54 protein-coding genes, 4 tRNA genes and 2 riboswitches (2 of these 60 only partly in view) are annotated in these 56198 nt (G+C 71.6%); of the genes, 25 read left to right on the top strand and 33 right to left on the bottom strand.

Translation table 11 applies throughout. The annotated features are described in order from the left end of the window. Positions 1 to 480: the 3' portion of a hypothetical protein gene (locus tag ASG53_RS01815; RefSeq protein WP_056127661.1), read on the top strand. Its footprint begins 780 nt before the window's first position; 480 of the gene's 1260 nt are visible here — the last part of the coding sequence; its start codon lies beyond the left edge, outside the window; its stop codon occupies positions 478 to 480. A 149-nt stretch (positions 481 to 629) separates the two neighbouring features. Here the strand turns inward: ASG53_RS01815 and msrB are convergent, their stop codons facing one another. From msrB to ASG53_RS01800, 3 genes are all read right to left on the bottom strand, one after another. Next, positions 630 to 1037 carry a peptide-methionine (R)-S-oxide reductase MsrB gene (msrB, locus tag ASG53_RS01810; protein WP_056127658.1) on the bottom strand — a complete coding sequence of 136 codons (408 nt, stop codon included), beginning with the start codon at positions 1035 to 1037 and terminating at the stop codon, positions 630 to 632. A gap of 120 nt (positions 1038 to 1157) precedes the next feature. Further along, positions 1158 to 2426 (bottom strand): hypothetical protein, encoded by a 1269-nt coding sequence (locus ASG53_RS01805; protein WP_156382631.1) that lies wholly within the window; start codon positions 2424 to 2426, stop codon positions 1158 to 1160. A gap of 409 nt (positions 2427 to 2835) precedes the next feature. Next, positions 2836 to 4329 carry a DEAD/DEAH box helicase gene (locus ASG53_RS01800; RefSeq protein ID WP_056130480.1) on the bottom strand — a complete coding sequence of 498 codons (1494 nt, stop codon included), beginning with the start codon at positions 4327 to 4329 and terminating at the stop codon, positions 2836 to 2838. 334 nt (positions 4330 to 4663) lie between these two features. On the opposite strand from ASG53_RS01800, the gene ASG53_RS01795 reads away from it, so the two are divergent. Continuing rightward, a complete protein-coding gene (locus tag ASG53_RS01795; protein ID WP_056127650.1) occupies positions 4664 to 5395 on the top strand; it encodes a M50 family metallopeptidase in 732 nt (243 codons plus the stop codon). Between the two features lie 191 nt (positions 5396 to 5586). Here ASG53_RS01795 and ASG53_RS01790 read toward each other — a convergent pair whose 3' ends face one another. Beyond that, positions 5587 to 5871: a hypothetical protein gene (locus tag ASG53_RS01790; protein WP_056127647.1), complete on the bottom strand. Its 285-nt coding sequence runs from the start codon at positions 5869 to 5871 to the stop codon at positions 5587 to 5589. Between the two features lie 371 nt (positions 5872 to 6242). Here ASG53_RS01790 and ASG53_RS01785 point away from each other — a divergent pair. Next, positions 6243 to 6315: transfer RNA gene (locus tag ASG53_RS01785), tRNA-Lys, on the top strand. 92 nt (positions 6316 to 6407) lie between these two features. Here the strand turns inward: ASG53_RS01785 and ASG53_RS20235 are convergent. Continuing rightward, a complete protein-coding gene (locus ASG53_RS20235; RefSeq protein ID WP_082543710.1) occupies positions 6408 to 7295 on the bottom strand; it encodes an Ltp family lipoprotein in 888 nt (295 codons plus the stop codon). A gap of 159 nt (positions 7296 to 7454) precedes the next feature. Here ASG53_RS20235 and ASG53_RS01775 point away from each other — a divergent pair, with 159 nt between their 5' ends. The 5 genes from ASG53_RS01775 to ASG53_RS01760 all read left to right on the top strand — a co-directional run bounded on the left by ASG53_RS01775 (position 7455) and on the right by ASG53_RS01760 (position 9657). After that, a complete protein-coding gene (locus ASG53_RS01775) occupies positions 7455 to 7832 on the top strand; it encodes a PadR family transcriptional regulator (protein ID WP_056127645.1) in 378 nt (125 codons plus the stop codon). After that, a complete protein-coding gene (locus tag ASG53_RS01770) occupies positions 7829 to 8545 on the top strand; it encodes an HAAS signaling domain-containing protein (protein WP_156382630.1) in 717 nt (238 codons plus the stop codon). Before ASG53_RS01775 ends, ASG53_RS01770 begins: the two co-directional genes overlap by 4 nt. A gap of 173 nt (positions 8546 to 8718) precedes the next feature. Next, positions 8719 to 8868: a type II toxin-antitoxin system HicA family toxin gene (locus ASG53_RS20665; RefSeq protein ID WP_082543709.1), complete on the top strand. Its 150-nt coding sequence runs from the start codon at positions 8719 to 8721 to the stop codon at positions 8866 to 8868. Positions 8869 to 8882: 14 nt separating this feature from the next. After that, positions 8883 to 9254, top strand: coding sequence for a hypothetical protein (locus ASG53_RS01765; RefSeq protein ID WP_056127641.1), 372 nt, complete (start codon positions 8883 to 8885; stop codon positions 9252 to 9254). 130 nt (positions 9255 to 9384) lie between these two features. Beyond that, positions 9385 to 9657 carry a DUF7882 family protein gene (locus ASG53_RS01760; protein ID WP_056127638.1) on the top strand — a complete coding sequence of 91 codons (273 nt, stop codon included), beginning with the start codon at positions 9385 to 9387 and terminating at the stop codon, positions 9655 to 9657. A gap of 96 nt (positions 9658 to 9753) precedes the next feature. Here ASG53_RS01760 and ASG53_RS01755 read toward each other — a convergent pair whose 3' ends face one another. After that, entirely contained in the window at positions 9754 to 11118 is a 1365-nt protein-coding gene (locus ASG53_RS01755; RefSeq protein ID WP_056127633.1) for an MFS transporter, read from the bottom strand. Positions 11119 to 11234: 116 nt separating this feature from the next. On the opposite strand from ASG53_RS01755, the gene ASG53_RS01750 reads away from it, so the two are divergent. Continuing rightward, complete coding sequence (locus ASG53_RS01750; protein ID WP_056127630.1) at positions 11235 to 12038, top strand: hypothetical protein; 804 nt, start codon at positions 11235 to 11237, stop codon at positions 12036 to 12038. Further along, positions 12035 to 12721: a DUF4166 domain-containing protein gene (locus ASG53_RS01745; RefSeq protein ID WP_056127627.1), complete on the top strand. Its 687-nt coding sequence runs from the start codon at positions 12035 to 12037 to the stop codon at positions 12719 to 12721. The genes ASG53_RS01750 and ASG53_RS01745 overlap by 4 nt, the downstream gene beginning before the upstream one ends. A 31-nt stretch (positions 12722 to 12752) precedes the next feature. Here the strand turns inward: ASG53_RS01745 and ASG53_RS01740 are convergent, their stop codons facing one another. The 6 genes from ASG53_RS01740 to ASG53_RS19970 form a co-directional block, all read right to left on the bottom strand. Further along, the gene (locus ASG53_RS01740; protein WP_056127625.1) at positions 12753 to 13940 is read right to left on the bottom strand and encodes a VanZ family protein; all 1188 of its coding nucleotides are present in this window, start codon (positions 13938 to 13940) and stop codon (positions 12753 to 12755) included. A 152-nt stretch (positions 13941 to 14092) separates the two neighbouring features. Beyond that, positions 14093 to 16432 (bottom strand): mechanosensitive ion channel domain-containing protein, encoded by a 2340-nt coding sequence (locus tag ASG53_RS20045; RefSeq protein ID WP_056127622.1) that lies wholly within the window; start codon positions 16430 to 16432, stop codon positions 14093 to 14095. 177 nt (positions 16433 to 16609) lie between these two features. Next, complete coding sequence (locus tag ASG53_RS01730; RefSeq protein WP_235533800.1) at positions 16610 to 17599, bottom strand: HAD family hydrolase; 990 nt, start codon at positions 17597 to 17599, stop codon at positions 16610 to 16612. Continuing rightward, positions 17596 to 18768 (bottom strand): cysteine protease StiP family protein, encoded by a 1173-nt coding sequence (locus ASG53_RS19725; protein WP_156382629.1) that lies wholly within the window; start codon positions 18766 to 18768, stop codon positions 17596 to 17598. Before ASG53_RS19725 ends, ASG53_RS01730 begins: the two co-directional genes overlap by 4 nt. Continuing rightward, the gene (locus ASG53_RS19975) at positions 18765 to 20333 is read right to left on the bottom strand and encodes a phosphoribosyltransferase family protein (protein WP_162246123.1); all 1569 of its coding nucleotides are present in this window, start codon (positions 20331 to 20333) and stop codon (positions 18765 to 18767) included. Before ASG53_RS19975 ends, ASG53_RS19725 begins: the two co-directional genes overlap by 4 nt. After that, on the bottom strand, positions 20330 to 21487 hold the full coding sequence (locus ASG53_RS19970) for an HpcH/HpaI aldolase/citrate lyase family protein (protein WP_056127618.1): 1158 nt from the start codon (positions 21485 to 21487) through the stop codon (positions 20330 to 20332). Before ASG53_RS19970 ends, ASG53_RS19975 begins: the two co-directional genes overlap by 4 nt. 183 nt (positions 21488 to 21670) lie before the next feature. Here ASG53_RS19970 and ASG53_RS20490 point away from each other — a divergent pair, with 183 nt between their 5' ends. Next, positions 21671 to 23452 (top strand): TerD family protein, encoded by a 1782-nt coding sequence (locus tag ASG53_RS20490; RefSeq protein WP_056127615.1) that lies wholly within the window; start codon positions 21671 to 21673, stop codon positions 23450 to 23452. Positions 23453 to 23587: 135 nt separating this feature from the next. Here ASG53_RS20490 and ASG53_RS01710 read toward each other — a convergent pair whose 3' ends face one another. The 3 genes from ASG53_RS01710 to ASG53_RS01700 form a co-directional block, all read right to left on the bottom strand. After that, positions 23588 to 24163 carry a TerD family protein gene (locus ASG53_RS01710; protein WP_056127612.1) on the bottom strand — a complete coding sequence of 192 codons (576 nt, stop codon included), beginning with the start codon at positions 24161 to 24163 and terminating at the stop codon, positions 23588 to 23590. A gap of 51 nt (positions 24164 to 24214) precedes the next feature. After that, on the bottom strand, positions 24215 to 25366 hold the full coding sequence (locus ASG53_RS01705; protein WP_056127609.1) for a DUF475 domain-containing protein: 1152 nt from the start codon (positions 25364 to 25366) through the stop codon (positions 24215 to 24217). A 77-nt stretch (positions 25367 to 25443) separates the two neighbouring features. Next, positions 25444 to 26019: a TerD family protein gene (locus tag ASG53_RS01700; RefSeq protein WP_056127606.1), complete on the bottom strand. Its 576-nt coding sequence runs from the start codon at positions 26017 to 26019 to the stop codon at positions 25444 to 25446. Between the two features lie 186 nt (positions 26020 to 26205). Between ASG53_RS01700 and ASG53_RS01695 the strand changes: the two genes are divergently transcribed. Further along, a complete protein-coding gene (locus tag ASG53_RS01695) occupies positions 26206 to 26385 on the top strand; it encodes a hypothetical protein (RefSeq protein WP_056127603.1) in 180 nt (59 codons plus the stop codon). 55 nt (positions 26386 to 26440) lie between these two features. Here ASG53_RS01695 and ASG53_RS01690 read toward each other — a convergent pair whose 3' ends face one another. Genes ASG53_RS01690 through ASG53_RS01680 form a run of 3 tightly spaced genes read right to left on the bottom strand, consistent with a single transcriptional unit; the run spans position 26441 to position 29274 of the window. Beyond that, positions 26441 to 27853 carry a hypothetical protein gene (locus ASG53_RS01690; RefSeq protein WP_056127601.1) on the bottom strand — a complete coding sequence of 471 codons (1413 nt, stop codon included), beginning with the start codon at positions 27851 to 27853 and terminating at the stop codon, positions 26441 to 26443. 16 nt (positions 27854 to 27869) lie between these two features. Next, a complete protein-coding gene (gene galE / locus ASG53_RS01685) occupies positions 27870 to 28853 on the bottom strand; it encodes a UDP-glucose 4-epimerase GalE (protein WP_056127598.1) in 984 nt (327 codons plus the stop codon). 58 nt (positions 28854 to 28911) lie between these two features. Then, positions 28912 to 29274, bottom strand: a complete 363-nt coding sequence (locus ASG53_RS01680) for a metallopeptidase family protein (protein ID WP_082543708.1) — start codon at positions 29272 to 29274, stop codon at positions 28912 to 28914. Positions 29275 to 29425: 151 nt separating this feature from the next. Between ASG53_RS01680 and ASG53_RS01675 the strand changes: the two genes are divergently transcribed. The 5 genes from ASG53_RS01675 (at position 29426) to ASG53_RS01655 (ending at position 30767) form a co-directional block, all read left to right on the top strand. Further along, a tRNA-Glu gene (locus tag ASG53_RS01675) sits at positions 29426 to 29498 on the top strand. A 122-nt stretch (positions 29499 to 29620) separates the two neighbouring features. Then, a tRNA-Asp gene (locus ASG53_RS01670) sits at positions 29621 to 29694 on the top strand. A gap of 51 nt (positions 29695 to 29745) precedes the next feature. Beyond that, positions 29746 to 29821, top strand: a tRNA-Phe gene (locus ASG53_RS01665). Positions 29822 to 30033: 212 nt separating this feature from the next. Continuing rightward, on the top strand, positions 30034 to 30456 hold the full coding sequence (locus ASG53_RS01660; protein ID WP_056127594.1) for a phage holin family protein: 423 nt from the start codon (positions 30034 to 30036) through the stop codon (positions 30454 to 30456). Beyond that, complete coding sequence (locus ASG53_RS01655; protein WP_056127590.1) at positions 30453 to 30767, top strand: DUF3618 domain-containing protein; 315 nt, start codon at positions 30453 to 30455, stop codon at positions 30765 to 30767. The genes ASG53_RS01660 and ASG53_RS01655 overlap by 4 nt, the downstream gene beginning before the upstream one ends. Before the next feature lie 84 nt (positions 30768 to 30851). On the opposite strand, the gene ASG53_RS01650 is transcribed toward ASG53_RS01655, so the two are convergent. Continuing rightward, positions 30852 to 31061, bottom strand: coding sequence for a BldC family transcriptional regulator (locus tag ASG53_RS01650; RefSeq protein ID WP_056127588.1), 210 nt, complete (start codon positions 31059 to 31061; stop codon positions 30852 to 30854). 334 nt (positions 31062 to 31395) lie between these two features. On the opposite strand from ASG53_RS01650, the gene ASG53_RS01645 reads away from it, so the two are divergent. Beyond that, the gene (locus ASG53_RS01645) at positions 31396 to 31602 is read left to right on the top strand and encodes a DUF3073 domain-containing protein (protein ID WP_056127585.1); all 207 of its coding nucleotides are present in this window, start codon (positions 31396 to 31398) and stop codon (positions 31600 to 31602) included. A gap of 324 nt (positions 31603 to 31926) precedes the next feature. Here the strand turns inward: ASG53_RS01645 and purM are convergent, their stop codons facing one another. From purM to gdhA, 7 genes are all read right to left on the bottom strand, one after another. Continuing rightward, complete coding sequence (gene purM, locus ASG53_RS01640) at positions 31927 to 33030, bottom strand: phosphoribosylformylglycinamidine cyclo-ligase (RefSeq protein ID WP_056127583.1); 1104 nt, start codon at positions 33028 to 33030, stop codon at positions 31927 to 31929. Between the two features lie 120 nt (positions 33031 to 33150). Next, on the bottom strand, positions 33151 to 34698 hold the full coding sequence (purF, locus tag ASG53_RS01635) for an amidophosphoribosyltransferase (RefSeq protein ID WP_056127580.1): 1548 nt from the start codon (positions 34696 to 34698) through the stop codon (positions 33151 to 33153). A gap of 89 nt (positions 34699 to 34787) precedes the next feature. Then, the gene (locus ASG53_RS01630; protein WP_056127578.1) at positions 34788 to 35210 is read right to left on the bottom strand and encodes a hypothetical protein; all 423 of its coding nucleotides are present in this window, start codon (positions 35208 to 35210) and stop codon (positions 34788 to 34790) included. Between the two features lie 27 nt (positions 35211 to 35237). After that, a complete protein-coding gene (locus tag ASG53_RS01625; RefSeq protein ID WP_056127575.1) occupies positions 35238 to 36662 on the bottom strand; it encodes a VWA domain-containing protein in 1425 nt (474 codons plus the stop codon). Positions 36663 to 36834: 172 nt separating this feature from the next. Beyond that, positions 36835 to 37209: a sterol carrier family protein gene (locus ASG53_RS01620; protein ID WP_056127572.1), complete on the bottom strand. Its 375-nt coding sequence runs from the start codon at positions 37207 to 37209 to the stop codon at positions 36835 to 36837. 3 nt (positions 37210 to 37212) lie between these two features. After that, positions 37213 to 38682 carry an RNB domain-containing ribonuclease gene (locus ASG53_RS01615; protein ID WP_056127569.1) on the bottom strand — a complete coding sequence of 490 codons (1470 nt, stop codon included), beginning with the start codon at positions 38680 to 38682 and terminating at the stop codon, positions 37213 to 37215. Between the two features lie 226 nt (positions 38683 to 38908). Beyond that, positions 38909 to 40246, bottom strand: coding sequence for an NADP-specific glutamate dehydrogenase (gene gdhA / locus ASG53_RS01610; RefSeq protein WP_056127567.1), 1338 nt, complete (start codon positions 40244 to 40246; stop codon positions 38909 to 38911). Between the two features lie 232 nt (positions 40247 to 40478). Here gdhA and ASG53_RS01605 point away from each other — a divergent pair, with 232 nt between their 5' ends. Further along, positions 40479 to 41018, top strand: coding sequence for a GNAT family N-acetyltransferase (locus ASG53_RS01605; RefSeq protein ID WP_056127565.1), 540 nt, complete (start codon positions 40479 to 40481; stop codon positions 41016 to 41018). Between the two features lie 153 nt (positions 41019 to 41171). Here ASG53_RS01605 and ASG53_RS01600 read toward each other — a convergent pair whose 3' ends face one another. Together ASG53_RS01600 and ASG53_RS01595 are read right to left on the bottom strand one after the other, a co-directional pair. Then, positions 41172 to 41786 (bottom strand): GNAT family N-acetyltransferase, encoded by a 615-nt coding sequence (locus tag ASG53_RS01600; RefSeq protein ID WP_056130472.1) that lies wholly within the window; start codon positions 41784 to 41786, stop codon positions 41172 to 41174. Next, entirely contained in the window at positions 41783 to 42634 is an 852-nt protein-coding gene (locus ASG53_RS01595; RefSeq protein ID WP_162246122.1) for a DUF1684 domain-containing protein, read from the bottom strand. The genes ASG53_RS01600 and ASG53_RS01595 overlap by 4 nt, the downstream gene beginning before the upstream one ends. 162 nt (positions 42635 to 42796) lie before the next feature. Between ASG53_RS01595 and ASG53_RS01590 the strand changes: the two genes are divergently transcribed. The 3 genes from ASG53_RS01590 (at position 42797) to ASG53_RS01580 (ending at position 45752) form a co-directional block, all read left to right on the top strand. Next, positions 42797 to 44125 (top strand): hypothetical protein, encoded by a 1329-nt coding sequence (locus tag ASG53_RS01590; RefSeq protein ID WP_056127562.1) that lies wholly within the window; start codon positions 42797 to 42799, stop codon positions 44123 to 44125. Positions 44126 to 44192: 67 nt separating this feature from the next. Next, positions 44193 to 44304: riboswitch (SAM riboswitch) on the top strand. A gap of 20 nt (positions 44305 to 44324) precedes the next feature. After that, positions 44325 to 44849 (top strand): flavin reductase family protein, encoded by a 525-nt coding sequence (locus ASG53_RS01585; protein WP_056127559.1) that lies wholly within the window; start codon positions 44325 to 44327, stop codon positions 44847 to 44849. 306 nt (positions 44850 to 45155) lie between these two features. Then, positions 45156 to 45752: a TIGR03086 family metal-binding protein gene (locus ASG53_RS01580; RefSeq protein ID WP_056127556.1), complete on the top strand. Its 597-nt coding sequence runs from the start codon at positions 45156 to 45158 to the stop codon at positions 45750 to 45752. 193 nt (positions 45753 to 45945) lie between these two features. Here the strand turns inward: ASG53_RS01580 and ASG53_RS01575 are convergent, their stop codons facing one another. The 5 genes from ASG53_RS01575 to ASG53_RS01555 all read right to left on the bottom strand — a co-directional run bounded on the left by ASG53_RS01575 (position 45946) and on the right by ASG53_RS01555 (position 51840). Further along, a complete protein-coding gene (locus ASG53_RS01575) occupies positions 45946 to 46401 on the bottom strand; it encodes a rhodanese-like domain-containing protein (protein WP_056127553.1) in 456 nt (151 codons plus the stop codon). A 153-nt stretch (positions 46402 to 46554) separates the two neighbouring features. Further along, positions 46555 to 48462 (bottom strand): dipeptide ABC transporter ATP-binding protein, encoded by a 1908-nt coding sequence (locus ASG53_RS01570; protein ID WP_056130469.1) that lies wholly within the window; start codon positions 48460 to 48462, stop codon positions 46555 to 46557. Further along, complete coding sequence (locus ASG53_RS01565; RefSeq protein ID WP_082543705.1) at positions 48459 to 49445, bottom strand: ABC transporter permease; 987 nt, start codon at positions 49443 to 49445, stop codon at positions 48459 to 48461. Before ASG53_RS01565 ends, ASG53_RS01570 begins: the two co-directional genes overlap by 4 nt. An 11-nt stretch (positions 49446 to 49456) precedes the next feature. Then, positions 49457 to 50407: an ABC transporter permease gene (locus ASG53_RS01560; RefSeq protein ID WP_082543704.1), complete on the bottom strand. Its 951-nt coding sequence runs from the start codon at positions 50405 to 50407 to the stop codon at positions 49457 to 49459. A gap of 147 nt (positions 50408 to 50554) precedes the next feature. Continuing rightward, positions 50555 to 50667, bottom strand: a riboswitch (SAM riboswitch). A 246-nt stretch (positions 50668 to 50913) separates the two neighbouring features. Beyond that, positions 50914 to 51840, bottom strand: coding sequence for a LysR family transcriptional regulator (locus ASG53_RS01555; protein WP_056127550.1), 927 nt, complete (start codon positions 51838 to 51840; stop codon positions 50914 to 50916). Positions 51841 to 52507: 667 nt separating this feature from the next. On the opposite strand from ASG53_RS01555, the gene ASG53_RS01550 reads away from it, so the two are divergent. The 3 genes in view from ASG53_RS01550 to ASG53_RS01540 are tightly spaced (each overlapping or abutting the next) and all read left to right on the top strand, a layout consistent with a single transcriptional unit that may run on beyond the window. Then, entirely contained in the window at positions 52508 to 54136 is a 1629-nt protein-coding gene (locus tag ASG53_RS01550) for an ABC transporter substrate-binding protein (protein ID WP_056127547.1), read from the top strand. Continuing rightward, positions 54133 to 55545 (top strand): M20/M25/M40 family metallo-hydrolase, encoded by a 1413-nt coding sequence (locus ASG53_RS01545; RefSeq protein WP_235533798.1) that lies wholly within the window; start codon positions 54133 to 54135, stop codon positions 55543 to 55545. Before ASG53_RS01550 ends, ASG53_RS01545 begins: the two co-directional genes overlap by 4 nt. After that, positions 55542 to 56198 carry the 5' portion of a polysaccharide deacetylase family protein gene (locus ASG53_RS01540; protein ID WP_056127541.1) on the top strand. 246 nt of this gene lie beyond the right edge of the window, so the window shows 657 of its 903 coding nt (coding positions 1-657); its start codon is at positions 55542 to 55544; its stop codon lies beyond the right edge, outside the window. Before ASG53_RS01545 ends, ASG53_RS01540 begins: the two co-directional genes overlap by 4 nt.

Here is a 56198-nt window from a genome sequence, read left to right as displayed (position 1 = left end):
CACGGGAACGAGGTGTGGGACCCGCCCACCAACGTGCTCACGGCCCGGATCGAGGGCGTGCGGGGGCTCGCGACCGAGATCGTGGCCGGGGAGGGCACCAGCTGGGTGCTGGTCGAGGGCAGTCAGCGATCGGAGACGATCGACGGCCGCGCCGCCACCTGCTTCGCGTACGAAGACACTGATGCCCCGGCACCTGACACCCGCGAACCCGTCGTCTTCCTCGGCGACGCCCAGGAGCTCTGCGTGGACGACGAGTCCAAGCTCCCGCTGCGCACCAGCCACCTGACCTACGAGCACCCCTACGCGGGCATCTCGCCCCAGCTCGCGGACGTCGAAGGAGGCACCAGCTACTCGACCACCTTCGAGTGGTTCCCGGTCACCTCTGACGACTCATGGCTGTTCGAGGTCGACACGGAAGGTCTGACCGAGGTGACGATCAACGACTTCTCGACCACGTCGCAGTACTTCGCGACGTACTGACACAGATGGTGCAGACCTGCTGAGCCAGACCTGCGGGCACGACGGAGCCCACCGGGCCGCGAGGGAGATCCCCCTCGGGCCCGGTGGGCTCGGTCTCGCGTGCGGCGCACGCTGTGCTCATGCCGCCGTCGCGCTCGGGCGCGCTGCACTCAGGCGCTCTTGCCGTCCTCGAAGGTCAGCGAGATCGAGTTCATGCAGAACCGCTCCCCCGTCGGGGTCTGCGGCGCGTCGTCGAAGACGTGCCCCAGGTGCGAGCCGCAGCGGGCGCAGCGCACCTCGGTGCGGACCATCCCGAGGGTGCGGTCTTCGATGAGCTCCACGGCGTCGGACTCCTTCGGCTCGAAGAAGCTCGGCCATCCGCAGTGCGCGTCGAACTTGCTGTCCGAGCGGAACAGCTCAGCGCTGCAGGCGCGACAGCGGAACACACCTTCGCGGTTCTCGTGCAGCAGCTCGCCTGTACCCGGGCGCTCGGTACCGGCCTGGCGCAGCACCTGGTACTCCTCGGGGCTGAGCTCGTCACGCCACTGCTGGTCGGTCTTGGTCACTTCATAGGACATGGGTCCACCTCCGCAGGGATCAACTGATCCTCACCCTCCGTCATTCCCCGGGCCCACGCGACCTGAGGGTTCGACTGCTGACCAGCAGTCGAACCCTCAGCTGACCCCGTGGGGTCTGCGCTACAGGACGGCGCGAGCGCCGTCGCGGGCGGACCTGGCGCGGGCCCAGGTGCGCAGCACCAGACCGCTGCTGAGCAGGGTCAGAGCACCGAGCACGAGCGTGGTCCACCCTCCACCCGTGGTCGCGAGCGCGCCGGCACCGGCCTCGGCATCCGCAGGCACGGTCACGACGTCAGGAGTCGGCTCGGCCGAGACCGCGGCTGCAGAGGGCGCGTCGGTCCGACCGGCGCCCGACGGGTCGAGGCCCGGTATGAGCGGGACCTCCACGTCGACGATCGGCACTGTGGAGCCGGTCGGGTCCATGGGGACGGTCGGGTCGAGGCCCGGGGCGAGGAGAGGCCCCACGTCGACGATCGGCAGGATGGGGTCGATCGGGTCCACCGGGACGGTCGGATAGACGCCCGGGGCGAGGAGAGGGCCCACCTCGACGATCGGCCAACTGGGGTCGAACGGGTTGACGGGTCCTGTGGGGTCGACGGGCGGGTCAGTGGGGTCGACCGGTGGGTCCGTCGGCTCGACGACAGGGGCGACTCCCGACCCCGAGAAGCGGACGATGCCCGTCATGCGCGAGTCAGACCCGGGGAGCGTCGTGTGGAACCAGGCGCGCGAGATGAGCTCGTCGTCGGCCCAGGTCGGGGTGTACACGGCGTCGAGGGTCAACGACTCACCAGCGGGCACGAGGACCGGGTCCACCGGACGGTCTGGCAGGTCGACGGGCGCGTCCGGCGCATCGACAACGAGAAGAGCGTCGACTGGCGAGACGTTGCGGATCGTCACGGGTCGGGTCACGCTGTTCCCCACCGCGACAGGGCCGAAGTCGACCTTCTCGCTGAGGAACACATGGGTCATGAAGCTGAGGTCGTGCCGACCGTGGACACTCTCCCCGGTCGCCACGCCAGCCGGGTCGACCGGGGTGGCGCTGAAGAACCAGGCCGTAGACCCGGCCCGCAGCTCGACCGGGTGGATGGTCCACGTCACCGTGCACGTGTCGCCCGGGGCCATGCGGGCGCTGCCGAACAGGTTCCTCGGGCACGTGCCGGAGAGCGCGAAGTCGAAGTCCCCGTAGCCGGGGTGCCAGTTGCCCGGCCGCAGGACGAGGTCCTGCCTCGCGGTGATGGTCATGGTGGTGACGGTCGAGGTGCCGACGGGGACGTCACCTGACCAGCCCTCGCTCGTCACGTCGAAGAGCTCACCGACCACCGGGTCCGGGCTCCACGGGTAGGTCGATGCCCGCACGTCGGCCACGACCTGAGGTGCCGCATCAGTCACGCGAGCTGCGGACGCCCCTGTCGCCGCCCCGAGCACCAGGGCGGCGGCTGCAGCAAGTGCTGCGACTGCTCGACGTGTCCGTGTGGTGGCGCTGACGATCATCGCTGTCCTCCGTGAACCAGCGCGCGAGGGATCTCCTCCTCCGCACTGTGGTGGCAGGCGGGCGCCGGGGTCTGACAGCCGGTCGCTGGTGCGGGGTCGCGTTGGCGCCGACGCTACGCAGGCCCCGACCTCGCTCTCCGGACAATCCGGGCGCAAGGGGCGTGGTACGGGTAGTCGCTGAGTAGTCAGTACTCGGAGGTGCGCGTTCCACCCGCGCTGCTTGGGCGGAGCAACCAGAGACAGAACGAGGCCCGCCGGTATCACCGACGGGCCTCGTGCTGGTACTGCTCAGGCCGAGTAGCTCTCGTCAGCCCTGCGCGCGACGGCGCCCGCGGGACGCGCCCGTGCGGGCGCGACCGCCACCGGCCGAGTCGGCCGAGGAGGACTGGCCGCCCCCGCCTGTCGACGAGCGACGCTGCGACCCGCCACCGGCGGCCGGCGTGCTGGTCGAGTACGTCGTGACGCCGCGGGAACCACCGCTGCGCGCGCCGCCCGAGGCACCACGGCCACCACCGGCAGCGCCGCGCGAGCTGCTGCGGCCCTCGCCGGACGCCGAGGCACCCGAACCTGCTGCGCCGCCACGACCGGAACGGCTGCGGCCGCCCCCGCCGCTCTGGCGCTGCTGCGGCTGCTGGACGACGACGGGCGCGGGGGTCACGTAGTCGGCGACCTCACCGATCAGGTCGGTCACGACAGCGTCGCCGGGGGCGACCTTGCGGGGCTGGGCGTTGATCTTCGCCTGGCGCGTGAGGTCGCGGACGTCGCCGCGCTGCTCGGGGAGCATGATCGTCACGACGTCGCCGCCCGACCCGGCTCGGGCCGTGCGGCCCGAGCGGTGGGTGTACGCCTTGTGCTCCGCGGGCGGGTCCACGTGGACGACGAGGCTGACCTCGTCGACGTGGATGCCACGTGCTGCGATGTCGGTCGCGACGAGCACCTTGACGGTGCCGCTCGAGAACGCCTCGAGGTTGCGCTCGCGCGCCCCCTGGCCGAGGTTGCCGTGCAGGTCGACCGCGGGGATGCCGTCGGCCGTGAGCTGCTTGGCGAGCTTCTTCGCCTGGTGCTTGGTGCGCGTGAAGAGCACGCGCTTGTCGACGCCCGAGGCGAGCTCGCGGATGACGTCACGCTTCGCGGCGGCGTCGGCCACCTCGAAGATGTGGTGGCTCATGGTCGAGACGTGCGAGTCGGCGCTGTCGACCGAGTGGCTCGTGGGGGCATCCATGTAGCGCTTGACCAGCTGGTCCACGCCGTTGTCGAGCGTCGCGGAGAACAGCAGACGCTGCCCCTTGGCGGGCGTGCGGTCCATGATGCGCTTGACGCCGGGGAGGAAGCCGAGGTCGGCCATGTGGTCGGCCTCGTCGAGCACGGTGATCTCGACGTCGTCGAGGGACAGCAGGCCCTGGCCGAGGAGGTCCTCGAGGCGCCCGGGGCAGGCGATGACGATGTCGACGCCGCCCTGGAGGGCCGTCACCTGACGGCTCTGCGCGACGCCACCGAAGATGGTGGTCGTCTTGAGGCCCAGCATCTTGGCGAGCGGCTCCATGGTCGCGTTGATCTGGTTGGCCAGCTCACGCGTCGGGCACAGCACGAGGCCGCGCGGGCGGGCCGGCTTGCGACGCCCGCCGTCAGCGGCGAGGCGCGTGACGGTCGGGAGGGAGAAGGCGAGGGTCTTGCCCGAGCCCGTCCGGCCACGGCCGAGGACGTCGCGTCCCTGGAGGGTGTCGCCCAGGGTGGCCGACTGGATCGGGAAGGGCGCCGCGATGCCGTTGTCGGCGAGGTAGCTGATGAGCTGCGTCGGCAGCGCGAAGTCGTCGAAGGACGTCGCGAGCGGAGCTGCGGGGGCTGCCGGGGCAGCGGGGGTGCTGGGAGCCGCGGTGGTCGGTGCACCGGCCGGTCGTGAAGACTGGCCAGACCGGTTCCGGTTGCGGGAGGATGCGGGCGCGCCGGAGCGCTGGGAGTTCGTCAAGGGTTGCCTTATCTCTTGGCGCCGTCGGGCTGTTCCCTCGACGCTCGGTGCGCGTGATGTCGCGCTGCCTCCTCGTATTCTCTCACGGGGAGACTGTGGACTGTCTGGAGATCGTGTGATGTGACGAGCGACTCGCCGCTCTCACAGTGCGCTGTGGTCCAATGCTCGGGTGTCATACCTCTCCGAGATCTGGTCCCGCGCGACCGAGCAGCTGCCCGCTCCCGACCAGTGGGTCGTGTGGGCCACCGCCGCTGTCGCGCTCGTCGTCGTGTGCTTCCGCCCGACCTGGCGGGTGTCCCGCCACGTCGTGACCATCGCCCACGAGGGTGCTCACGCCGTCGCCGCGCTGATCACCGGACGCCGCCTGAGCGGGATCCGGCTGCACTCCGACACCTCGGGGCTGACCCTCTCCTACGGCAAGCCGCGCGGCTTCGGCATGATCCTCACGGCGCTCGCCGGGTACATCGGCCCCGGGCTCGTCGGTCTCGGTGCTGCCTTCATGCTCCGCCAGGGCTACGGCGTCGGGCTGCTGTGGCTGCTCATCGTGGTGCTCGCCCTCATGCTGCTGCAGATCCGCAACTGGTTCGGGCTGCTGTCGATCCTGGTGAGCGCCGTGGTGCTCGTCGCCGTCTCGTGGTTCGCGAGCACCGAGTGGCAGACCGCCGTCGCCTATCTGGTCACGTGGTTCTTGCTGATCGGCGCGCCCAGGCCTGTCATCGAGCTCCAGGCCTCGCGGCGACGCGGCAAGGCCCGGACCTCCGACGCCGACATGCTCGCCGGGCTCACACCGTTCCCCGGGCTGTTCTGGGTCGGGGTGTTCCTGGTCGTCACGGTCGGGGCACTCGTGCTCGGGTCCTGGTGGATCGGGCTGTGGTCGATCGAGGACCTGCCCCGGTTCTGAGGTCCTGGCGGGATCTTCGACCCCAGCTTGCCGGCAGCCGCACAGCCGTACAGGCGTGAGCTCATGCGCGCCGCCACCGGTGATGCTCCCCCGACGCGACGATGCCCCGGTCGCCGTCCCAGGGGGGTGGGCGACGACCGGGGCACCCGGCGTCGGCTGGTCGAGACCGGCCGACGCGGCTCAGGTCAGGATCACGCCTGCTGCGGGGTGAGGCTGAAGGCCGTCGACGCGCCGTTGGGCTCGGCGTCGAGGCTGAGGTCTGCGAGGACCGTCGAGGTGACCTTCTCCACGAACACGTGGGTGGTCCCGAGGTCGATGACCTCGTCCTCGGTCTTGGCCTCGGTCACGAGGGCCAGGTCGAAGTCGCCGGGCGTCCCGTCCGCAGCGGCGATCCGAAGACCTCCGTCGGCGGGCAGCTCGGCCTGGGTAGCGAGGTCGACGACGGCCTGTCGGGCGTTGTCAGTCAGAGTCAGCATGCTGGTCTCCTAGGATCTTGCCGGGCACTCCGGGGTTGTCGCGGCGCAGGGATGGCGCACCGTTCGACGACCCCTCGAGGAGTCTTTCGGACCACTCCACCGAATCAAGCCTGGCGACCGCACGCAACCTGGGGCGGCCCCGCGTCGGGCCTACCGGGCTCTGTCGAGCAGCGCTCAGCCCCGGCATCCTGGGCCTGGCGCAGAGTTGTGAAACTTCTGCACGCGATCCACCCCTCAGGACCCGGTTCGCCCCCAGAGCACCCGACCGCGTAATCTGTCGCTGGCGCGTCGCTCCGGTCGACGCCGACCTGCACTCCGCCCGCAGCCACCTGCCCAGGCGTGCCGGACGGCACGACAGCCAGGCACGCCGAGGGCCTCTAGCTCAGTTGGCAGAGCATCGGACTTTTAATCCGCGGGTCGTGGGTTCGAGCCCCACGGGGCCCACCGTGCACCACCCGCCCCAACCTCCGACCGGAGCCCCTGACCTCGCCGAGGTCAGGGGCTCCGGTGCTTCTCAGACCGAGCAGCGAGCCGCGTCAGTACCCGACCGCGGTCGCGCCGTGCTCCGCCTCGGCGACGCTGAACCCCTCGAAGACGAGCTGGTCGATGAGCCCCTGCCGCGAGAAGGTGCTGAAGTCGAGGTAGGACTGCGCCTTCTCGGCTGCCTGCGCGTTCCAGTCCGGTGCGATCGAGTCGACGGCGAAGGTCGCGTCCTCGGTCGAGAAGCCTTCGAACTCGAGCTGTCCGATGAGCCCCGTGCGCGAGAACGCGCTGAAGTCCAGATAGCTCTCGGCGGAGCCGATGGCGTTCTGCTGAGAGAGCGAGGCTGCCGGGGGTGCCTCGGGAGCCGGAGGCGCCTCGGCCACCGGCGGCGCGGGGGGCTCTTCCACCGCGGGCTCTTCGGCTGCGGGCGCCTCGGTCTCGGCCGGGGCCCGTGTCTCGACGGGCTCGGCCGCGGCCTCCTCGGCTGCGGTCTCGAGCTCGCTGACCCGGGCCTCGGCCTTCTCGAGGTCTGCCTTGAGCGCGTCGACCTCGTCCGACGCCGTCGCGGTGGCAGACGGCTCGGCGGATGCGTCGGGCGTCGACGACCCGCTGCTCCCGATCCCCACGCCGACGAGCAGCGCGACGACGCCGACGATCGTCGGGACGAGCCACGCACGCCGCTTCTTCGCAGGTCCCGGGGCTGGAGCGCCCGGTCCGCCCCACGGCCCAGGTGCCCCAGGCCCGGCGGATGCCTGTCCGGGCAGACCCGGTCCGGGTGCGCCGGGCCCTGGAGCACCTGACCAGTGCGTTCCGGGGCCGCCCGGACCCACAGGGATCGCCTGGGTTCCCTGCGCCCCTGAGACGACCGGAGCGGCCTGTGGACGAGGCGGGGTCCAGCCACCGGGCGGCGGCGGCGGGACTGGCTGGTCGGGTGTGCTCATGATCGTTCCGTCCCCCTGCGTCCGGTGATGATCTCCGGAGCGTAGACCCGTTGCACGCCGCTGCAGCCGGGACCAGAGGGCGAACTTCGGCGTCCACGAACGATCGCCATCACGAACTTCACCCTGCCTGCACGTGCCTCAACCAGTACAGTGCGTCGCATGGTACCCGGCCAGGCGCAGGCGCTCGCGAACCTCCGGCGAGGGGTCGTCGAGCACTGCATCCTCGCGTCGCTGCGGTCGGGCGAGAGATACGGCTTCGACATCGCACGCGAGCTCGAGGGGACCCTGCTCGCGAGCGCAGGGACGCTCTACCCCCTGCTCTCACGCTTGCGGAAGAACGGGCTGGTCGCGTCGTCGTGGCAAGAGTCGACCGAGGGCCCGCCCCGCCGCTACTACAGCCTGACCGCCGACGGTGAAGAGGCCCTGCAGGCCTTCGAGTCGGCCTGGGGCCCGTTCCGCGACGCCGTGGACGCGGCGCTGTCCGACCACCCGTCGTCCGACCACCCGATGCCCCACCAGCCGGAGGAACCGTCATGAGCATGGGACAGCACGACCCCGGGGCGCAGCACGGCTCCGCAGCCTGGCTCGGGGCGCACGCCGAGCGCTATCTCGCGGAGGTGGATGCCGCGCTGCTCGCGCGCGGCGTCCAGGACCGCACCGAGATCGTCGCAGGGATGCGGGAGCACCTCCGCGAGGCGACGCACGGCGCGATGCCGGGAGACGGCGCGGCCCTGCGCGACGCGCTCCGCCGGATGGGCGACCCGCAGGCGATCGCGGAGGCCGCGGCCGACGACGCCGACCCGTCAGGCGCGCAGGCCGTGGCACCGACGGCGGACGACCACGTCGTCGCGCCGGGCAGCCGGTGGGTCGAGTCGTGGGTCCCGTCCGTCGCGCTCGGCCTGCTGATGGTCGGCGGTCTGCTCGTCGGGCTCGTGCTGCCTGTCGTCCTTATCATCGCCGGCGCGGTCCTGCTCTGGGGCTCGGCGCTCTGGACCGTCCAGGAGAAGGCTCTCGCGAGCGCGTCCTCCCTCGCCCCAGGGCTCGCTCTCTGGTTCGTTCTCGGCTTCTCCGGGGTCGAGGAGTGCTCCACGCAGTCGACGGGCGTCGACGTCCAGACCGTCTGCTCGTCGAGCGGTGGGGGCGGGGCCGTCATGACGGCTGTCGTCTTCGTCGTCGCGATCGCCGGGGTGGTCGGCTCGGGCGTCCTGTGGCAGCGCGGGATGGGTCGGGCAGCGGCGGCGACCGCCTAGCTCCGGTGATCATCTGGCTTCGGTGACGGCGAGCCACTCAGTCCCAGCAGGAAGAGCCGGTCCGGACCCTGTGGACGGAGCGCGCAGTGCACAGGACCTCCGACGCCCCGCGAACCTTGACATCTAGATGGGCTAGACCCATATTCGTGAGCACACCTAGACGCCGGAGAGAGATGGTCCGGGCCCTGCTGGCGGCGGGGTGGACGACGGTGAGGAACCGCGGAGGCCACGAGATCTGGAGGTGTCCGTGCGGCTCTCACTCGACCGCGCTCCCCAACCACCGGGAGATCTCGGCCGGGGTCGTCACATCGATCTTCAGGTAGATGGAGGCGTGCGCATGACCTTGTACACGGCAGACGCAGTCCGCGACGGGCGGTGGTGGCTCCTCACAGTGGACGGCGTGGGCGCGACACAGTCCCGTTCGCTGAAGGATGCTCCGGATGCGGTCCGGGGCCTGGTGTCGGCGATGCAGGACGTCGATCCCTCGACCGTCGAGGTCACGATCCACCCGCAGATCGGCACGGACCTCCTCGAGCACGTCGAGGCAGCCCGAGAGTCTGTCGTCCGCGCGGCGAGGCTCCAGGCCGACGCCGCTGCGCAGTCACGAGCCGCTGCGCGGGAGCTCCTGAGCATCGGGCTCACCGGGAAGGACATCGCGACGATCTTGGACGTCAGCCCCCAACGCGTCAGCCAGCTCCTCGCGTCGTGACCTTGCGCGTCGGGTACGCGCCATGTCGCCCCGTCCGCCGACCTCCTCATTCGCCCGCCCGTCCTGCCGATAGGACGGGTGAGCGCGACGGGGCCCCGCCGTGCCCTGCGGCGACACTGGAGCGCGATCGATGGGAACCCTGAAGTACGGAGACGACTCCTACGCGGTCGCAGACAAAGACCTCGCCGGGCTCCAGCTCGCGACGGTCGAGGCCTTCCAGCACCGGCAGGGATTCTTCGTCGAGCTCCAAGGACTGCAGAACACCGTGACGCTGTCCTTCAGCCCCGGCGTCCCGATCACGTTCCGGATCGACACCTCCGACCCGATCCACAGCGGCGCCGACGTCGTCGCAGGCTGGGTGCGCCAGGCCGGCAAGGGCGGGACCGTCGAGATCCCGATCTGACCTGGCGTCGATCAGGACCGGTCCGCACCCTGTCAGGCTCGGCCAGCCGCGCCCCACGCACGAATCACAGGCCGGCCGAGCCGAGGCGCAGCCGCCTCAGACCTCCGCCCGGTAGACCCGCTGCCACGGCCCCTCCCGCTCAGGCGCCAACCACCGGGTGAGCCCGAGCGCGCCTGCGAGCGCCACGACGCCGAGCACGACACCGGCCCCGGCGAGGGACAGCACGGCGGTCAGCCCGCTGAGGGCGAGCGGCCCGGCGGCGCCGCCGGTCTCCCCGAGGACGTTCCACACGCCGAGGAAGGTCGCCCTGTCGGCGACGGGGGCGGCGTCGGCGCCGAGGGTCTTGACCACCCCTGAGCCGATGCCGCTGCCGATGCCGAGCAGCACCGCCCCTCCGATGATCCCGGCCAGCCCGTCGACGGCGCCGAGCGCACCCATGAGGATCAGCCCGACCCCCATGACACCCGAGCAGGACACGGCGACGACGCGTCGTCCGTACCGGTCCATGGTGACGCCGGCCGGGTAGAAGAGCAGCAGCTCGGCGGCTGCGGCAGCCGCGACGACGAGGGACGTGGTGTGCGGGTCGGCGCCAGCCTCGGAGAGCGCCAGGGGCACGAGCACCGGTCGCAGAGACCGCGCGAGGTTGATGATCACGACACCGATCCCGACGGTCGCCAGGACCGATGCGTGGGCACGGATCACAGAGCGCGCCGAGGCAGGACGGGCAGTGGCAGGGTGCGAACCGGCTCGAGACGAGGCCGGGTGCGCGGAGCTGGCGGGCGACGAGCCGGGCCCGTCGGCGCCGGCTGGGCGCGCCCGCACCGGACCGGCCGGCACGTCGCCCGCACCGCCTGCTGGAGACCCGCCCACCGACCTGCGCGCCACGTGACGCACCTCAGGCTCGCGCACCACGAGCACCGTGACGGCTGCGAGCAGCGCGGACGCGCTCGCGACCACAAAACCTCCGGCGAGCCCGAACCAGACCTGGAGCGCCGCACCGGCCAACGGCCCCACGACGAGCCCGACGCGGCTGGCCCCGCCGAGGAGCGACATGGCGCGTGCCCTGTAAGCGACGGGGACGACGTCCATCGTGTAGGACTGCCGGGCGACAGCGAAGGCCGCAGAGGCGACCCCACCCGAGAACCCGACGACCGCGAGCGCTGCGGGCGTACCAGCCGCGACAGCGCTCGCCCAGACCACCGTCGAGACGAGGCTCGCGACGACCAGCACGCGCCGCTCGCCGAAGCGGACGGTGAGCTGCCCGGCGGGGATCGACCCTGTGAGCTGCCCGAGGCCGACCGTCGCAACGACCAGCGCTGCGAGCGAGAGAGACGCACCGCCCTCGATCGCGCTGAGCCCGAGGACGACCATCGCCGCACCCTCTCCCCCGAAGACCAGGGCCGTCGGGACGAGGACGGGCCACACGATGGGGCGCAGCCAGCCCTGCGTCGTGCTGCTCACTGCACCAGCCTCCAAAGTATCTTGACGTCAAGATAAACCTAGACCCGGCAGTTGCGCTCGTCCACAGGGGCGCTCTCCCCATTCCTGGACGGAGCGGAGGTGGCTAGGGTCGGCGCATGGGCAGAGGGATCTACGTCGAGGCGCGTGTCGCCGCACCGATGGACCGCCTCTGGCACGCGACCCAGGACCCCGACGCGCACGCCTCGTGGGACCTGCGCTTCTCGTCGATCACCCACCTGCCCACCCCCGAGGGCGAACCGCGACGCTTCCGCTACGACAACCGCACGGTGCCCTTCGCGCCCATGACAGGGGTCGGCATCTCGCGCGGAGAGCGGCACAGGCCCGACGGGTCGTGCACGTCGGCGCTGCGCTTCTCGGCGGACTCCAGCCTCTCACCCATCGCGTCCGGAGACGGCTACTGGCGCTATGTCCCCGACGGGGCCGAGATCAGGTTCTTGACAGGGTACGACTACGTCCCCGGCTGGCAGGGGCCGACGCTCGACCGTGTCCTGGTGCGTCCGGTGATCGGGTGGATGACGGCCTGGAGCTTCGACAGGCTGCGGCTGTGGCTCGACCACGGGATCTCACCTGCGACATCCCTGCGGCGCACCGTCACCCTGTGGGCGGCCAGGCTCACGCTGGCGGCTGTGGCCGTCCTCGCCGTCCCGTTCCTTCGCCTGTCCCCCGCCGTCGCGGCCGCCCTGGCCCTCGCGGCGCTCGTCGTGCCGTCCCCGGTCCTCGTGCCCAGGGCCAGGAGATGCCTCCGCCGGCCGCCGACCGGCACGCGCCCCACGACGCCGAAGATCGCGCGCGACGTCGACGAGGCCGCGCTGGACCGGGCTCGCGGGCAGGCCCAAGACCTCACCTCTGAGTCACCCGCGCCAGTCTCACCACCGGTCCCCCAGGAGCACATCCCATGACCACCTCCGTCTTCGCCCAGGCGCTCGGCAGCGACGTCGAGCGCCTCCACCCGCAGATGCGCCGACGCTTCGGGCTCACCCCCGACGGCGAGAACGCCTGCGTCGGGCGCGGGGTCATGGACTCCGTGTGGCGCGGGCCTCTCGTCACCGTCCCGTTCTTGTGGTTCGGCGCCTGGCGCAACATCCTCGTCCCCCGCACGGGGAAGGGCATCCCCTTCACCATCGAGAACTACTGCTACGTCGACGGCCTCGGACGCGACACCACGACCTTCGTGCGGACCTTCGAGTTCCCCAGGCACCGCCGCAGCCGCTTCGACGCGACGATGGTCTACGACCCTGCGTCCGGCCGGGTGCTCGACTATCTCGGCACGCACCAGCACCTGGCGGTCGACCTCGACCTCGAGGTCGACGAGCGCGGCGGTCTGCTGCTGCGCTCCGGCGCGCAGCGCTTCTACGAGGGCCCTGTCGGTTTCTCGTTCCCTATGGCCGCCTCGGGGACCGCCGAGCTCCACGAGTACTACGACGACCAGACCGAGCGGTTCCGGATCGACCTCACGGTCTCGAACCCTGTCATGGGACCGATCTTCGGCTACCGGGGCTCCTTCACCTGCGACTTCTCGACGATCCCCGCCGCGTCGGTCCCGGCGTCCGCGAAGCCGCTGCGCGAAGAGGCCCGCGGCTGACAGGCCTGTCGAGCACCGTGGCCTGAGGCCCTCAGACCTTCCTGACGTCGGCCCGCTCCCCCGACCTGACGGCCCGAGAGTCGACGAGGGTCGCACCCGAGAGCGCGAAGGACACCCCACGCCTGCCCTCGGTCGCCAGCACCCCGAAGAAGGCCACGAGGAGCACGAGCAGAGACGCCGTCCCGGCGAGGTCCTGGACGGCGTCGGGAAGCGCGTCGACGACCTCGACAGTCGAGAGCGCAGCGTAGGCACCACCGGTCACGCAGGCTCGGCCGAGCCGCTGGGCCAAGGTGCCGTCGCCGAGCCGACCACGTCCAGACATTCGGGCCGACCTTCCCCGCTCGGGCCAGGCCGGCCGCAACCACAGGGCTCGTTGCCCGAGGGAGGCTCCCGACCTCGTGAAGGCCGGGAGGACGAAGACCAGCAGACCCGGGACGGCAGTCCCGAGGACCACGTCGCTCAGCACGTCACCGTCCGGGAGCGGGTGCCCGAGGGCCAGCAGACCCGCGCGGTAGGTGAGCACCAGGACCAGCGGGACGGCTGCGAAGAGGAACCAGTCGACGGCCATGCCCGTCCAACGGCGCCACACCGTCACCGGGCGCGGACGCCCCCGCTCCCGGACGAGGTCGGCCGACCTCGGGAGCCAGACGAGCACGAGCGGGGCGACGAGCGCTCCCACGGCAGCACCGAGGGTGTTGGTCAGCACGTCGTCGACGTCGGCGATCCTGTAGGAGCAGCCGACCAGGCCGAAGACCCCCGTGTACTGCGTCACCTCGACGAGGACCGACACGGCGAAGCCGCTGACGACGGTCACGAACGCCCCGCGGTCGAAGAACCTGCGCACGGCGACGCCCCACGGCACGAAGAGCAGCACGTTGAAGACGACCTGGAGCACCGACCGGCTCCGCAGCGTCTGCGTCAGGCCGAGACCGGCGGTCTCCCGGCGGATGTCGTCGACGAAGGCCAGAGGCCGCAGCTGTGCCGCGTCGATCCCGTGCTGGGCGCACCATCCCGCGGCCCCGGAGGGCAGCGGCAGGAGGGTGTAGGCGACGAGCGCCACCCCGTACACGGCCAGACCGGCCGACACCAGCAGGCGCCGGCCCGAGAGCCGGCCGTAGCGACGGCTCTGGACGAGGACGATCGGGAGGAAGAAGACGGCGAAGAGGACAGCTCCGCCGAAGACCCCGACATAGGCAGGCCAGGTCCACTGCTGCGGCACGAGACGGCTCCGGAGGTGAGACGGGACAGGAGGGCTGTCCTAGTCAACACGCCCGTCGTCGGTGCCGGCGTCCCCCTGCCGGGCGACCTCGCAGGTAGGACGGTCCGACCAGGGTCGCACCCGGCCGCGCAGCAAGCCAGCGGTCCCCGGTGTCAGCGGCCGCCCGAGCCTTCGCCGTCGGTGCCCTCGGTGCCGCCCACAGACCCGTCCTCGCCGTCGAACCTGGGCAGACGGGTGGTCTCCTCCGTCACGCGCGGCAGACGGGCCGTCTGCTCGGTGCTCGCCGGAGCAGCGGTGTCAGCCGACCGGACCGAGCGTCGCAGCACACCCGTCCGGGTGACCGAGGGCTGGGCCTCCGTCGTGGGCTCAGCAGCTGATGCAGGTGCCTCGACAGGCTCGGCGGCACGTCGGGCCTGCGGGACGGAGGGTCGCCCCTCGTCGTACGCTCCTCCGCTCGCCGGAGGCGGCGGCGGGACCGGGCCCGCACTCAGCGAGTCCTCGAGAGCGGCAGCCCGGCGAGCACCCGAGGGCGGGATCGCCGCCGGCCGTGCGTCGTCGACAAGACCACCCTCGGTGGGACCACCTTCGGCAGGCAGACCGTCAGACGCTGCCGTCGGCTGCGCCACCCACGGGTTGGCGGGAGGCTGTGCTGCATCCCCTGCCGCAGTGCGCACGGGCGCGCTGCGGTCGAGCGACGTGTCGTCTCCGTCCTGAGGCGCCGCGTCATGCTCGTGCGCCCCTGCTGGGACACCCTGAGCCGTCGTCGCGGCCCTCTTCTCCGAGGTCTCGGGCGTCGTCTCGACGATCCCCGTCGCGCCAGTCTCGGTCGCGGCGCTCGCCGCCTGGGGTGCCCCGCTCGCCTCCTGGGCCGCGGCGCTACCCGCCGCCTCGTGCCCGGCGTGACGACGCTCGGGCACGCTCTCGCCCTCGACCCCCTCGGCACCCGGCACACCATCGAGGTCGTCGTCGGTCACCGCGTCGAGCATCGCGGTCCGCTCGCGCTCGTCGATGACCTCCTGGCCAGGGCCGGAGAAGGCCTTGGACCGCTCGACGGCGGCCTCGCTCCCGGTGAACAGACCTTCGCTCGTCGCCCAGGCCATGGTCCCGGCGCTCTCGTCGGTGGACTGGCCGGGGACCGGAGCGCCCTGCCCGGAATCGTCGGCAGGGACCGCACCCAGGATCGTGGTCTTCTCCTCGGACGGGACCGGCTCAGGGAGGTTGTGGAACCCGCGCGCGGGCTCGGACAGGTGCATCCGCACACCGGGCCGGGCGGACCTGGGCGCGATGCGGCGAGGCAGCTCGGGCTCGGACGTGACCTTGGGCTTGTCCCGCTCGGCCCCGTAGCGCTGCTCGTCGAAGAGCGAGTCGAGCACACCCGAGCGCACGGGCGTCTTGCCGAGGTCGATCGCCGCAGAGTCCCCGCCGACGGACTCGAGGGCGGCGCCGACCTTCGCGTCGCTCGTCGTGAGACGGGTCCGCGGCATGCCTTGCGGCGCAGCGCGCTGCAACCAGTCCACGAGGCCCTCACGGACGTAGCAGCGCAGGTCGAAGAGCGTCCCGGCGTCGGCCGCGCTGGCGAGCGCACGCATCCGCACGTAGCCGTTGGTCGCGTCGGTCACCTGGAGGATGCCCACGCGCTTGTCCCACAGCGGCGACGCGTCGAGCAGACGCTTGAGCTCGGCGCGCATGGCCGGGACCGGCACGTCCCAGTCGAGGTCGATCTCGACGGTCCCGAGCAGCTCGGCGGCGCGTCGGGTCCAGTTCTGGAAAGGGGTGGTCGTGAAGTACGTGCACGGCATGATGAGCCGTCGGTCGTCCCAGAGGTGCACGACCACGTAGGTCATGGTGATCTCCTCGATCCGGCCCCACTCGCCCTCGAGGACCACGACGTCGTCGACGCGGATCGCGTCGGTGAAGGCGATCTGCATCCCGGCGAACACGTTGCCGAGGGCGGTCTGCGCGGCGAGACCGGCGACGATCGAGATGAGACCGGCCGAGGCGAGCAGGCTGGTCCCGGCGGTCCGTGCGGCCGGGAAGGTGAAGAGCATCGCGGCGATCGCGCAGATGACCACGAGGGCGACGGTCACCCGCCGGACCACGACCACCTGGGTGCGCACCCGCCGCGCGTGACGGTTGTCGACCACATCGGTGCGGAACCGCGCGAGGACGCTGTCCTCGACGACGAAGGCGAGCGCGCCGACGAACCAGGCGCCCACCCCGATGCCGATGATCAGCAGCCAGTGCTCGGTGCCGACCGTCCACCGGTCGGCGTCGTTGGTCGTGGACCGCAGCGCGATCAGCAGCGCGAGGACCACGAGGACGGCGCGCAGCGGACGGCGCATGCGGTGCGAGACGTCGCGGACGAACTCGCTCCGGCGACCGGCTCTGCGCACGACGATCGAGACGATCGTCCCGAGGATGTAGGCGACGACGACCGCTGCTGCGGCGACGACGAGCGTCACCACGATGTTGGAGGCTTCTTCGGTAGGCACGACCCCAGGCTAGGCACCTCACCCGGGACTGTCCTGTGAAGAGAGGTGTCAGACCTGTGACGACCTGCGGGAACACTCGCCGACGACGGTCAGACTGTGCGGGGACTCACAGCGCGGCGTCGCGAGGCGTGGGACGGGTCACGGGGAACCACAGCCCGCGTCGCCGCGAGCCCGGTCTCAGCTCTTGCCGAGCACCGCGAGAGCCTCGTCGAGCAACCACTGCGCGACTTCCTGCCCACCGGTCGCCCCCGCGGTGGCCGTGACGACCAGTCCCTCGGTCTGCCAGCCGACCTCGTGGAGCTCTCCGTGAGCAGGCCGGACAGCGCGTGTCGCGGACTCGAGCATCTCGGCGTCCAGCAGCGAGTCGCCCGCCGCCAGGACGGTCTCCGCACCGACCCTGCGCGCGACCTCCGCCACGGCGGCACCCTTGCGCAGCCCGACCGGGACGACGTAGAGCTTGCGCCCCTGGAGCGAGGCCCGCCATCCGTGCTCGGCGGCCCACGCGGAGACCTCCGCGACGAACCCGCCGGGCAAGGCGTCGCGGTCGACGACCGCGTAGCAGAACAGCTCTTCGGCGTTGCGCAGCTTCGAGGTGAACTCGGGCCTGAAGGTGTCGGCCATGTACTGCTGCACCTCCGCGAAGGGGTGCGAGGAGGCGGCAAGCTCACGCTCCACCTGCCGCGACCAGTCGTCGTCGGTCTCGCCGTCGACGAGCAAGAACCCGCCGTTCGCCGTGATCGCGTAGGGCACGGGCGGACCGGGCAGCGAGATCCGGCGGTACTGCGCGCGTGTCCGGGTCGTCGCCGGGACGAGGACCCCGAGCTCGGCGAGCCGGGTGATCGACGCGAGAGCCGTCCGGGTCACGTGCGAGAGCGGCTTGTGGTCGTACATCTCGACGCAGACGAGGTCTTCGTACAGGGGGCTCTCGCGCAGCTTGGTGCCCGGCGGCAGACCGAGCTTCGCGGCCTTGCCGGAGTAGATGAGCGTCCTGTCGAGGTCGCTCGCCGCGAGGACGGGTCGGCGCAGCCCCGCAGAGACGACAGGCCTGTCGACCGCGACGGGCAGGTTCTCCGCCTGGTCGACCGTCGTCTCGTCGCTGGTCCCGGTACTCGCCTCGTCGAGCGTGTCCCCCGTGAGGTCGGCGCTCGTCTGGTCCGCAGCCGTCACTGGGCCGCCGTCCCGTCGGCGCCGGTCGCGCCGCGCGTGAACTTCGGGTGGATCAGCCCCACACAGCTGTAGGGCAGGTCGTCGACCTCGACGACCTCGACCCCACGCTGCTCGGCGAGCAGCAGGACATGGCCGAGCTCCTGACGGGCGTTCGCGCGCACGAGGATCTTCCACGGCACGCGCCGCAGGAGCACCCGCGTGGTCTCCCCGACCCCGGGCTTGACGAGGTTCACGTCACCGAGGCCGTACTCCTGCGAGATCGCCTCGACGGCCTTCCAGCCTGCCCAGGTGAGCTCGGGGGCGGGCTCGGCCCGGCGCTGCGCGACGGTCGCACGGACGGCCTCGGCCACGGACGAGAACTGCATGCTCACGCGGTCGAGGAACTCGCCCGAGACGTCGACGCCCGCGAGCTCGGAGTAGAACTTCGCCCCGTGGTACATGCCCGGGCCGATGAGCGTGTCGTTGAGGACCGTGCGCGAGACGAGCCCGGAGACCGTCGAGTTGAGGCAGGCCGAGGCGATGAGGTAGTCGTCGCGCGTGCCGAACAGCTCGGCGCAGTGCCCAGGGTCGGCGAGCACGGCGAGATCGGACCTGAAGCCCTCGACCAGCCCGAGCGCCTCGTTGGCCTCCTCGACGGCCGCGGCGAGCTCGCGGGAGATCGCCCCCTTGCCCGTCCACCCGTCGACGAACATGACGTCCTGCGGCCTGTGGTGCTCGGCGAGGTAGCGCAGCGCGAGCTGGTCGATCCCACGACCGCGGACGATGCTCACCGCATAGTGCGGCAGCACGAGGCCGTGCGCGTAGCTCGCCCACCGGCGCATGAGTACGCCGATCGGCGTGCCCGCCCGGGCGAGCGAGACGAGGACGGCCTTGTCGCCGCGCTCGGCGAGCACGAGCTCGGTCACCACGCCGACGGCGTGGGCGAGGCGCGCCGCGCTCGACCGCAGCGCGTCGTGGAACAGCTCGGTGTACTCGGGGGTCGGCTGGTACTCGACGGGCAGCGACTCCGCGTAGTGCGCGCCGCCCGACTGGATGGCCTCTTCACGCTCTTCGGTCGGCGCCTCGAGCTCGACGCCCGAGAGGTCGCTCAGCAGCCAGGCCACCTCGTGGGAGTCGTACGAGCCGAAGGCGGGACCGTGCAGGGGCGCCGGCGGGGTGGGGGCTGTCACGGGGTGGGCTCCTCGGTGCTGGTGGCGTGCGGACCTGCGGTGCTGCGCGCCGCGGTCACCGGGCTGGCGCCCGGCGTGGTGCTGGGGACGACCACGACGTGCACGTGGTCGCAGTGCTGGGCGACGACGTCGACCAGACCGCCCGGGGCTGCGAGCTCCGGGGTGTCGGCGGGTGCGTCGACGACCACGACGATATCCGTGAACCGACGGGACGCGTCGACCCCCGGGGCGACGTTGTGCGCGAACCGCGGACCCGGGCCGTCGTCAGGGTCGTCGTGCGCGGGGAAGGTCACCGTCGTGCGGATGGCGTAGCCGGGGTCGTCGAGGGACAGCACGGGCGACCGGGTGGTCGTGGAGTACCGCACCCTGACGTCGTCGGAGACTGCCGCGGTGAGAGCGACCCCGACGAGCAACGGTGCGTACATGAGCTCCTCGAAGCCGAGGACCAGCACGTCAGGGCCCACGAGCTCGCGGGCGAGGTCCTCGGCGAGCGCCACGGCACGAGCCTGCAGCACGGTCTCGTCCTCGACCGAGAACCCGTGCCGGCCACCCTCGCGGACACCGTCCTCCCAGGCGGCGCGACGGGTGACCGCCGCACGACGGGTCGCAGGTGCGCCGTCCGCACCGTCCGCGCTACCCGCGGCGTCACTACCCTCGGCACCGTCAGCACGACCGACGTCGCCGGCAGCGCCCGCGCGCAGCAGCTCCTGGTGCGCGCTCTGCTCGGCCACGACGACAGGAGCACGCTCGAGCACGTCCTCCGGGAGCGTGATCGTCCCGCTCGTGAGCGCGACCACGTCGACCCGTGCCCCGATCTCGAGCCCGAGCGCCTCGAAGCGCTCTTGGTCGGCGGCCGACCTGAGGTCGATGAGCGCGGCGACGACGTACCGGTCCCGGGGGCTGTCGGCGTGCAGCGCGCGCACGGTGTTGAGGACGGTCTTGCCCGTCGAGATCTCGTCGTCGACGAGGACGAGCGTGCTGGCGTCCGCGAGGAACCTCGGGTCGGCGGGCAGCAGCAGGTGCTCGGTCGCGTGCGAGTGCTCTTCGGCGAAGCCGGCCGCGGGGGTCACCCCGGCGACGGGCCGACGGGTCGAGTGCAGCGACGGCACCCCGAGCGCGGCACCGACGCAGTGACCGAGAGCCGTCGCGGTCTCGGCGTAGCCGACCACCACGGTCGCACCCTCGGCCTCGGGCGCCTCGGTGACGGCGTCGTGCAGGCCGTCGACGACGAGCAGCAGGTGCTCGGCCGCACCGGGCTCACCCGCGAGCGCAGCGGTCAGCGCCTGCGTGACGCCAGCCCCGCGCGCGGCGTCGGCGACGCTCGTGACGTCCGCGAGCACGTCGGTGACCAGCAGACCGAGCAGCGTGCCGGCAGCCTGGACGATGCGCGGGTCTGTCGGGACGTGCTTGCCGAGCACCGTCGAGACGAGCAGGTGCGCACGGCGCGGGTTGCGCCGCAGGGCGAGGCCGACGAGGGCACCCAGCGGCAGGTCGACCGCCGACCTGTCGGTCGTCAGGCCGACACCGAGGCGCGCGGAGACCCAGTCGCCGGTCCAGCCGCTCACAGCTGGTCGCTCGCGGAGATGACGTCGATGTAGCTGACGTCTTCGTTGATCACGCCGAACATCGTCGCCCGGCGCAGCAGCTGCTCGGCCCAGGCCCTGTGCGGCTTGCTCTCGTTCATCTTGTTCTTGTACTGCGAGGCCTTCACGCCACCGGTGGTCGCGGCGAGGATCTCGCAGGCGTCGCTGTACTCCTCGTGCGAGACCACGGACAGGGCGTGCACGGCGGCGACGTGCGAGGGGTGGATCACGGTCTTGCCGGTGAGGCCGTTCGCCTGGTCGAGGACGACCTCGCGGATCAGGCCGTCGAGGTCGGCGTCGATCATCTTGGCGCGCAGCGGTCGCTCGTCGTGCTCCTTGAACGGGCTCTCGCGCAGCTGGGGCTTGAAGATGCGCTCCTGGTAGGAGAAGTACTCCCACACAGGACCGGTGATGACGAAGCCGTCGCCACCCGCCCGCCCGAGGACGTTGACGATGTCGGAGATCACCGAGGCGATGACGTGCACGTGGTAGATCGTCAGCTCGCGGTTGCGGCGCAGCCCGTAGGCGGACGAGAGGTCGGTCGCGCCCGTGCGGACGGCGAGGATCGTGCTGCGGTGCTTCATGAGCAGCTGGCGCACACCCTCGAGCTCGTCGCGCCGGGTCTCGGTGTACGCGAGCTCGGGCGACTCGAGCACGGGCATGGCGTACAGGCGACGGCCGGTCCGCTCGCTCGCGGCCTCGATCTCCTCGAGGAACTCGACACCTGTCGAGCCGAGGAACTTGGGGATCACGAAGCCCGCGAGGACCGGCAGGTGCTCGCCCAGGCCGTCGACGATCAGCCGGATCTGGTAGGCGGAACGCACCCGCACGAAGATCAGCGGACCTGACGCACCGGTCTGCGCGTACTCGCGCAGCTGCGCGACGGTGTTCTGCTCGGCGAAGGGGACCTCTTCGTCGGCGATCGAGTCTTCGAGGCACACCACGAGCGACACGACGCCGTAGGCCGCGCGCTTGGCGATGTCCGCGGCGAGCCGCGGCCGGGTACCCGGGCTGTAGAGGGTCGCGCCGAGGCCCATGGCGAGCATGCCGGGGTCGGTGTCGACCGTGAACGGCTGCGGTGCGCGGTGGAAGAGGCGCTGGATCTCAGCGTCGCTCAGGTATTCGAAATGACGCATGGCCCTGGCTCTCTGAACAGACCGGGACCCCCGGGGTGACCAGGGGTCCGACACGCGCTCGAGGCCGAGCGCAGTTCAAGATAGCCGAGCAGGATGACAATCGCGGGTCGAGAGCGACCGACCACGCTGGGGAGAACTCCCCCGCACCGCGACGCGCCCAGGCTGCTCTGCGACGATGTGCCTATGACGCTGATGACCAAGGGCTCGAACATCCCCCTGACCGCCACGCGCCTGCGCGCAGACCTCGTCTGGGACACGACGGGTGGCGGCCCTGACGTCGACGCCTCAGCCCTCCTCGTGACCGAGTCCGGCAAGGTGCGCTCGGACGACGACTTCGTGTTCTTCAACCAGCCGCAGCACGCCTCGGGCGCCGTGCAGAAGCTCGCCAAGGTGCCTGTCGCCGGCCAGCTCCGCGACAGCCTCGAGGTCGACCTCGGCCGCGTCGAGACCGCGATCGACAAGATCGTCCTCGGGGCGTCGGCCGACGGCGGCACCTTCGGTCAGGTCCGGGGGCTGCACCTCGTGCTGACCGACGGGGCGACGGGTGTGGAGGTCGCCCGCTTCGACATGACGGACGCGAGCACCGAGACCGCCTACGTGTCGGGGGAGGTCTACCGACGGGGTGGTGTCTGGAAGTTCCGTGCCGTGGGCCAGGGCTATGCCTCGGGCCTGGCCGGCCTCGCGACAGACTTCGGCATCACCGTGGACGACGAGCCCGCCGCGCCTCCCGTGGCCGCGGCACCAGCAGCCCCGATCACCCCTCCAGCCCCGGCCGCCCAGGCCGCACCGACGCGTCCAGCCCGCACCTCGCTCGCAGGCCCGTCTGCGCCGCAGCCCGCAGCACCGGGCACGACAGTCGCGGGTCGGACTGCACCGCGCATCGACACGACCCGCCCGGACCGCACTCCGGCCGCCCCTGCGCAGCCCGCGTACACCCCGCCGCCCGCACCCCAGCACAGCGCCCCGGCGGCGTCGGCCGGCGGACCGATCGACTACACGCGGCCGAGCCGCACTCAGGCGAGCCAGCCTGCCGCACCTTCGGCTCCTGCCGCACCTGCGACCCAGTCCACCTCGGCGCTCCCGAGCATGCCGCCGCCCACGGGCCGTCCCCTCGCCGGGTACGCCCCGCCGCCCGTCGGCACACCCTTGTCCCAGGCGCCCCAGTACGCGCCGCCCGGGTCGCCCGCCGCTCCGCAGGCACCGGCAGCCCCACAGTCACCGCCGGCACCGCCAGCCCCCGGCTACGGTGCGCCCACCGGGTACGGCGTGACGCCCTCCCCCTGGGGCCAGCCAGCACCCGCGGCACCGCAGGCACCGTCCCCGTACGGACGCCCGGACGCGACGAGCGGCGGCTACCCTGCGACACCCCAGACCGGTGGCGCGACAGTGAACCTCGACAAGGGCCGGGTCAGCCTGACGAAGAACCAGCGCGTCTCGCTCGTCAAGACCGGCGCGCCCCGCCTGAGCAAGGTCCAGCTCGGTCTCGGGTGGGACCCGGCCTTCGGCGGCAAGTCGATCGACCTCGACGCCTCGGCCATCGTGCTCGACGCCTCCGGCAAGGACATCGACTCCGCCTGGTTCGCCTCCAAGAAGGCCTGCAAGGGCGCCGTGACGCACCAGGGCGACAACCTCACCGGCCAGGGAGACGGCGACGACGAGGTGATCATGGTCGACCTCGACGCGCTGCCCGCCGAGGTCGCCGCCGTGGTGTTCACCATCAACTCGTTCTCCAAGCACCTGTTCACCGACGTGAAGAACGCCTACTGCCGCCTGCTCGACTCGACCACGCGGTCTGAGCTCGTGCGCTTCGACCTCACGGACTCCAAGCCGAGCACCGGGGTGTTCATGTGCGTCCTGCGTCGCGCGGCCCAGGGGTGGGAGATGGAGGCCCTCGGAGACTTCCACGACGGCCGGTCGGTCAAGGCGATGCGCAAGCCTGCCGCGCAGTACGTGCACGCAGGCTGACACCCGCGCGGTGCGGGCACGCGGCCCGACACCCCGCGCGCCCACGCACAGGCCGCCCGCCCCCGCAGACGGCAGCAGGCCCGGACCCTGGTCTCTCGACCGGGGTCCGGGCCTGCTGCGTCGTGGCTCAGAGGCTCAGAGGTACGGGACCACCGCGGGGAGCAGCTGGTCGAAGGTGCGGCCCGAGGTCGGTGCACCGATCGCGGTCATCGACCAGCCAGCGCCGTCGCGGCTGACCTTGGCCATCACCTGGGCGTTGTGCGTGCCCGAGCCCGTGAGCTCGTAGCGCGCGATCTCCGAGCCGTCGGTCTCGTCGACGAGGCGGCAGAACGCGCTCTCGATCTGGCTGAAGTCCTGCCCCGTGAAGGAGTTCACCGTGAAGACGATCGTCGAGACGTTCGCCGGCACCTGGGTGAGCTCGACGACGATCGACTCGTCGTCCCCGTCGCCCGCACCCGTGCGGTTGTCGCCGGTGTGCACGACCGAGCCGTCCTTGCTGCCGAGCTGGTTGAACCACACGACGTCGACCAGCTGGCCGGAGCCGTCGAAGAGCAGACCCGAGGCGTCGAGGTCGATCTCCTGGTCACGCTTGCCGAAGAAGCCCTTCTTCTTGGCAGCGTCCCAGCCGAGCCCCATGCGGACACGGGTGAGCGTGCCTCCCGAGCTCTTGGTGAGCGAGAGCTTCTGGCCCTTGGACAGGTTCACAGACATGCGGTGGAGTCCCTTCGGTGGTGCGTCGACCAGGCCGGACGGCCAGGCGGGTCAGACTGCGGTGGGGTGATCGGTGCTGGACGTGATGGTTCCCGTGCTCTCCGGGCCGTCGACCCCGTGCCTGCGGCGGTGCCGCAGCGAGGACCAGAACGCAGCCCCGATGAACACCACGCCGATGAGCCCTGTGACGACCTCGTTGATGTGCCACTTGATGGACAGCAGCAAGATCGTCGCGAGCGCGCCGATGGCCCAGTGAGCACCGTGCTCGAGGTACACGTACTCGGCGAGCGTGCCCTTGCGGACCAGGAAGATGGTGATCGAGCGGACGAACATCGCGCCGATGAACCCGAGCCCGAGGGCGATGATGATCGGGTCTGCGGTGATCGCGAAGGCGCCGATGACCCCGTCGAAGGAGAACGACGCGTCGAGGACCTCGAGGTACAGGAAGAGGAAGAACCCGGCCTTGCCTGTCGCCTTGGCGAGCGTGGTCGGACCGTTCGGCCGACCGGTGAGCGGGGCGCTGCCGTCGCCGGCGTCCTCGTCGCTCACGTCGTCGTCGAGCATGTCGCTGTCCTCGAAGAGGCTGCCGAGGCCGTTGACCGCCAGATAGGTGATCATGCCCAGGACACCGGAGAGCAGCACGATGTGCGGGTCCTCGGCGAGCAGCTCGGAGGCGAGCACGAGGGCGATCGCCGCGATGACCACCGAGAGGTTGGCCAGCTTGCCGGCCCGCGCGAGCGGGCGCTCGATCCAGGACAGCCAGGTGATCTCACGGTCGGAGAGCACGAAGTCGAGGAAGAGCATCAGCAGGAACAGGCCACCGAAGGCGGCGATCTGCGGGTGCGCCTCGGCCAGGATGTAGCCGTAGCTGCCGGGCTCGTGCACGTCGCCCTTCTCCATGGCGAGCCGCACGGCCTCGATCGGGCCGAGGCCCGCGGTCACGCTCACGACGAGCAGCGGGAACACCAGGCGCATGCCGAACACGGCGATGAGCACGCCGACGGTGAGGAAGATCTTCTGCCAGGCCTCGCTCATGCGCTCGAGGACCTTGGCGTTCACCACGGCGTTGTCGAAGCTCAGCGAGACCTCGAGGACCGCGAGGATGAGGCAGAGGAAGAGGGCCTCGGGCCCTCCGTAGAAGAGGGCGGTCACGAGCGCGAGGGCCGTGACGACAAAAGACCACCCGAAGGTGCGGAGGATCATGCTCGTGTCCTGTTCTGAGAACTGCTGAGAAAAGGCGGCCCGGGAGAGTCCCGGGCCGCCTTGTGCGAGGTGGTGCGTCAGACGCCGACGCCGAAGTCGCGGGCGATGCCCACGAGACCCTCGGCGTAGCCCTGCCCCACAGCGCGGAACTTCCACTCGGCACCGTTGCGGTACAGCTCGCCGAAGACCATCGCGGTCTCGGTCGAGGCGTCCTCGCTGAGGTCGTAGCGGGCGATCTCGGTGCCGCCGGCCTGGTTGATCACGCGGATGAACGCGTTGCGGACCTGGCCGAAGCTCTGCGAGCGCGCTGCCGCGTCGTAGATCGAGACGGGGAAGACGATCTTGTCGACCTCCGGCGGGACCGTCGCGAGGTTGACCGAGATCTGCTCGTCGTCGCCGTCGCCCTCACCGGTGAGGTTGTCACCGGTGTGCTCGACAGAGCCGTCGACGCTCTTGAGGTTGTTGAAGAAGACGAAGTGGCCGTCCGAGAGGACCTTGCCGCTCGCGCCGGCCATGATGGCGCTGGCGTCGAGGTCGAAGTCCGTCCCGGTGGTCGACCGTGCGTCCCAGCCGAGGCCGACGGTGACGGCGGTCAGACCAGGTGCCTCTTTGGTGAGCGAGACGTTTCCGCCCTTGCTAAGACTGACTCCCACGAGTGCTCCAGACGCTCAGGGCGAGGGACTCACCCCCGCCGATCGGTGTGCTGCGTCACCATGAGGCGACGGCCCGACTATATCCCCGCAGACCCCGGATCTCCCTGGGAAGACGGGTGAGACAGATGGGGAGAACTCTCCCGGCCCGCTTTGACCCGGGCCCCACCGGGGGCGCACCCTGGTGGGGTGAACGAGGAAGAGATCCGCCACCGTCAGGCCAACTGGTTCTTGGGCGGTGCGCTGCTGGTGATCTGCACGGGCATCGGCATCGCCATCACGATGGCGCGGGCCGACACCCTGTTCGTCGGCATCGGCTTCGCCGTGGGCGTCGTGCTCTGCTGGGCCGTCAACAAGTTCGTCAAGTAGGTCGAGCGCCCGCGCCGCTGCACTGCGCGGCGGGTGGCAGACCAGCCGTCAGACCTCAGACGAGGGCCGCGAGGACCCGCTGCCACGTCGCGCGCGGTGACGCTCCCCGCTCGACGAGCACAGACTCTCCGGCGGGGCCCGCCCACGACTGTCCCGACCTGTGGACGACGAGCGCCAGGACGAGCCCGTCCGGGACCCTCGACGACCGACCCGGCCCTGTGCCCATCCACGACACGACCCGGGCAGGGGCCGCAGCGAGGTCGACCACCTCGAGGTAGCGGTGCGCGGCGACAGCCTCACCGCGGCGGGTCGCGACAGGTGGTGGCGTGGCACGGACGACGGCCCACGGTCCGACCCTGTCGACGATCATCGACGCGCTGCCGTCGAGCGAGGCGTCGACCACGTCGGCCGCGCGCACGTGCAGGCGGACGTCGGGCCTGTGCACGGCCCTGCGGACCAGCTCACCCGTCGGGGTGCTCACCCCACGGTCGTCGACCAGCCCCGCCCGCGCCGGGCCAGGTCTGTGCGCCGGAGCCAGGCGGCGCGAGCCCCGGACGAAGATGTCGAGCTCGTCGGCCCCGAGCCAGGCCGCGGGCGGCACGTACCACCGGCCGCGGTCGAGCTCGCGCGTCCACGGGGCGCTGGCGAGCTCGCGGGTCGATGCTGCGCCGGCGCTCTCGCGCGCCGACTCACCGCTGGGGAGCTCGCGCGTCCACGCGGCGCTGACGCCCTCGCCGCGGGATGAGGCGTCGGGCGAGCCCCCTCCGGGGTACGCGGACGCACCGTGCACGGACGCACCGTCTGCCGGGACCACCTCGTCCTGCACCCGGAGTGTCGCGAGCGCGGCTTCGATCGCGTGGACCAGAGCACGGTGGTGGGCGACGGGGACTGTCGCAGAGACCTCGACCACGCCGAGGCGCCCCGAGCCCGAGCCGCCGCCCAGGTCGATGCAGGCGACCAGGACCGAGGTGCGCACGACGGGGGTCGACATGTCGTGCTCGACCACGTCGAGGCGCACCGCCCGGACGTCCCGGCCGAGGACCGTGCGGACCGTCGTCCCGGCGGCGTCGAGCAGCACGGCTGACGGGTCGTCGGCGAAGGCTGCCGTCACACGCGACTGCGCGGCCGTCGCCAGCGCGACCTCGGCCGCAGACGGCGCACCACCGGCCGCGGAGGATCCAGGCTCGCCAGGCGTCCCGAGCGAGACGAGCGGCTCGTGGCCACCAGACGGCCCGCCGCCCCACGCGCTCAGCGCACCCGAGACGAGCGGTGCGAGCCTGCGCACGCTCAGCTGTGCGGCGACGTGGCGGCCCGAGGCGTCAGCGAGCGAGGCCACGGGAGCCCTCGCCCCGCTCCCCGAGACGTCGTCGACGACCACCCAGCCGGCGGGCGGCAGCAGGCTGACACCCGCGGAGGAGACCCTCGGTCCGCCGGTCGCAGCACCGTCCCCGGTGCCGGTCTCAGTCACCGGGCGTGCCGGTAGGTCACACGTCGATCGGACGCGGACCGGCCTGCCAGGCCTTCCACGCCGACGAGAGGATCTCTTCGAGGCCGGCCTCGGCGTGCCAGCCGAGGATCTCGTTGATGCGCTCCGGCGAGCCGACCAGCTGGGGCGGGTCGCCCGCGCGGCGCGCCTCGACGATCGGGTCGATGGTCAGCCCGGACACGGCCGCGAGACCGTCGATGACCTCGCGCACGGACGCACCTGTCCCCGTGCCGACGTTGAACACGTCGAAGGGCTGGGAGTCGTGCGTGAGGTACTGGAGCGCCGCGATGTGCGCCTTCGCGAGGTCGAGGACGTGGATGTAGTCACGGATGCACGTGCCGTCGGGCGTCGGGTAGTCGTCGCCGAAGAGACGCGGCTGCTCGCCGCGCTCGATGCGGTCGAGGACCATCGGCACGAGGTTGAGGACCGCGGGGTCGCCCAGGTCGTCCCACCCGGAGCCGGCCACGTTGAAGTAGCGCAGCGCGACGAACTTCAGCCCCCAGGCACGCGAGGCCGCGCGCCCCATCCACTCGCCCACGAGCTTCGTCTCGCCGTAGGGGTTGATGGGCTCGGCGTGGAGCTTCTCCTCGACGACCGAGACCGAGGGCATGCCGTAGGTCGCCGCAGAGGACGAGAAGACGAGCTTGTGCACGCCGGCCTCCTCCATCGCTGCGAGGACGTTCGTGAGGCCGCCGACGTTCTGCTGGTAGTAGTACGTCGGGCGGGCGACAGACTCGCCGACCTGCTTGCGCGCCGCGAAGTGGATGACAGCGTCGACCTCGTGCTCGCGCAGCGCGGCCACGAGGACCTCCTGCGCACCGGCCGACGCGACGTCGAGCTCGATGACCGTGGCGTCACCGACACGGCTGCGGGCTCCGGTGCTCAGGTCGTCGACGACGACGACCTCGTCCCCGCGCTCCTGCAGAAGACGCACCACGTGTGCGCCGATGTACCCAGCCCCGCCAGTCACCAGAATCGTCATACCCGCAGGCTACCGTTCCGGGGCTGCGCGCGGCAGGGACGTCCGGCGCTCTCTCCGCCTAGGCCCAGCCGAGCTCGTGCAGGCGCTCGTCGTCGATCCCGAAGTGGTGTGCGATCTCGTGGACCACCGTGACGGTGACCTCCTCGACGACCTCCTCGACCGTGTCGCAGATCGCCAGGGTCGGGTTGCGGAAGATCGTGATGCGGTCCGGCAGCGCCCCGGCGGCCCACCCGAGGTCGCGCTCGGTCAGCGGCACGCCGTCGTAGACCCCGAGCAGGTCGGGCTGCTCGGGCGGGGCGTCGTCCTCGACGAAGATCACCACGTTGTCCATCTGGGCCGTGAGCTCGGGCGGTACCTGGTCGAGGGCGTCCGAGACGGCCTCTTCGAACTCTTCTCGCGACATGTCGACCATGCGGACCATCCTCCCCCACACACCCGCCGAGAAGCCCCGAAAACCGCAGAGATCCGCCTCTGGACCTCGTGTTTTGCATCCGGGCCCGATCTCGCTCTATGCTTCGTACGGTCCTAGACGGTTCGTCTGTGGTTCTGCCATCAGCAGCGTCAACGACTAGGCCCCCATCGTCTAGCGGCCTAGGACGCTGCCCTTTCACGGCGGTAGCACGGGTTCGAATCCCGTTGGGGGTACGAGCAGGACAGGGTCACCGCGAGGTGGTCACGAAGGGCTCAGAAGTACTGTAGGATTCTCAACGGTTCGGACAACGAACTGTAGTGAAGCAGCAAGGACCTTGTGTCACAGCGTGATCCAAGGCCCCGTAGCGCAGTTGGTTAGCGCGCCGCCCTGTCACGGCGGAGGTCGCGGGTTCAAGTCCCGTCGGGGTCGCTTTGATGATGGTCGCCCGGTCATAGAGATATGGCCGGGCTTCCGTGTCAAGGCTCTGTAGCTCAGTTGGTAGAGCGTTCGACTGAAAATCGAAAGGTCACCGGATCGACGCCGGTCGGAGCCACCAGAACACCGAGAACGCCGCAGACATCGTCTGCGGCGTTTTCTGTCGTCCCCCACATCCCCGCGCACCAGTGGACAGGGCCTGTTGCCCTGCGGCGCACGTGCTCACGCCGTACGATCGGTGGAGATCAGCCGCGCAGGGCCCCTGGTCACAGGGGCGCAGCAGCGGCGACGCGCGGCAGGCGACGCGCGGACCAACAGGAAGGTGTGACGGCGATGAGCCAGAAAGACTCCGGGCTGCCAGGCAGCTCGAGCGAGCAGACGTCGATCGGGACCCTCGTCGGCCGGTTGAGCGAACAGCTCAGCCGACTGGTCCGGGCCGAGATCGCGTCGGCCAAGGCCGAGCTGTCGGCCAAGGCCAAGAGCCTCGGGATCGGGATCGCGCTCGTGGTGGTCGGAGCGGTCCTCGCGCTCTACGCCATCGGCTTCCTGCTCTACGCGGGTGTCGCCGGGCTGTCGAACGTCGTCCCGGTGTGGCTCGCGGCGCTGATCGTCGGCGTCGTGCTGCTCCTCCTCACGGCCCTCCTCGCACTCGTCGGCCTCAAGCTGCTCAAGAAGGGCAGCCCGCCGTCCCCCGAGATCACCGTCAAGAGCATCAAGGACGACGTCGCCGCCGTGAAGGAAGGTCTGAAGTCATGAGCGAGCAGCCGAGCACCCCTGACACCTCGAGCATGTCGGCCGCCGAGCTCAGCGCCGAGGTGCTGCGCGCCCGCGCCGAGCTGGCCGCGACCGTCGACGAGCTCTCGACCCGGCTCAGCCCGAAGAACCTCGCCGCCGACGCCGCCACGACGGCAAAGCTGGCCGCGACCGACGCCGGCGCCTTCGTCACCGGGGCCGGCCTGCCCGCGCAGCCGGGGTCCCGCGCCCGCAACGCGAAGATCGCCCTGGGCGTCGCCGCAGGGGTCGTCGCGCTGGTCGCCCTGGCCGTGGTCCGGCGCGCCCGCCGCTGACCCGTCCACGACGCACGAGAGGCCCCGTCCGATGATCGGACGGGGCCTCTCGGCACTTCTGGTGTCAGACGGCTCGGTCGAGCGTCAGGACTCTTCGCCGATGTTGACGCCGGAGTCGGCGAGCAGGCCCTTGACCTCGGCCTCGCGGTAGCGGCGGTGGCCACCGAGGGTCCGGATCGACGAGAGCTTTCCGGCCTTGGCCCAACGGGTGACCGTCTTGGGGTCCACACGGAACAGGCTCGCGACCTCAGCCGGCGTGAGGAGGACTTCCTGCTCTCCACGGTTGCTCAACATGATGCACCTCTCTGTGGCACAGGCTGGTCCCGGGGGGAGGGAACTCATCGATCAGCCCTAGCCGTTTCATCTATTATCACCCTACGGGCGATTCGTGCCAGCCGCCAGCCGGGGTGAAAAAGGAGCGGATGACCGAGTTGCTCAGACTGGGCCCGTCTGCACGGAGCGTGACGGTAGCCACAGATGCCCGTCGTGACGGTGCCCGCCCGCGCTCTGAGTGGTCCAACCGCCCCGCGAGCATGTACCGTTAACCCACGAACAGACGAAACACACCCCGGGGCCGCACGTCTTCTGACGCCAGCCGCCCCGCTTCTACGTTGAGGGGGTCGGAGCCATGGGCCGCGGCCGTCAGAAGGCAAAGCAGACCAAGGTCGCTCGGGAGCTGAAGTACTACTCTCCCGACACGAACTACAAGGCTCTCGAACAAGAGCTCACTGGTCATGGCGGAACCGATCTCGCTACGGACTCTCGCCACAGCGCGAGCAGGTCCGACGATCTCGAGGACCGTGAACCGTACGCGGACTGGTCCGACGACAGGTGACCTCGGCGTCATCTGTCGCCTCACCCCTCGTCTGAGCAGACGCCCCGTACGACTCGACGCTCTCTGAGCGCCGGCTCGTCGGCGCCGTCTCTCGTCGTCTCCCGAGCAGCGCAGCCTGGTCCAGCACCGGGGTGCGCTGCTCGTCGTCTACCCCGGGGCAGAGGCACTCACGCAGAGGCACTCACGCAGGGGCACCCAAGCAGAGAGCGCCGCACGACGGTGGTCGTGCGGCGCTCTGAGCTCTTCAAGCGTTGCGTCGCGCCTCCGTCCCCGGCAGGGGACAGTCGTCGACGTCCTGGCCGAGGACGCGCTGCGTCGTCCTGCTCAGGCCCTGTACTCGCCGTGGAGCCTGACCGCTCCCCCGTCGACGCCCTTGGCACCGCGGACGATGCCCTCGCCCGTCGCGCCGTCGTCCTCCGTCACGACACCGAGCGTCCAGGCTGGGACTCCGAGAGCCGCGAGGCGGGCCAGTGCGGCGTCGGCACCGTCGGCCCCGACGACGGCGACCATGCCGACACCGAGGTTGAGCGTGTTCTCGAGGTCGCCCCACGGCACCTGACCGAGGCCGCGCACGACGTCGAAGACCGCCGGGACGGTCCAGCTGGCACGGTCTACCGAGGCGGACAGGCCCTTCGGGAGGACACGCGCCAGGTTCGCCGCGAGACCACCACCGGTGACGTGGGAGTAGGCGTGCACCTGCGCGCCGGCGTCGCGGGCCAGGGCCAGGCAGTCGCTCGCGTAGACGCGGGTCGGCTCGAGCAGCTCTTCACCGAGGGTGCGGCCGAACTCTTCGACGTGGCGGTCGAGCGTCCAGCCCGCGTGGTTGATGACGGCTCGGACGAGGGAGTAGCCGTTGGAGTGCAGGCCAGAGGAGGCCAGCGCGATGACGACGTCGCCCGTCCGGACCTTCTCCGGGCCGAGCAGGTCGGCAGCCTCGACGACACCGACGGCTGCGCCGGCGACGTCGTACTCGTGCGGCCCGAGGAGCCCGGGGTGCTCGGCGGTCTCCCCGCCGACGAGCGCGGTCCCCGCGACCTCGCAGGCCGCGGCGATGCCACGCACGATGTCCGCGATCCGCTCGGGGACGACCTTGCCCGTCGCGATGTAGTCGGTCATGACCAGCGGCTCGGCGCCGCAGACGACGATGTCGTCGACGACCATGCCGACGAGGTCGAAGCCGATCGTGTCGTGGATGTCGAGCGCCTGGGCGATCGCGACCTTGGTGCCGACGCCGTCGGTCGAGGAGGCGAGCAGCGGGCGGTCGTAGGCCTTGAGCATCGAGACGTCGAAGAGCCCGGCGAAGCCGCCGACCCCGCCGAGGACCTGCGGGCCGTGCGTGCGGGCCACAGCCGACTTCATCAGCTCGACGGCACGGTCACCTGCCGCCGTGTCGACGCCGGCGGCTGCGTAGGTGATGCCTTCAGACACTTCGATGACTCCTGTGGTTGGCGCGGGTCGCTGCTGACGGTCCCTGTGGTGGTGTGCGGACCTGGTGCTGGTCGAGCAGACGGCTACGTGGTGCGGGGGTCTGGCGGTGCTGGCAGAGCGTCAGGGGTGCTGGAGCGCCCCGGCGCCTCCCGCCGACACCGTGAGATTCGACAGCCCGTCCTCAGGCGCGCCGAGCGGCAGCTCGGCCTGCTCGAGGAGGTTCTTGCCCAGACGCGCGGCGTCCGGGAGCTCGATCGGGTAGGTCCCCGAGAAGCAGGCCGTGCACAGCTGGGACTTCGGCTGCTCGGTCGCGGCGATCATGCCCTCTTCCGAGATGTACCCGAGGGTGTCCGCCCCGAGGGACTGGCCGACCTCGGCCGGGCTCAGGCCGTTGGCGATGAGCTCGGCCCGCGAGGCGAAGTCGATGCCGTAGAAGCACGGCCACTTCACGGGCGGGGAGCTGATGCGCACGTGGATCTCGGCGGCACCGGCCTCGCGGAGCATCCGGATGAGCGCACGCTGGGTGTTGCCGCGGACGATCGAGTCGTCGACGACCACGAGGCGCTTGCCCTTGATGACGTCGCGCAGCGGGTTGAGCTTGAGCCGGATGCCCAGCTGGCGCAGGGTGTCAGAAGGCTGGATGAAGGTGCGCCCGACGTAGGCGTTCTTCATGAGGCCCTGGCCGAAGGGGATGCCGGACTCCTGCGCGTACCCGACCGCGGCCGGGGTGCCGGACTCCGGGACGGGGATGACGAGGTCGGCCTCGACGGGGTGCTCGCGGGCGAGCTCACGGCCCATCTCGACACGCGCTGCGTGCACGGAGCGGCCCTTGATGCTCGTGTCCGGGCGAGCCAGGTACACGTACTCGAAGACGCAGCCGGCACGCTCGGGCGTGGCGAACTTCTGCGAGCGGAGGCCGTCGGCGTCGATCGCGATGAGCTCGCCGGGCTCGACCTCGCGGACGAAGCTCGCCCCGACGATGTCGAGGGCGGGGGTCTCGCTCGCGACGACCCAGCCGCGGTCGAGGCGGCCGAGGACGAGCGGGCGGACACCCTGGGGGTCGCGCGCCGCGTAGAGGGTCTTCTCGTCCATGAACACGAGGCTGAAGGCGCCGCGCAGCCGCGGGAGGACCTCCATCGCGGTCTGCTCGAGCGTGTGGTCGGCGTCGCCGGCGAGCAGCGCGGTGACCAGGGCGGTGTCGGTCGTGTTGCCGCGGGCGAGCTCGCCGCGGCGCTGTGCGCCGTAGCGCTCGGCCACGAGATCGACGAGCTCGGCGCTGTTGACGAGGTTGCCGTTGTGCCCGAGGGCGACGGTGCCTGCGGCCGTCGCGCCGAGGGTCGGCTGGGCGTTCTCCCACGTCACGCCGCCGGTGGTCGAGTACCGGCAGTGCCCGACCGCGATGTGACCGGTCAGGGCGTTGAGCGCCGTCTCGTCGAACACCTGGGAGACGAGTCCCATGTCCTTGTAGACCAGGATCTGCTGACCGTTGCTGGTCGCGATGCCGGCCGATTCTTGCCCTCGGTGCTGCAACGCGTACAGACCGAAGTAGGCAAGCTTGGCGACCTCTTCACCGGGAGCCCAGACACCGAAGACGCCGCAAGCGTCCTGGGGGCCTTTCTCGCCAGGCATGAGGTCGTGGTTCAGAAGTCCATCTCCGCGGGGGGCCACGGCTCTAGTGTCCCACAGAGACGGGGGTCGACACAGGTCGGTCGCCGACGGATGAGACGGCTGGGCGAGCGCGCAGGTGACGCAGCACGTCAGGCTCCGGCAGGTCCCCTGCGCTGCTTCGCGACCTTCGCCGCGCCGCGGCGGTCGACCCAGACCGCGCAGGCCCCGGCGAGCAGGACGGTGACCAGCGTGGTGCCCAGGGTCGTGACGAGGACGTAGATCCACCGGTTCACGAGGTTCTCCGACGACACCCAGAGACCGAGCGCGACCCCCAGGACGATGCCGAGCAGCGCACCCGTCCAGAAGAAGGCGCGGTAGCGCGGTGCGCGTCGGATGGTCGCCGGCTGGGCCGACGCGGCGATCGCGGCGATCTGCTCGTCCGTGAGCGGCCCCTCGGCCGGGATCGCCACGGGGGCGTCGTGCGGGTCGTCGGCCGGGGTCGCTGCGTCCTGCGGCGTCGCAGAGACCTCGTCGGGGGTGGACGGCTCGGGCTGGGAGGGAGTGGAGCTCACAGTCCCAGGGTACGTCGTCGGCCGCGCTCAGCCACCGACGATCCCGGCCGCATGGGCCGCACGCAGCCAGTCGGGGAACTCGCCCAGCAGGCGGGCGTAGAGCTCGGAGTCCGCCACGGCGTCGATGTCGTCGAGCTCGAAGAAGCCGACGTTGTCGACCACCCGGCCCTCGAGCTCGTCGAGCGCCGTGAGCAGCCCGTAGTTGGCCCGGCCGATCCCGACGAACTGCCAGAAGGCCGGCAGCCCCGACGCCTGCCGGACCAGCTCGGTGATGGGACCGCGCTGGGAGAAGCCGCCGTCGGTGAAGAAGAGCACGAGGGTCGGCATGGGGTCGCGCTGCCGGAGGGTCGAGAGCACCTCGGACATGATCGGGATCTCGTCGTTGTACCCGCCGATGCGGCGGTAGCTGATGCCGCCGTGGGTGCCGTCGAGGTGCAGGAAGGTGTCGGACCACTCGTCGGCCTGCTCGACCGTGACGTCGGGGAGCCTGGCGAAGGAGCTGCCGTAGAGGTAGGCCTCGAGGCTGCCGTCGTCGTCGAGCTGGATGGCCACCGGGATCATGCGCTCGACCACACGGTGCACCACTCGCGTCGAGTACTGGCGGCGCATCGAGCCGGTCTTGTCGATGACCATCACGACCCTGGCGCGGGCTGTCGGGGCGCCCTTGGTCAGCAGGACCTTGGCCACCTCGCGCTTGCGCAGGTCGAGGCGCTGACGCTTCTCGAAGGAGAGGCGCTGCTCCCCCGGCACGCTGCGGACGCCGTCGGGCGTGGCGGGCACTGCAGGCGCGGGGGGTGCGGGCGGGGGCGACGTGGGGGACGTCGTCAGGGGCGGGTGGACCTGGGCGGGTGGCGGTGCGACGGGCTGCGAGGGCGCTGGGCCCGCGGCGGCGCTCGTCGCCTCGGGCACCTGCGGGGTGTCAGCCACCGGCACCTGCGGGGCGACAGCCTCGGGCACCTCGTCGTCGACGCTCACCCCGTGCTCACGGACGAGATCGGCCAGCCCGCCGTCCCAGCCGGCACTCACGTTGCGCAGCTTCCACGCACCCTGGCGCCTGTAGACCTCGAGCAGCACGACGGCACGCTCGGTCGTCAGCCCCTCGACGGGGCACTCGAGAGTCTCGGCGCCGGCCTGGACGCTGACACCGAGCCCGTCGATCGCGGCGAGCGACCCTGAGGTCCCCTCGTCGAGCGCCACGGCGACGGCGACGGTCGCGACGTCCTGCGGGACACCTGCGAGCGACAGGGTCAGCCGGTCCCCCGCGACCAGGCGCAGGGCACCCTCGACCGAGGCGGGCTGGTTGAAGAACACGAGGTCGTGGTCACCACGGACCCGCCCGGCGTCGGTCAGCTGGAAGGCCATGAGGTCGACGGTCCCGGTCTGGGCGCCCGAGACCGCGATGCTGAGGTCCGTCGAGCCCAGGGTGGTGTTCGCGCCGCGTGCCAGTCTCATGTTCTCCCCGTCCGGTGTGGTGACCAGGCCATGATGCCCTGACCGCCGCTCGAGCCGCACGCTGTGGGACGGAGCACCTGGGAGCCGGGCACGGCAGCGGTGATCCGGGAGGGACCTGCTCGCCGCAGACCTTCGTCGCGTCGACGTCCTCGCCACCCCGGGCAGCTGGGGACTACGACCTGTCGCGGACCGCCTGGAGCGGGAGCAGGTGCGAGATGTCGGCGCGGTCGCCCGAGGCGCTCACCCGGCCGTCGGTCACGGCGTCGTGCCACGAGACGAGACCGCACGCAAGACCGAGCCACGTCTCAGGATCGGTCTCGACGACGTTCGGCGGTGTGCCGCGGGTGTGCCGTGGGCCCTCGACGCACTGGACGGCGCCCCACGGCGGCACCCGCACCTCGACGGCGTGCCCGGGAGCCACGTCGGCGATCTCCTCGAGGGTGAACCTCACAGCTGTGGTCACGGTCGCCCGTGCTGCGTCACCTGATCGCCACGACGCCACAGCGGTGCGGCCCACCGCGGGGTCGGTGCGGCGTCGGACTGCCATGCGTCACCCTTCGTAGGAGAACCTGATCTTGCGGTCCTCGATCGAGACCTCGGTCAGCTCGACCTCGACAGACTCCCCGAGGGGGAGGTCGCGCGAGCCGCTCGTGACAGTACCCCGGACTGCCGGGTCGTCGACGACGACGAGCCCCTTGCGCGGGTCTTTCGCGTCGACGTCGACCACGACCCCGCGGAAGGTCTGCCCGACCGCCCCCGTCAGCAGCGCGGCCTCGACGATGTCGATGCTCGCCCGCTCGAAGGACGAGGCGCGCTGGCCCGAGCGGGACATGGTCTTGGGGAGGTCGTCGAAGGCGTCGACGACCCACGACGGCACGGCCGCCGCCCCGCCGCCCGAGGACAGCGCGAGGCAGATCTCGGTCGTGTACCTGTCGACGAGCCGCCGCAGCGGGGCCGTGACGTGGCTGTACTCGGCCGCGATCGCGGCGTGCTCGGAACCTTCGGGGACCGGCCCCTGGAAGGCGAGATAGCCGGCGCCGCGGAACAGCGACGTCGCCTCGTTGAGGAAGGCCGCGTCCTGCGGGATGCGCGAGTCGAGGGTGCCGAGCAGCTCCGCGTAGGGAACCTCGGCGGGCCAGTCGATGCCGATGGCCAGCGCCGTGCGACGCAGCCTCTCGACGTCACGCGGGTCGCTCGCGGGGAGGGTGCGCAAGATGCCGATCTCGCCAGCACGCATGAGCGAGGCCGCCGCGATCCCGGTGAGGAGGGAGATCTGGGCGTTCCAGCCCTCCGCGGGCAGGACCGAGCGCAGCTCGATGCTGTAGGTGCCGTCGTCGTGGAGCGTCACGTTCTGCTCGGGCACGTCGATCGACACACCGCCGCGGTCACGCTCGCGAGCCTCGCGCAGCGCGCCGACCTCGCGCAGCAGGACGAGGACCTCGTCGGCGGTCCCGGCGTCGAGGGCGTCCTGGACCTCGGTGTAGGTCAGCTGTGCGCGGGACCTGACCAGCGCACGCCTGACCGTGACGTCGAGGATCTCTCCGCGCTCGTCGAGCTCGATCCGCCAGGCTGCGGCGGCCCTGTCGACGCCGGGCAGCAGGCTCGCGGAGTCCTCGGAGAGGACGGGAGGGTGCAGCGGGGTGCGGCCGTCGGGAGCGTAGAAGGTCACGCCGCGCAGCTGGGCCTCGGTGTCGACGGCACCGCCGGCCTGGACGATGCGGCCGACGTCGGCGATCGCGTAGTCGACCACGTACCCGCCCGCGCCGGACCGGCTCAGGTGCACGGCCTGGTCGAGGTCCTTGGAGCCTGGCGGGTCGATCGTCACGAAGGGGAGGTCCCGCAGGTCGAGGCGCTCGGCCGCGTAGTCGTCGCGGAGGGCGCTGGCTCGCGCCTCATCGAGCACCTCGGGCGGGAAGCCCTCGGGGATCGAGAGCTCAGAGCGCAGCCGCGCGAAGGCGACCCGCACCCGCTCGGGGACGGTCGACGCCGGGAGGTCCAGCCGGAGATGACGTGACGGCACCCACCGACTGTACGACGACCTGCGCAGGATGCACCCGGTGGAGACAGGGAGGCACAGCCGACCATCCCGGTCTCGCCGGACAGGCCTGCGACCTCGACGGTCTCTCGACGCCGACGCACGATGCCCGCAGCTGGAGAGCGTGCGCTCCCCAGCTGCGGGCACCTGGTAGCCGACGAGGCAGACCGGGGGTCGAGAGGCGGACCTCTCGAAAAGTCTGCCGGTCGCCTCAGACCACGCCGAGGGCGATCATCGCGTCGGCGACCTTGGTGAAGCCGGCGATGTTCGCGCCCGCGACGTAGTTGCCCGGACGGTCGTAGGTGTCGGCCGTCGCGGCGCAGCGGTCGTGGATCCCGGTCATGATGGCCTCGAGGCGGTCTTCGGTGTGCTCGAAGGTCCAGGAGTCACGGCTGGCATTCTGCTGCATCTCGAGGGCGGAGGTCGCCACGCCGCCGGCGTTGGCGGCCTTGCCGGGTGCGAAGAGCACGCCTGCGTCCTGGAAGGCCGCGACGGCGTCAGGGGTCGTGGGCATGTTGGCGCCCTCGGCCACGGCGAGGACACCGTTGGCCAGCAGGGTGCGCGCGGCGTCGCCGTCGAGCTCGTTCTGCGTGGCGCACGGCAGGGCGACGGTCGCCGGGACGTCCCAGATGCTGCCGCCGGTCACGAGCTTCGCGGAGCCGCGGCGCTCGACGTAGAGGTCGACGCGTCCGCGCTCGACCTCCTTGATCTGGCGGAGCAGGTCGAGGTCGACCCCGGCCTCGTCGAGCACGTAGCCGGTCGAGTCCGAGAAGGCGACGACCTTCGCCCCGAGCTGCTGGGCCTTCTGGATCGCGTAGATCGCGACGTTGCCCGAGCCGGAGACGACGACACGCTGGCCCTCGAGCTCGAGGCCCCTGGTCTTGAGCATCTCGCGGGCGAACATCACGGTGCCGTAGCCCGTGGCCTCGGTGCGCACGAGCGACCCGCCCCAGCTGATGCCCTTGCCGGTGAGGACACCGGACTCGTAGCGGTTGGTGATCCGCTTGTACTGGCCGAAGAGGTAGCCGATCTCGCGACCGCCGACACCGATGTCACCGGCCGGCACGTCGGTGTACTCCCCGATGTGCCTGTACAGCTCGGTCATGAAGGACTGGCAGAACCGCATGACCTCGCCGTCGGAACGCCCGCGCGGGTCGAAGTCGGAGCCGCCCTTGCCGCCGCCGATCGGCATGCCGGTGAGGGAGTTCTTGAACACCTGCTCGAAGCCCAGGAACTTCACGATGCCCAGGTAGACCGACGGGTGGAAGCGCAGACCGCCCTTGAACGGGCCGAGGGCCGAGTTGAACTCGACGCGGAAGCCGCGGTTGATCTGCACGCGGTTCGAGTCGTCGACCCACGGCACCCGGAAGATGATCTGGCGCTCGGGCTCGCAGATCCGCTCGAGCACGGCGGCGTCGGCGTACTGCGGGTTCTTCGCGAGGACCGGGGCGAGAGAGTCGAAGACCTCACGGACCGCCTGGTGGAACTCGACCTCGCCGGGGTTGCGTCGCAGGACCTCGTCGAACACGGGCGCGAGCTGGCCTTCCATCAGGTGGTTCTCCTTCGTCGAGCGCCGCGGACGGCGGATCTGGGACGCGGGTGCCAGTTGGCGTCGCCAGAGTACCCCCGGCGCGGGAGTGCTCAGGGGGGCCTTTCGGCCGGTGGACAGACACCTCGGAGAGGCCCGCTCGAGCACGTGCGGACGGCCCTGCCCACGCGCCGGCCCACGCGTCTTCCCATGCGTCTGCCTACGGCCCGACCTCGCGGGTAAGGTCGGTCGGGTGCCCACGCTGACCTTCCGCCGCGCGACCGAAGACGACGTCGCAGACCTCGTCGACCTCGTCACCTCCGCCTATCGGGGGGACTCGAGCCGCCAGGGCTGGACCACCGAGGCGGACCTGCTCGAGGGGCAGCGGATCGACGCCGTGCTGCTGCTCGCCGACCTGCGCGCCCCCGACAGCGTCGTGCTGGCCGCTCACCTCGACGGCTCGGACCACGCTGTCGACGGATGCGTGCACGTGCGCCGCACAGGTCCGACGACCGGGTATCTCGGCATGTTCTGCGTGCGCCCGAGCGGCCAGGGTCAGGGCCTCGGCAAGGAGATCATCGCGGAGGCGGAGAGGTTCATGGCCGCCGAGTGGGGCGTCACCACGGTCGAGATGACTGTGCTCGACGCGCGTACCGAGCTGCTCGCCTTCTACGAGCGCCGCGGGTACACCCGCACCGGCGAGCACAAGGCCTTCCCCTACGGCGACGAGCGCTTCGGGCTGCCCCAGCGCGACGACCTGCGCATGGAGATCCTCCGCAAGACCGTCGGCTGAGATCCACCGCACGAGCGCGCCCGTGTGGGGACCGGTGCTCCGCGGGCAGACCGACGGACCCCGGAGCAGGCGGGCAGTCCGTGGGGGGGCCTGAGCCGGTCGGCAGGCGCCTCGTCCGCGAGCGTCTCGGTCGACGACCTGCGCCAAGCCCGGTCAGACCGGTGGGAGCATCCACTTCTCGAAGGCGAGCGGGCCGTCTGCGTCTGTGCGCACCACGTGGGTGTCGAAGAGCGCGGTGTACCCGGTCCGCAGGTAGAGCCCGACGGCCTCGGGCTGGCGTGACCCTGTCGTGAGGTAGATGCGGCTGTACCCCGCAGCGGCGGCACGGTCCTCGAGCTCGGTGAGCACGATGCGGGCCAGGCCGCGGCGACGGTGCTGGTCGTGGGTCCAGATTCGCTTGAGCTCGGCCGTCGGTGCGACCGTGCGCCCGTCGGTGCCGCGCTCGGCCTCCGGGTACAGGGAGAACCTCGGGTCACCGAGCTCGGGCTCGACCGAGAGGCGGAACGCGCCGCCCGCGACGGGGACACCGTCGTCGAGGACCAGGACGAAGTCGCCGTCGGGGGCCACGAACTCTTCGGGGCTGTAGTGGGCCATCTCCTCGCGCAGGACCTCTTCGCCGAGGAGCGACGCGTAGAGGCGCAGGTAGGTGCGCTCGAGGTCGTCGAGGAGGGGCTGGACCAGGGCGTCGCTCATGTGGACCGAGCGGACCTCGAACCCGTGGTGCGGGCCGTCCAGGCGGCCGCCGGCGATCACGCTGTCGGTGCTCATCGGACGCGACACTCCCCTGCGGTGACGGCGAAGGGCACGTCGTTGCCCTCGACGGGCTGCGGGCAGGTGCCGAAGTCGCTGAAGGCGCACGGCATGTCGTAGGCACGGTTGAGGTCGAGCACGACGGTGCCCTCGGTCTCGCCTGCGGTGTCGACGGTCAGCGAGCGCCAGGCGGGGGTCTCCTCCGACGTGTCGGTGAACAGCAGCGAGGCGCTGCCGGGTGCGTCTCCGACGAGGCGCAGGGTGACGCTCTGGCCGTCGCGGGCGAGGTCGACCTCGCCGGTGACGGTGACCTCGTGGCTGAAGCCGGGCTGGGCTGCGCCGACGACGGCGGGCTCGGGCTGCGCGTACCAGCGGACCGGGGCCTCGAGCACCCAGGACGGGTCGTAGTCGAAGGTCGGCACGCCTGTGAAGCCTGTGGCCATGGGCGCACGGGGGTCGCGGACCCGCAGGATCGGTCGACCGCTGCGGATGCCCGCCTCGACGGCGACGTCGCCGGGGACGATCGCGGCGATGGTCGAGCCGGCCGTGGACACGTCGACGGAGTGGACACCCTCGAAGGGCTCGTCCTCGACTGCGCGCCCGGCGCTCGTGTCGCCCGCGCGCAGACCGTCGGCGGCCGTGACCTCGACGTGGATGCCGTGGCGGTCCGCCCACCAGCGCCCCGGGAGCTGGGCGTAGGCCGTCGGGACGTCGGTGAGCTGGTGGAGTGCGGTGAGCGTCAGCCAGCCGTGGTGCTCGGCCAGGCCGGCGTCGCGCTCGGCGCGCCACGCGACCCAGAGATCGCGGGGGCTCGGCGTCGCGGTGCTGCCCGCGTCGCCCGGCGCGGGGCTGGTGCTCGTCGTCATCCCACCATTCTGCCGCTCCGGACCGCGCCGCGAGGGCGTCCAGAGTGTGGGACTCAGCACAGCAGGAGGGCTCCTCCACGCCTTGTTCACAGGCGAGGGCCTGTGCCTCTCACCCGCTCTGTGGTAGGCAGGATGCGGCATCAGACGCAGAGAAGAGACGACGTGAGCACCGACCCTCAGGGTTCGACGCACAGATCGACGGACAGCTCGACGCACACAGCGGCACAGAGACCGACGCCCGAGCCGGCGCAGGGACCGGCGGAGAGATCCGCGCAGGGACCGCGCCACGGCACGCCGGTCGACGACGCGAGCCCGCGCACCGGACGAGGCGGGCGCTGGGGTGCCGGTGCACCGAGGACGAGCGTCGTCGCCCGTCCTGTCGGCCTCGTCGTCGCAGCGGTCGCCGGGCTCGCCGTGGTCTCGACGGGGATCGCGATCGGGGCGGGTTCACCTCCACCCACGGCCGGGAGCCCTGCAGGGGTCGTGACTGCCGCACCGACGTCCGCGCTCCCGGGCGTCGCGTCGACGACGGCGCCGGTCGACGCACCCGACGGTGACGCGCCTGTGGGCGACCCTGAGGACGCACCGACGGTCGACCTGCCCCCGTCCGCAGAGCCACCGGTGATCGAGTGGGACGACCTGCCCGAGCCGGCTCAGCCCGACCCGGCACCCGAGCCCGTCGCGACCTTGCCTCCCCTGCCTACGCTTCCGCCCCTGGCACCGGTGCCCGACGTCGTCGCGCCGGGTACACCGCCCTCAGGTCCCTCTGAGCCCGCCGGGCCCAGGGTGCCGACACTCACCGGACCGGCGGCAGGCACTGTGCTGATCACCTTCCCCACGGTCTCAGGGGCGGCCGAGCCGGGTGCCACGGTCGTCGTGACGACCACCTCGGGTGACTCGTTGGCGACAGCCGTCGCAGACACCTCGGGCGCCTGGTCTGCGCAGGTGTGCGGGGAGCTGACCGGAGCCCCAGCAGCGTGCCTCACCTCGACGGACGCCCTGACCGTCGCCGCGCACGCCCGCGACGAGACGACAGGCTCCGAGTCCGAGGCGTCCACGGCGCTCTCGTGGACCTTCGACCGTCCCGTCCTGGCAGCGCCGACCGACGGCGAGGTGATCGAGGCCCCCGACGGGGGCGACGTCCCCCTGCGGGTCGAGGGGACCGCCGGAGAGCTCGTGCAGCTGAGCGTCGACGGGACGCCGACGGGCGAGCTCCACAGGGTGGCGGGCGGGGAGGACCTCGTCTGGCGCGGCCCGTCTGCGGGGTCGCACACGCTGAGCCTGCGGTACGTCGACGTGGGTGAGGGTGGCACAGCCGTCACCGGCTTCGGTCCGAGCCGCACGTGGACGGTGAGCGTCGCCGAGGTCGGAGGGGCACCGGAGGGGACGCTCGAGACTGCTCCTGGCGAGGTACCAGGTGGAGCTCCGGCCGAGGCGCAGCCCGAGCGACCGGGCAGCACCCCGGCGTCCACCCCGAGCACCACCCCCTGACCAGATGGTGAGACGTTCTGGGAAAGCCGATGACAGGACGCGAGCCGTTGCTATACCGGTCACTCAAGGTCACGAGAACCGACGCGAAGCCCCGGCTGGTCGGACAGCAACCCCATCGTCATGGCGGGGTGCTCCGGGAGATGACCTGGCTGGTCCCCCGGGACCGGCAAGCCGACGACAGACCACCGAAGGACTGCACATGACCATCCAGGACGAGCGTCTCGCCGACCTCGACACCCACCTGTCCCCCGACGAGTTCAAGACCGTGTTCCGCCAGCATCCAGCTGGCGTCGCCGTCGTGACCCTGCGTGGACCCCACGGCCACGTGGGCTTCACAGCGACCTCGGTCATCTCGGTGTCCGCGGCACCGCCGCTGCTCGCCTTCTCGATCGCCGGGACGTCGTCGTCGTGGGCCGCGCTCGCCGAGGCCGACACCCTGGCCGTCAGCTTCCTCTCCCAGGACCAGGACGACGTGTCGGCACGCTTCGCGACGAGCGGCATCGACCGCTTCGCCGCAGGCGGCTGGACCGAGCTCCCGAGCGGCGAGGCCGTGATCGACGGGGCCGTCACCTGGCTGCGCGGCAGGATCCTCGAGCGCACGCCCGTCGGCGAGAGCTTCCTCGTCTCCGTCCGGGCCATCGAGTCCCAGACCCGCACCGACGCCACCCCGCTGGTGTTCCACGACAGGACGTACCACCGCATCGGGGACCAGACGGCGATCTGAGCCGAGCTCCGCCCCTGAGGCCGCGCCACCGCCTACCCACCGCGCGGCCACCGTGCCCTCGTGCGCCGACCGGTGCGCGAGGGCGCAGCCGTCCGTCAGACGTCGACGGTTACGCCACGAGACCTCTCCCACACTCACCGGCGGCGACGCTCAGCGCTCTCGCTCGGCGTCGCCTCGCCATGCCGTGACGTGCCGTGACGTGCCGACAACCACGATCTGGACTATTGCACCATAGGTGCGATAACTTGGCGAGAACCCCCGGAGGCCAAACAGCCGACCACGGATCGACGTCGGAGAGGTTGGACAGTGGACATCTCCGCTCTGCACACAGCCACCGAGCAGCTCGCGTCATATCTGTCGGAGGTCACCTCCGGCGACCTGACGTCCCCGACGCCGTGCGAGGAGTGGGACGTCAAGAATCTCTACCACCACCTGCTCGACGAGAACCTCGCCTTCGCCCAGGCCCTCACGGGAGCACCTAGGGCCCCGGACGCCTCGCCCGACTTCGCGTCGGTGCCTCCCGCCGGCGACATGGCCCACCACGGCTTCGATCACGCGTACAGGCGCACCGCCAGAGACATGGAGGATGCCTTTGCCTCCACCGACGACGAGTCCCAGGTGCGGGAGGTCCCGGGAGTACCGGGGGCTCGCAGCATCGACGACCTCTACGGCATGCAGCTGTGCGACACGGTGATCCACACCTGGGACCTGGCGCGGACTCTCGGGTTCGAGTGGGAGGTCGACCCGACAGTGGCTGCGCTCGTCCTGCGCCGCCTCGAGCTGCTCCCCGGGTCGGCACGCGGCACCGGGAAGGCCTTCGGGCAGGTCCGGCACGCTGTGACACCTGACCGGAGCACCATCGAGCGCATCCTCATCCTCTCGGGCAGGACGCCTGACGAGTGAGGTTCCACCCGGCGCACGGTCCTCGACGACTGGCGCGGACTCAGCAGCGAGGCTGCTCTCGAGGGCGATCAGCGCACCTTCAGGACCCCTGCCGGTGGACCGTCGGCTGCGCACAGACCAGACCACCGGCAAGAGCGACGGCGAGAGCACAGCGAGCCCGTCCTCCGGCTCCTCCGCGCTCCGCCCTCCGCCCTCACGACGTGAGCGGCAGCCCCGCCGCAGCCCAGCCTGGTGCTCCGCCCTCGACCTGGCGCACGTCGGTGTAGCCACGGGCGATGAGCTCCGCCGCGACAGGACCAGACCCTCGCTCCGAGCCGCAGACCACGACGATCGGGGTGTCGAGGGACACCGGCAGAGCGGCGCCGTGGCCTGCGGCGGCGAGGGCCGACGCTGTGGCGGTCGGGTCGAGCTCCGGTCCGAGGTCCGCGCGATCGGTGATGCGGGCGCCCTCGATCGCCCCTGTGGTCGCTCGACCTGCGGCGCTGCGCACGTCGAGCAGCAGGCCACCTGAGGCGAGGTGGCTGGCAGCGTCCTGCGGGCTGACGAGCGGCGCGAGCCCGCGCGCGGCGGCAAGTGCCTCGTCATCTCTGGACGAGGGCGCGGGTGAGGTGTCGGCAGGGGTGTCCTGGTGGGGCGTCGTGCGAGTCATGGTGGGGATCCTCTCGGTGCTGGTCGGTCAGGGGGCAGGGCCGGTCGTGCCGGCTGTCGTCAGGCGGGCAGAGCGGTCAGGCGGGCAGAGCGGTCAGGCGGGCAGAGCGGTCGGGCAGGCAGTGCTGACCGTGCCGGTGGGCTCGGTCTCTCCTCAGGCCGTCACGTTCGTGCGGCCCGGGATCGCCGCGAGCAGCGCCCGGGTGTAGTCGTGCTGCGGGTCGGCGAAGATCTGCTCGGTCGTCCCGCTCTCCACCAGCCGGCCGCGGGACATGACGCCGACCCGGTCGGAGATCTGCCGCACGACCGCGAGGTCGTGCGAGATGAACAGATAGCTCAGGCCGAGCTCGGCCTGGAGGTCGACGAGCAGCTGGAGGATCTGCGCCTGGACCGAGACGTCGAGGGCGGAGACGGGCTCGTCGAGGACGACGACCTGCGGGTGCAGGGCGAGCGCCCGGGCGATCGCCACCCGCTGGCGCTGACCGCCGGAGAGCTCCGCAGGGTGCCTGTGCAGCGCGGAGGTCGGCAGCGCGACCTGGTCGAGCAGCTCCGAGGCCCGGCGCGACCTCGACGCCCTGTCCCCGGTGCGGAAGGCCTCGAGCGGCTCGGTGAGCACCTGCCCGATGGTGAAGCGCGGGTCGAGGGAGGCGTAGGGGTTCTGGTAGACGAGCTGGAGGTGCTCGCGCAGTCGACGCAGGCGGCGGCCGCGCAGCCGGGTGATGTCCTGCCCGTCGACGTGCACAGAGCCTGAGGTCGGGTCGGCGAGCCGCAGGACGAGGCGCGCCGTGGTCGACTTCCCCGACCCGGACTCCCCCACGATCGCGAAGGTCTCGCCGCGCGGGACCGAGAAGGAGACACCGTCGACGGCCCGGAGGGTCTTCTTGCCGCCGCCCTGCTGGGGCACTGTGAACTCCTTGACGAGGTCGCGCACCTCGACGACGGGCGCGAGCGAGGCTGCCTGGGCAGCGGGCTCGCGCGGCACGACGGAGGTCGGGACGGCACCACTCGACGAGGCCTCTGGCTCACCTACCTCGCTGGCCTCGCTGGCCTCGCTGGCCTCGGCCATCACACTCAGGCCGCTCCGCTCGACCTGCTCGACCTGCTCGACCGCCTCCCCAGTCTCCGGCCCGCCCGCTCGCTCGGGCGCCAGCACCGGGTCCGCTGCTCGGCCGTCCCGCACCGTCGGCCGCAGCCGGGTCGGCGAGAGCGAGGGCGCCGCCGCGACGAGGGCCTTCGTGTACGGGTCCTGCGGGTCTTCGAGGATCTGCCGGGCACTGCCCTCCTCCACCACCCGCCCGCGGTTCATCACGATGACGCGCTGGGCACGCTCGGCCGCGACGCCGAGGTCGTGCGTGACGAGCAGGACGGCCGTCCCGAGCTCCGCGGTGAGCGACCCGAGGTGGTCGAGGACCGCGCGCTGGACTGTGACGTCGAGGGCCGAGGTCGGCTCGTCGGCGATCACGAGCGCGGGCCTGCAGGCGAGCGCGATGCCGATGAGCACCCGCTGACGCATGCCGCCCGAGAGCTGGTGCGGGTACTGGCGGGCGACGGCCTCGGGGTCACGCAGCCCCGCCTGCTCGAGGATCTCCACCACGCGCTGCCCGGTCGCCCGCCGGGCGAGGCCGGAGTGGACGACGAGCACGTCGGCCACCTGGTCGCCGATGCGTCGGACGGGGTTGAGCGAGACAGTCGGGTCTTGCGGCACGAGGCCCAGGCGCGCACCACGGACCCGCTCGAGCTCTTTGTCGCTCCACGCGCTGATGTCGGTGCCGTCGAGCACGATGCGCCCGGCAGTGCGTGCACCACCACGCGGCAGCAGCCCGATGATCGCCTGCGCCGTGGTCGTCTTGCCCGAGCCGGACTCGCCGACGACGGCCACGACCTCGCCCGCGTCGACGTGCAGGTCGACGCCGCGCACGGCCGGGACCGTCCCACGGCGGGTCCTGTACGCGACCTCGAGGCCTTCGACGACGAGGAGCGGTCCGGAGCGCGCGGGCTCGTCGCCCGTCGTGGCGGTCTCGGTGCGGGTAGACGTCGTGCTGGTGGTCTTCGTGCTGGTCATCGCAGGTCGCTCCATTCTCCGTCGAGGGCCCGGCTGACGCGGTTGGCCGAGAGCACCACGGCCACGACGACGAGGCCGGGCAGCGTGGTGAGCCACCAGGAGGTGGCGAGGTAGCTGCGTCCCTCGGAGACGAGGGACCCCCACTCTGGGGCCGGCGGCGCGGCACCGAAGCCGAGGAAGCTCAGGGCCGAGACCGCGAGGATCGCGGAGCCGAACTCGAGAGCGGACAGCACGAGCACGGGCCCCGAGGAGTTGGGCAGCACGTGCCGTCGCACGATGGTCAGGCGTCCGACGCCCGAGGCCGCGGCGGCCTCGACGAACACGGACTCGCGGACCCGCAGCACCTCGGCGCGCATGACGCGCGCGAACGAGGCCACCGCGGCGACGCCGACAGCGATCGCGACGTTGGTGGTGCCGAAGCCGAGCACCGTGACCACGGCGAGGGAGAGCAGCAGACCGGGGACGGCCAGCAGGACGTCGACCACCCGCATGAGCACGTCGTCGACGACCCCGCCGACGAAGCCGGCCACCAGCCCGATGCCCGAGCCGGCGACGAGGGCGATGGCCACGGCGATCGCGGTGGCCTTGAGGGACAGGGCCGAGCCGTGCACGACGCGGGAGAAGAGGTCACGACCGAGGTAGTCGGTCCCGAACCAGTACTGCGCGCTCGGGCCCTGCAGCTTGTCGGCCGGGACGCCCACGGTCGGGCTGTAGGGCGCGAAGGCCGCCGGCCAGAAGGCCCAGGCGAGCGCGAGCGCGATGGCGAGGACCGCGAGGACGAGGCCCGGGCGTCGCACGAGCCACAGGGCGCGTCGGCGCAGGCGCTCGGTGCGCGAGGGCACAGCCCAGGCGTCGGCGTCGTGGAGGCCGCCGGCGGCCTCGGCGAGCGCGTGGTCGAGCCCGTCGGCGGACGAGAGCCCGGCAGTCGTGCCGGCGGCTGGGCCCATCGAGGCACCCCGGACGGTGATCGTCAGGTCTGACATGGTGCGTCCTCTCAGACGGCCGCGCGGGTGCGCTGGCTGATGCGGGGGTCGAGGGCTGGGTAGACGAGGTCGACCGCGAGGTTGACCACGACGAAGATGACGGCCGAGAGGACCACGAGGCCTTGCACGACGGGGATGTCCTGGAAGGTCACGGCCTGCTGGGTGAGGCGCCCGATGCCGTTGCGCGAGAACACCGTCTCGACGACCACGGACCCGGCGAGCAGGTTGCCGACGGTGATGCCGACGAGCGTGAGCGTGGGGATGGCCGCGTTGCGCAGCACGTCCCGCAGGTGGATGTGCAGCCTGGGGGTGCCCTTGGCGCGGGCCGTCTCGACGAAGGGCTGGTCCCACGTCGTCGACAGGCTCTTGGCCAGGACCTGCGCGATCACAGCGGAGGTCGGGATCGCGAGGGTGAGGCTCGGCAGGACGAGGGTCTGCCAGCCGACGTTGCCCATGGCCGGGAGCAGGGCCCACTGGAAGGAGACGACCTGGAGCAGCACGAGACCGACCCAGAACGTCGGCACGGAGACGCCGAGCGGCGGCAGCGCGAGGAGCGCCTGGCGGAGCCAGCGCGCCTGCGTCCAGGTGGCGACGAGCGCGAGGGAGGCCCCGATCACGACGGCCAGCACGAGGCCGATCGAGGCGAGCTTGAGGGTCTCGGGCAGGGCGTCGAGGATCGAGCCCGTCACGGGCTGGCCGGTCTGGATCGACGAGCCGAAGTCGCCGCGGACGGCCGCCCACAGCCGCGTGAGGTACTGCTCCCACACAGGCTTGTCGAAGCCGTAGCGCGCGGTCAGCTCGGCGACCTTCTCGGGGTCGACCTGCGTCCCCTCGCCGCCGGCGTCGAGCATGATCGCGACGGGGTTGCTCGGCAGCATGTACAAGATCGCGAAGGTCGCGGTGAACGCGGCCCAGAGCACGAAGACGGCCTGGAGCGCGCGGCGCAGCAGATAGGCACGCACGAGGGGGACTCCTCTCGGACGCACCGCGCACGGCTCCGCGCCGGGGCTGGGCGACTGCACGGTCGGCCGGGAGGCCGGGCGCAGGCGCACGTCCGAGACGCGAGGGTGCGGGTGCGTGCACGACCGGCGCTGCGCGCGGTCGGGTGGTCGGGGCACTTGCCGTCAGGGATCCTGACGGCCTGGTCGATACCCGGAAGCACCCCGCTGCCATCTGGGGGTTGCTGCCTCGCCTGCCGGGCCATGGGCGAGATCTCGTGACCTGGGCGACACCCTAGGCATGCTCTGAGGACGTGGTCAAGCACTGTCCAGCCCTGGTGGGGCGACTCTCCCGACGCCGTGCGTGAACCTCTGTTAACCCTTGTGAATCTCTGTACGAGCGTGTCACCGGAGCCCCGCCGCCCGGCGAGCCCACGGCCTGGTCGCCCCGTGAGCTGGCAGCCCGGCAGCCCCGAGCCCGCTGGCTCCGCGGCCCGGGCCCGGTGGTTCCGCGGCCCGGGCCCGGGCCCTCACACCGCGTGCGCCCCGAAGAGCGGGCGGGTCTTGAGCGTGCGGCCGACCTCGGCGGCGACGTCGAGCAGCGCGTGAGTGACCGGGTGCCCCTGGGCGCCGTCGCGGTAGGCGAGGGCGACCTGACGCTGCGGGACGGCGCACGGGACCGCGACCACGCCCTCGGGCAGCACCTGTGCGGAGAGCTCGGGGACGACCGTCACGCCGAGCCCGGCCCCGACGAGCTGGATGGCCGCGAGGTAGCCGATCCCCTCGTGCTGGACGTCTGGGGTGAAGCCGGCCGTCCGGCATGCGGACACGATCGACCGGGTGCAGGGCAGCGTCGGCGCCCCGACGATCCACCTGTCACGCCCGAGCACACCGAGCCCGCCGTGCAGGACGACACCGCCGAGAGCCTCGGGCACGACCGCGACGAAGCGCTCGTCGAAGAGGCGGCGGGTGCGGACGCCGGGGACGACCTCGTCGCCGTCGTCGGGGTAGCGCAGGACGAGAGCCGCGTCGATCTCGCGGCGGATCACCGCGGGCATCGCGCGGGTCGCGTCGGTCTCGGCGAGACGGACGGTGACGCCGGGGTGCCGCTCGCGCACCGCGACGGCCAGACGGCTGCCGACAGGCGCGAGGATGCTGGGGTACGCGGCCACCGTGACCTCGCCGGCGACCTCGTCCTGGAGGGCGGCGACAGCCCCTCGGGCCCGCTCGAGGGCGGCGAGGACCTCGGCGGCGTGCTCGACGAGGAGGTCTCCCGCGGCTGTGAGACGGACGCGTCTGCCGTCCCGGACGAGCAGGTCGACACCGGCCTCGTCCTCGAGGGTCTTGAGCTGCTGGGAGACCGCAGACGCCGTCACGCCGTTGACCTCGGCGACCGCGGCGAGCGTCCCGAGCATCGAGAGGTCCTGGAGCAGCGAGAGGCGCTTCACGTCATACATAAGAAGATCTTAGGCTGACACGAAGTCTGGATAGATGGACTTCTTCTCACCATCCGGGCTACGGTCCCACCAGGTGACCCGGACGTGGTCGCCGACGACCGCCAGACGACACCCGAGGAGGTGCACCGTGCGACGCAGAGCCATCCTGACCGACCTCGGTCCGCACACCCTCCGGCCTGCCCCGCGGAGCGCCCTGCGCCCTGCTGCGCACCGCCCCACCCAGCCTGCGGGCTGTCCGGCCGTGCGCCCCGGCAGCTGTCGCTGTCGACCCTGACCGCACGCCGAGAGGCGTCGGCAAGGGCCTGAGCCCAGTGCGAGCACCTCGTGACCGAGACCTGCGCCCGCACATCGCGACGGCCCTGCTGACGCCGGTCCTGCGCCTCGCGCCACAGCGCCACCCCGGGAGCACCGGCACCTGACACGGCACGTGACGCCACGTCGCGTCTGCGCCCACAGGGCTGCCGAGGCCCGCCGAGGGATCACGCCCGGACCGAGCCGTGGCCAGCACGAGCACCGTCTCGAAGCAGCCCGGCACCGTCGGCATCTCCCGGCACAGCCCTGCCCGCACCGCCCCCTCGTCCTCCCGGCCACGACCGGTTCCCTCCACGCGCCCTGACGGCGCCGCGACGGGGCCGGGGCCGCCGCACACCCTCGAACCGGAGCCACCGTGCCATCGACCGCCTCACCCCGCCCAGCAGCCTTCGCCGCCGCCACAGTCTCCGCGCTGCTGCTCGCCGGCTGCGCCTCCTCCGGGACCGCCGCCCCAGGCACCTCCGCAGGTGGCGGTGAGCCGCAGAGCGGCGGCACCCTGCGCTTCGGCCTCGGCTACGACCCCACCTGCCTCGACCCGCAGCAGGCCGGCGGCAACGACTCGCTCAACATCGGCCGGCAGCTCGTCGACTCGTTGACCGACCAGGACCCCGAGACCGGTGAGATCGTGCCGTGGCTCGCGACGTCGTGGGAGGTCTCCCCCGACGCGAAGACCTTCACCTTCACCCTGCGCGACGACGCGACCTTCGCCGACGGCACGCCCGTCGACGCCGCGGCCGTCCAGGCGAACCTCGACGGGATCGCCGCGCTAGGGGCGCAGGCGACCCTCGGGTCGAGCTATCTCGACGGGTATGCCCAGACCGTGGTCGTCGACCCGCAGACGGCGCGCGTGGAGTTCTCCGAGCCGAGCGCGCAGTTCCTGCAGGCCACGTCGACCATGACCCTCGGTCTGTTCTCGGTCGCGAGCACCACGCTGTCCGTCGAAGACCGGTGCGCCGGGGAGTTCGTCGGCTCCGGGCCCTTCACCCTGACCGACTGGCAGCCAGCGCAGTCGGCCACCCTCGAGCGCCGCGACGGCTACGCCTGGCCGTCGAGCATCGCCGGGCACGAGGGCGAGGCGTACCTCGACAGCATCGAGTACTCCGTCGTCGCAGAGCCGAGCGTGCGCACGGGGTCGTTGCAGTCGGGCCAGCTCGACGCGTTCATGAACGTGCTGCCGACCGACGAAGAACCCTTGAAGGCCACCGGGCAGACGGTGTCGGCCCGCACCAACCCGGGAATCTCCTTCGCGCTGCTGCCCAACACCGACCGACCCGTGGGTGGCGACGAAGAGGTCCGCCTCGCGATCAGCGAGGCGATCGACCGCCAGGAGGTCGTCGACACGGTCCTCACCCCGAGCTACAAGGCGGCGACCAGCCCGTTGAGCAGCTCCAACCCCGGGTACACCGACCTCGGCGACCTGCTGACCTTCGACCTCGACGCCGCGAAGGCCCGTCTCGACGCCGAGGGCTGGGAGCCCGGTGACGACGGCATCCGTACCAAGGACGGCCAGCGCCTGCAGGCCGACGTCGTCTACCTGACGAACTTCGCGGCGAGCGAGCAGATCCTCCAGCTCGTGCAGCAGCAGCTGGTCAAGGCCGGCGTCGACCTCCAGCTGCGGCAGGTGACGATGGCCGAGTACCCGGAGGTGCAGAAGGTCGGCGACTACGACTTCAGCTGGACCAACCTGACCCGCGCCGACGGTGACGTGCTGCGGACGGTCTACGGGTCGAGCGGCCGCAACCTCGCGCGTCTCGCCGCCGACGACGCCGTCAACACCCCGCTCGACGCGCAGGCCGCCGAGGCCGACGCCGACGCACGCCTCGCACTCCTCGCGGACGCCCAGACGCAGCTACTCGATCGCGCCCTGTCGATCCCGGTCATGGAGTTCAGCACGGTGATCGCGACGGCGCCAACCGCCCACGACCTGCGCTTCGAGGCGTCGTCACGGCTGTCCTTCTACGACACCTGGATCGAGGCACCGTGAGCAGCAGCACCGAGACCTGGACGCCTGCGGGCACGACCGGCACGGTTGCCGAGACCGCCTCGCGGACCGAGCAGGTCGTCGCGCTCCTCACCACCCTGATCCGCAACGCCTGCGTCAACGACGGCACCCCGGACTCTGGGCAGGAGGTCCGCAACGCCCGCACCCTCGTCGAGTTCTTCGCCGGGAGCGGGGTCGAGGTCGAGCTGGTCGAGCCGCACCCGGGCCGGGTCAGCGCGATCTTCAGGGTCCGCGGCACCGACCCCGCAGCACCGCCGCTCAGCCTGATCGGGCACACCGACGTGGTGCCCGTCGACGAGGAGAACTGGAGCTTCGCGCCCTTCGCGGGGGACGTCGTCGACGGGGTGGTCCGCGGGCGCGGCGCCCTCGACATGCTCAACCTCACCGCCTCGATGGCCGTGGTGACCCGCGAGATCGCGATGTCGGGCGCACGGCTGGCCGGTGACCTGGTCTTCGCGGCCGTCGCCGACGAGGAGGCGGGCAGCCGCTTCGGCATGGACTGGATCACGACCCACCGCCCGGGCCTCGTGCCGACCGAGAACGCACTCACCGAGAGCGGCGGGCTGCACGTCGGCTCGCACGTGACCGTCACCGTCGGTGAGAAGGGTGGAGCGCCGCGCCGGCTCGTCGCGCACGGTCGGGGCGGGCACGGCTCTCTGCCGTGGGGCGCAGCGAACGCCGCGCTCCTCGCGGCCGACGCCGCGCTGCGCGTCGCGGCGCACCGCAGCCGACCCGTGCTCGACGACAGGTGGCGGGCCTTCGTCGCCGCGTCACCGCTGAGCGACGACGTCCGCGGGGCGCTGCTCGACCCCGAGCGCCTCGACGACGCCCTGGCCGAGCTCGGGACGAGCGCCCGCTTCGGCCACGCGATCAGCCACCTGACGCTCTCGCCCAACGTCCTCCGCTCGGGGGCCAAGGGCAACGTCATCCCGGGTAGGGGCGAGGTGGACGTCGACATCCGGCTGCTGCCCGGCCAGACCGGGGACGACGCCGATGCGGCGGTCAGCACCGCTCTCGGTGACCTCGCGGCACCGGACGGACCCGTCGAGGTGCTCGCCGGACCGGCACGCTCCGCCTCGGTGTCCCCCGACCACGGTCGGCTCTACGACGCGCTCGTGGGTGCGGTCACCGCGCGCTTCCCGACGTCGCAGGTGCTGCCGCTGCTCACCTCGGGCGGCACCGACGCGCGCTTCGTCCGCGAGCGCGGTGGGGTCGCGTACGGCTTCGCGCTGTTCAGCGCGGCCTGGGACGTGGGCCGGTTCAGGTCCTTGTTCCACGGCGACGACGAGCAGGTGGACGTCGAGAGCCTGCGGCTGACCGTCGACGCGCTGGCCGACGTCGTCGCGGAGTTCTTGGCTCCTGCCGGCGCGACGACCGAGGTCGAGCGATGAGCGGGCTGGTGCCCGCCGACCAGCAGCCCTGGCAGTGGGAGGAGCCCGTGTGGCGCGGCCTCGTCGAGCAGGTGCGGGCCGGTCGCCGGCTCGTCCCGGGCAGCTGGCCCGGTGGTGCCCGCGTCGCCGTCGCGATCTCCTTCGACGCCGACCACGAGACCCCGGTGCTTCGCGAGGGTCAGACGACCCCGGGCGGGCTCGCCGCGGGCGAGTACGGTGCCCGCGTCGCGGTGCCACGCATCCTCAGGTTGCTCGAGCGGCACGGTGTCCCGGCGTCGTTCTTCGTCCCGGCGGTCTCCGGGCTGCTGCACCCCGGGGAGGTCCGCGACTACGCGGCGGCCGGCCACGAGGTGGGTGTGCACGGGTGGATCCACGAGCGGAACACGCTGCTGAGCGAGGCCGACGAGCGCGACCTCACGCTGCGCAGCCTCGACGTGCTCGAGCGGTTGTCGGGGACGCGCCCCGTGGGCATCCGCACGCCGTCGTGGGACTTCTCGGACAGCACGCTGCGGATCGTCCAGGAGGCGGGCTTCCGCTACGACAGCTCGCTCATGGCCGACGACGACCCCTACGAGCTGCTCGCCGACGGTGTGCCGACCGGTGTGGTCGAGGTGCCCGTCGAGTGGATCCGCGACGACGCCCCGTACTTCGTC

Origin of the sequence: Sanguibacter sp. Leaf3 (genome assembly GCF_001425965.1) — a bacterium.
In the GTDB taxonomy this organism is placed as follows: Bacteria; Actinomycetota; Actinomycetes; order Actinomycetales; family Cellulomonadaceae; genus Sanguibacter; species Sanguibacter inulinus.
This window is presented reverse-complemented; position numbering and strand designations above follow the sequence as displayed.

What these genes read in the sequence shown, in the direction of transcription:
- ASG53_RS01760 (WP_056127638.1), top strand. Translation starts at nt 9,385, where the DNA reads ATGGGAACCCTGAAGTACGGAGACGACTCCTACGCGGTCGCAGACAAA.
- ASG53_RS01770 (WP_156382630.1), top strand. Translation starts at nt 7,829, where the DNA reads ATGAGCATGGGACAGCACGACCCCGGGGCGCAGCACGGCTCCGCAGCC.
- ASG53_RS01555 (WP_056127550.1), bottom strand. Translation starts at nt 51,840, where the DNA reads ATGTATGACGTGAAGCGCCTCTCGCTGCTCCAGGACCTCTCGATGCTC.
- ASG53_RS20490 (WP_056127615.1), top strand. Translation starts at nt 21,671, where the DNA reads ATGACGCTGATGACCAAGGGCTCGAACATCCCCCTGACCGCCACGCGC.
- ASG53_RS01765 (WP_056127641.1), top strand. Translation starts at nt 8,883, where the DNA reads ATGACCTTGTACACGGCAGACGCAGTCCGCGACGGGCGGTGGTGGCTC.
- gdhA (WP_056127567.1), bottom strand. Translation starts at nt 40,246, where the DNA reads ATGGAAGGCCAGCTCGCGCCCGTGTTCGACGAGGTCCTGCGACGCAAC.
- ASG53_RS01775 (WP_056127645.1), top strand. Translation starts at nt 7,455, where the DNA reads ATGGTACCCGGCCAGGCGCAGGCGCTCGCGAACCTCCGGCGAGGGGTC.
- ASG53_RS20665 (WP_082543709.1), top strand. Translation starts at nt 8,719, where the DNA reads ATGGTCCGGGCCCTGCTGGCGGCGGGGTGGACGACGGTGAGGAACCGC.
- ASG53_RS01680 (WP_082543708.1), bottom strand. Translation starts at nt 29,274, where the DNA reads ATGGTCCGCATGGTCGACATGTCGCGAGAAGAGTTCGAAGAGGCCGTC.
- ASG53_RS01645 (WP_056127585.1), top strand. Translation starts at nt 31,396, where the DNA reads ATGGGCCGCGGCCGTCAGAAGGCAAAGCAGACCAAGGTCGCTCGGGAG.
- ASG53_RS01570 (WP_056130469.1), bottom strand. Translation starts at nt 48,462, where the DNA reads ATGACCAGCACGAAGACCACCAGCACGACGTCTACCCGCACCGAGACC.
- galE (WP_056127598.1), bottom strand. Translation starts at nt 28,853, where the DNA reads ATGACGATTCTGGTGACTGGCGGGGCTGGGTACATCGGCGCACACGTG.
- ASG53_RS01600 (WP_056130472.1), bottom strand. Translation starts at nt 41,786, where the DNA reads ATGAGCACCGACAGCGTGATCGCCGGCGGCCGCCTGGACGGCCCGCAC.
- ASG53_RS01585 (WP_056127559.1), top strand. Translation starts at nt 44,325, where the DNA reads ATGACCATCCAGGACGAGCGTCTCGCCGACCTCGACACCCACCTGTCC.
- ASG53_RS01650 (WP_056127588.1), bottom strand. Translation starts at nt 31,061, where the DNA reads ATGTTGAGCAACCGTGGAGAGCAGGAAGTCCTCCTCACGCCGGCTGAG.
- ASG53_RS01565 (WP_082543705.1), bottom strand. Translation starts at nt 49,445, where the DNA reads ATGTCAGACCTGACGATCACCGTCCGGGGTGCCTCGATGGGCCCAGCC.
- ASG53_RS01745 (WP_056127627.1), top strand. Translation starts at nt 12,035, where the DNA reads ATGACCACCTCCGTCTTCGCCCAGGCGCTCGGCAGCGACGTCGAGCGC.
- ASG53_RS20235 (WP_082543710.1), bottom strand. Translation starts at nt 7,295, where the DNA reads ATGAGCACACCCGACCAGCCAGTCCCGCCGCCGCCGCCCGGTGGCTGG.
- ASG53_RS19970 (WP_056127618.1), bottom strand. Translation starts at nt 21,487, where the DNA reads ATGCGTCATTTCGAATACCTGAGCGACGCTGAGATCCAGCGCCTCTTC.
- ASG53_RS01595 (WP_162246122.1), bottom strand. Translation starts at nt 42,634, where the DNA reads ATGACGACGAGCACCAGCCCCGCGCCGGGCGACGCGGGCAGCACCGCG.
- ASG53_RS01655 (WP_056127590.1), top strand. Translation starts at nt 30,453, where the DNA reads ATGAGCGAGCAGCCGAGCACCCCTGACACCTCGAGCATGTCGGCCGCC.
- ASG53_RS01705 (WP_056127609.1), bottom strand. Translation starts at nt 25,366, where the DNA reads ATGATCCTCCGCACCTTCGGGTGGTCTTTTGTCGTCACGGCCCTCGCG.
- ASG53_RS01750 (WP_056127630.1), top strand. Translation starts at nt 11,235, where the DNA reads ATGGGCAGAGGGATCTACGTCGAGGCGCGTGTCGCCGCACCGATGGAC.
- ASG53_RS01575 (WP_056127553.1), bottom strand. Translation starts at nt 46,401, where the DNA reads ATGACTCGCACGACGCCCCACCAGGACACCCCTGCCGACACCTCACCC.
- ASG53_RS01710 (WP_056127612.1), bottom strand. Translation starts at nt 24,163, where the DNA reads ATGTCTGTGAACCTGTCCAAGGGCCAGAAGCTCTCGCTCACCAAGAGC.
- ASG53_RS01790 (WP_056127647.1), bottom strand. Translation starts at nt 5,871, where the DNA reads ATGCTGACTCTGACTGACAACGCCCGACAGGCCGTCGTCGACCTCGCT.
- ASG53_RS01620 (WP_056127572.1), bottom strand. Translation starts at nt 37,209, where the DNA reads ATGGCAGTCCGACGCCGCACCGACCCCGCGGTGGGCCGCACCGCTGTG.
- msrB (WP_056127658.1), bottom strand. Translation starts at nt 1,037, where the DNA reads ATGTCCTATGAAGTGACCAAGACCGACCAGCAGTGGCGTGACGAGCTC.
- ASG53_RS01625 (WP_056127575.1), bottom strand. Translation starts at nt 36,662, where the DNA reads ATGAGACTGGCACGCGGCGCGAACACCACCCTGGGCTCGACGGACCTC.
- ASG53_RS01660 (WP_056127594.1), top strand. Translation starts at nt 30,034, where the DNA reads ATGAGCCAGAAAGACTCCGGGCTGCCAGGCAGCTCGAGCGAGCAGACG.